The following is a 57,671-nucleotide window of genomic DNA, read 5'->3' on the forward strand; positions in this document are numbered from 1 at the left end:
GCCGCCAGCGTTCATCCTGAGCCAGGATCGAACTCTCCGTCCAAAATATCTGGGCTTCGAGCCCGTCCGGTCCTCTCAGTTCATCGCTGATCGGTTCCGTTCGATTCATATGGTTTTAGTATAGGAAAAGGAATTTCTCGGGGCCGCCTCTCGGCGGCCTTGCGAAAAACAAATCCAAGTTAGACCATTTCAAATGGTTCGATGTCTGCCCGGATGCGACACTGAATGTGTCCATCCTCGCAGTATCCGGTTCTCAAGGTGCACGCCTGGCGGCTGATCCGGTCCGACCGGGCCGCGCGGCAAGGAGATATATTGCCAGACCGGAGGGGCGCCGGGGGCGGGAATCTGGGCGTACACATTTCCTACACAATTTGGGATCCGACTAACGTTTGCCAGCCGTTAACTACCGCTCACCGAGCATCTCTTTATATAAGGCAGTCTCATGGTTAAAGCGGATACGTTCCCCTAGCTAAAGCACAGCCAGCATCGAGCAACTCATCACGTTCTTCCACCGAGAACCCCTCGGCGTAGACGCGCACCACTGGTTCGGTCCCGCTAGGACGGACCAGCAGCCACGTGTCATCCTCGAATGCTAAACGCAAGCCATCCATATGACTAACGTTTTGCGGCACCTTGCCACAAATCGACTTGGGGTTTACGCCCGGCAGCAGGGTTCGTAACGTTTCGGCATCTTCGGCCTCAAGGCGCAAATCGCGTCGACCGTAACTCGTCTTACCAAAACTGTCCTCGAGTTGGTCGACCAGAACGCCCAAAGGCGCGTCCGTCTTTGCCATAAGCTCACACAGAATCAGACAGGCGAGGATTCCATCGCGCTCGGGCATATGCGCGGCGATGCCGATACCACCGGCTTCCTCGCCGCCTATGAGGACGCCACCCTTCTTCATCTCTGCCGCTATATATTTGAAACCGACTGGTTTGACGGTCACGCGGCAGCCAAGCGCCTCGGCAATGCGACGCACGAGCGTCGAGCACGAAAGATTGACGACGACGCGTCCCTCCAAATTACGAAATTGAACCAAGTCGCCCAAAACGAGCGCCATGATCTGATGCGGATGTATATATCTGCCGCGCTCGTCAACCGCGCCGATACGGTCGGCGTCGCCGTCGGTCACCAGGCCAGCGCAAGCTCCGTCCTCGATAACCGTATGCTCGCAAGCGTCCACCCACGGCTCAACGGGGTCGGGGCAGATATCTTCTTGGTCAGGCGCCTGCCCGGCGTGAATCTCGTGCACCTCAACGCCAAGCTCGCGCAGCAAGTCGGCTAGATAGCCCTGGGCTGCGCCGCCCATGGGGTCAACAACCACGCGCAGGTGCGCGGCGCGGATGGCTTCGGCATCGACAAACGATGCCACCGCTTGCATATAGTCAGGAATGATATCCGCGGTGCGATATTGCCCCTCGATCCCCATTGGCTCGGGAGCCATGGTCTCTTCGAGCTCTTCGATGACATCCTGGTTGGCGGTCGAGCCGTCACCCATGCGAATCTTGAGACACAGATAACCCTGCGGATGATGGGACCCCGTCACCATGAGCGCGCCGCACGCCTCACCGTCATAAGCCGCCGCCCACGTAAGGGCAGGGGTCGGAACAGGTCGCGAAGCGAGCACGGCGTCTAGCCCGTGCGCTGCTAGCACACCCGCCGCAAGCTCAGCGAACTCGCGCGCCAGGGGCCGAGTGTCGAACCCTATATATACCGTTTTGCCCGGATTGGTCTTTTGCCACAACTCGCCGACGGCATCGGCGATACGGGCAACGTTATCGGCAGTGAAGTCCTCATCGACGCGAGCGCGCCAACCGTCAGTTCCAAAATGAATTATCGCGCACACGCGCAGACACCTCACAGTGTTTGGATCATGGTACGCATGAGGTATACCCGCGATACACGCTCGGCAACCTGCCGGCACCAGCATTCACCATTTGGGCAAATGCTGCCGAGGACATGCAGGCAATAAAAAAACCGCCCCGTATGGAGCGGTTTTGCCCTTTATATATCGAGCGCCTCGGCCATCGCTGCCGTAGTGATTGCCGTGGTTCCACAGCAGCTGCCCACCATTGCGGCACCGGCATGTCTCCATTCGATGCATGCGCGCGCGAAAGCTTCGGGGTTCTCGTGCCATACGGGGCCATCCTGAGTCTGGACCGGATCGCCCACGTTGGGACGCACCGTGACGGGAGTAGTCGCCGATGCAACCATCCTGGGCACCGCCGCGTTCGCGGCCGCAAGCGAACAGCAATTAACACCAACCGAGTTTGCGCCGTGTTTTTCGGCGTACAAAACGGCTGCCTCGATGTTGAGGCCATCGCCCAACAGGTCGCCCTTATCGTCAACGACAAAACTCACCAGAACAGGCATGCCGTCGGCGGCATCTCGGGCGCCGGCAAGCATGGGCTGCAAATTACGGATAGACGTCACCGTCTCGATCAGCAGACCGTCAACACCAGCATTGAGCAAGGCGTGCGCCTGTTCGCGCGCAATGCCTCGGATCTCACGAAACTCGGCCGAGTCCTCGGCAAACCACTCAATACCGATCGGACCCATCGAGCCCAGCAGCAGCTGAGGGTGCGCCTGGCGGGCATCGTCGACGGCCCCGCGATTGACCTCCGCCACGGACGGCGCAATCTGGTCGTGCTTGAGGGCATAGCTTGATGCCTGAAAGGTATTGGTAATGAGTACCTGCGCGCCGGCGGCGACATACAAGCGATGGATACGAGAAACGGTCTGCGGCTCTGCCAGATTCCAAAACGCCGGTGGAATATCGGCGGCGTCGTACTCACTCAACAGAACACTGCCCATGGGGCCCTGCGCCAACAAGGTCTCGCTCGACAAGCGGCGCGTAAGTTCCTCGGCACCAAAGCGATTGTAATAACTCGTATCCATATATATCCCGCTATTCCTCGACGCTGATTCCCTGCTTTTCGAGATAGGCGAGCCAGCGGTTCATCGTGTCCTCGGATAGCGCATGCTCCATCATGCAGGCCTCGGAATCGGCTCGCTCAAATTCGACACCGAGCTCCTGAACCAAAAACGTGCGGACGAGGCGATGACGGTACCAGATAGCCGTGCCAACCTCGCGGCCGCGATCGGTCAGGACTACCTTGCCGTAGTGCGATTGCTCGACAAGCTCGGATGCCTTGAGCGCCGAAACCGCTTTATTGACCGATGCCTTGGAGACGCCAAGGCGCTGCGCGATGTCGACCGATCGCACGCCGTTGGTTTCCCCCTCTTCGCTTTCAATGCGAACCATGCACTCCAAGTAGTCTTCGTTCGCCACCGTCAGATGTAGTTCGCGCGAGCTATTTGTCGTATCCATGATCTTCCGTCCCTTCTGCATTCAATGGCTGATTCTACCCCATCCAAGCGTCGCGGTATGCCGTGGCATACCGTGCTAGAGTTCTTGTTGCACACGACGACCAAGATTGGAGCGGTCTTTATGGAAAACACCACCACGAACCCCGATGTCCTCGAGCGCTTTTTGCGCTACGTCCAGATCAACACGCAGTCCGAGGATGCAAACTGCGACCAGGTACCCTCGAGCGTCGTTCAGTTTGACCTTGCCAACGTGCTGGCTGAAGAGCTGCGCGAGCTTGGTGCGGAAGATGCCCACGTGACCGAGCATGCCTATGTCTGCGCGCACATCCCCGCAAGTGCGGGCGCTGAGGACAAGCCCGCCCTTGGCCTGATCGCCCATCTCGACACCACCGAAGTTGCACCGGGCGCCGGCGTGAAGCCGCACATCGTACACTACGAAGGCGGCGACCTGGTCTGCGGCACGGTTGACGGTAAGCCCGTTGCCATGAGTACCGCCAAGCTTCCCGCCCTGAACGACCTCGCGGGTGAGGACCTGGTCTGCAGCGATGGCACCACGCTGCTGGGCGCGGACGACAAGGCAGGCGTCGCCGAGATCATGTCGCTTGTCGCGCGTATCGCTCAGGACCCCTCTCTGCCCCATCCCGCACTCGGCATTTGCTTCTGCCCTGACGAGGAGATCGGTCACGGAGCCGAGCTGTTGGATATCGATACCTTTGGCTGCAAGTACGCCTACACGGTCGACGGCGGCCCCATCGGCGAGCTGGAGTGGGAGTGCTTTAACGCCGCCGAGGCGACCATCCGCTTTGAGGGCCAGTCCATCCACCCGGGCGACGCCAAGGGCCGTATGGTCAACGCAGGCAATCTGTTCTGCGACTTCAACGCGTTGCTCCCCTACGTGCAGCGCCCGGAGTATACGGAAGGCTACGAGGGCTTTTATCACCTTGAGGGTGTATCTGCGACCGTCGATCACGCCACGGCGCGCTATATCGTCCGTGATCACGATGCCGCCAAGTTCCAGCAGAAACTCGACCTTATTGATGCCGCCGCCTCGATGCTCAACCAGCGTCTGGGTGAGGAGCGCGTGACGGTCGAGATTAAGCAGCAGTATCGAAATATGGCCGAGATCGTTCGTGACTATCCCGAGCTTATTGATGTTGCCAAGGAAGCCTACCTTGCCTGCGGCGTTGAGCCCCAAGTGCTGCCGATTCGTGGCGGCACCGACGGCGCGCAGCTGTCGTTCCGCGGTCTGCCCTGCCCCAACCTTTCCACCGGCGGCTATTGCTACCACGGCGTCAACGAATTCGTCCCGGTCAGTTCGCTCGTCAAGATGACCGACGTCCTGCAGGAGCTCGTCGCCCGTTTCGCATAAGCCTGGCTGCATAAGCCCAAAAGACGAACCGCCCCGTCCTCAACCGAGAACGGGGCGATTTTTTGCTGCAATGAGAACAGGTTGACGCACGCCAGCCTCTTAACGCAAGGAGTGTCCCAAACTGCCGGCACAAAAGGAACGTCCCCAAGTGCCAAGTGCATCAAGAGTGTCCCCTTTGACCAGTCGTTTAAGAACGTCCCCAATGACTAACGTCGCAGGTTGAGGACGGGCAGCGAGCGGGTCGCATTTGAGACAAGGTGACGTGAAACGAAAGGGCGCTGACCTTCTGGTCGCGCCCTTGAAGTTGAACGTCAGATTGTCCAAATGCGGCCCGCGCAGCGTCAAGCGGTTACGCGGTTTGGTAAAACCGCGTAACCCTAGTAGTTGGCCTCGTAGCCGTTGCCGTCGCCGGTGGGCTCTTCGTAGTAGTCCGAATCGCTCGAATCGCTTGAGCCATCGGAATCGTCAGAGCTGACCGATGAGGTTGCGGTACCGTTTGCGTAATCGTCAGACGTGTTGTTGTTCAGGTCGCCGATCGTAGAGCTGGAACCGTCGGAAAGACCCATGGTGTTGGGACCCTTGGGATCCTTGCCAGCATCGACGCGCTCCATCATTTCCTTGAGCTCGTCCTCGTAGACAAAGACGTAGCTCACACCGTCGATCATGGTGCTGTCGTCGGCGTACGAGGGCAGGTTGGCCGAGTAGATACCGTCGACATCCATACCGCGCATGGCGTTGACCGTAGCCACGATATCCTGAACGCTCATATCGGTTACGAGCATATCGGACAGCGAATTAACCAGGCCAAAGATCTTCGTGGCATCGAAGTTATTGAGAATCTGGTTGGCAAGGGCGCCAAGCACCTGACGCTGGTGGCGCATGCGCGTGTAATCGCCGTCGGCATAGGTGTAGCGGCAGCGGGCATAGGTAAGGGCGGTGGCACCGTCCATATGCTGCTGGCCAGCGGTAATCTTAATATCCAGGTGCTCGGGGTCGTCAACATCATCGGTTGCGTTAATGTCGATACCGCCAACCGAATCAATCAGCGCCTGCATACCGTCGAAGCTGACCTCGGCATAGTGGGAAATCTGAACACCGCACAGCTCGTTGACCGCCTCGACCATGGCCTCGGCGCCGCCAACGGTATGGCAGGCGTTGATCTTCATGGTCTCGCCCTTGTACTCGACCTTGGTGTCGCGCGGAACGGAAATGAGCGTCGCCTGCTTTTGCGTGGGGTCGATGCGTGCCAGGATAATCGAGTCGGCACGATACGTATCCTCGCCCGGACGGCCGTCGGTACCAAGAAGCAGCACGTAGAACGGATCCTTTGCCTCATCGGTGTCAACCAGAACCCGACGCAGATTGTCGGTAATGACATTAGAATCGCCGAGCTTGCCCATAATGGTGGCAAACCACAGGCCGGCAGCGGTAGTGGCACTCAACAGCACGCCAAGCACGACAATGAGCGCGACGTGACGAATCGTGTGGCTACGACGACGTTGGCGAGCGCGCTCGGAATAGCGAGCCACGTTATCGCGACTGTAGATCTTGGCCTGCGCACCAGTTGAGGGTCTTCGGGTGGTGGTATCTGCGAGGGGCTTTTTATTAAACATAGGCAACCTGTATTAGTAGATGACGGGATCGGGGACGGTAGCATGCTCGACATGCGCGCCGAGCGCCTGCAGCTTTTCGACAAACTGCTCGTAGCCGCGCTTGATGTGATGGATAGCCGAAACCTCGGTCGTCCCGTCGGCGATCAAGCCCGCTACGACGAGGGCCGCTCCGCCGCGCAGATCGGGCGAGGTAACCTGTGCACCCGAGAAGCCCTTGACGCCATGAATCATGGCATGATGGCTCTCGATACGAATGTCGGCACCCATGCGCACCAGCTCAGAGGCAAACATAAAGCGATTCTCGAAGATGTTCTCGGTAATAACGGAACTGCCGTCGGCAAGGGCGGAGAGCACCATAATCTGCGCCTGCATGTCGGTCGGGAAACCGGGGAACGGAAGCGTCTGGATGTCGACCGGCTTGATACGCTCGGCACGGTTCACATGGACGCCATCCTCGACGCGCTCGCAGTCGATACCCATGAGCTCCATCTTCTTGAGCACCATGCCCAAATGAATGGGGCAAAAGCCCGTGACATCGACACCGCGATCGTCCGCCATCAACGCACCGGCGACGATAAAGGTACCGGCCTCGATGCGGTCGCCCACCACGCGATGGATAACGGGATGGAGCTCTTCCACGCCTTCGATAGTCACGACGGGCGTACCGGCGCCAACAATCTTGGCGCCCATCTCGTTGAGCATGTTAGCGAGATCGACGATCTCGGGCTCGCGGGCGGCATTGTCGATAACCGTGGTGCCCTGTGCGCGCACAGAGGCCATGATGAGATTCTCGGTCGCACCGACGCTGGCGAACTCGAGCGTGACGGTGGTACCGCGCAGACCTTGGGGCGCATTAGCGTTGATGTAACCGTGGGCGGTATCGAACTCAACGCCCAGGGCCTCAAGACCAAGAATGTGCATATCGATCTTACGAGCACCCAGGTTGCAGCCGCCCGGCATGGCAATTTTGGCGCGATGGAAGCGGCCCAGCAGGGGCCCCATGACGGCGGTGGAAGCGCGCATCTTGGCAACGAGCTCGTAGGGGGCCTCCCATGAATCGACCTGAGAGGTATCAATCTCGAGCGTGTGCTCGTCGAGAACATCGATCGTAGCGCCCATGCCCTTGAGCACCTTGCCCATCACGTGGACATCGGAAATATCGGGCACGTTCTGCAGCGTCGTCTTGCCCGGCGCCAGAAGCGTTGCCGCCATGAGTTTGAGCGCGGAGTTCTTGGCGCCCGAGACGGGCACGGAGCCTCCGATGGCGTGGCCACCCTCAACGCGGATAATATCCAAGGTCTACCCTTTCAAAAAGCATGCCCGGGGTGGCTGGGCCATCCCGGGCATGATGTGTTCGCAAATGGTCGAACGCTAAATCGTTTGACTATTGGGCAAGCTTGAGCTTACACCATGCGATTTCATTATAGAGGTAGGCGCGGCGTGCATCATCCTCCGACAAATTACCCAGCTTCTCTTCAAAACCTTGAATATCAGCTTTAAGCTTGTCGGCATCGACGGTCGCCAAATCGCAAGCGCGCTCGGCGAGAACGGTCACGACATCGTCCGCAACCTGGGCATAGCCGCCGGCCACGGCAAACGTGTGGTCGACAGTGCCCATGGCCTTATCGGAAACGCGAACGTAACCGCGGTCGATCGTGCAGATCTCGCTGGAGTGAGCAGGCAGGACGCCAAACTCGCCATCCGTGGACGGAATCGACACAAACGCAGCGTCGCCCTCATAGGCGCAGCTCACGGGGCACACGATGCGGATACGCATAACCTACTTCTCCCCCATCTTGCGGGCGCGCTCGCGCACGTCCTCAATCGTGGAAGCATAGCGGAAAGCCTGCTCGGGCAGGTCATCGGCCTTGCCGTCGACAATCTCGGCGAAAGAGCGGACGGTATCCTCGACGCGGACGTAGACACCGGGGTTGCCGGTGAACTTCTCGGCGACGTGGAAGGACTGCGAGAGGAACTGCTGAATCTTACGGGCACGGTTGACCGTAAGGCGCTGCTCCTCGGACAGCTCGTCCATGCCCAGAATGGCGATGATGTCCTGAAGGTCGGAGTACTCCTGCAGGAGCTCCTGGACCTTGACGGCGACACGGTAGTGCTCCTCGCCGACGATCGAGGGATCGAGAGCGTCGGAGGAAGATGCGAGCGGGTCGATAGCCGGGAACAGGCCAAGCGACGAAATGCTACGCGAAAGAACCGTGGTGGCGTCGAGGTGCGTAAACGTCGTGGCAGGCGCCGGGTCGGTCAGGTCGTCTGCGGGGACGTAGACAGCCTGGACGGAGGTAATGGAGCCCGTCTTGGTCGAGGTAATACGCTCCTGGAGGTCGCCCATCTCGGTTGCCAGCGTGGGCTGGTAACCAACGGCGGACGGCATACGGCCCAGCAGTGCGGAAACCTCGGAACCTGCCTGGGAGAAGCGGAAGATGTTGTCGATGAACAGCAGAACGTCCTGGCCGCGATCGCGGAAGTACTCAGCGGTGGTAAGGCCGGCCAGACCGATGCGCAGACGCGCTCCGGGCGGCTCGTTCATCTGACCATAGACCAAGCAGGTCTTGTCGATAACGCCAGACTCGCTCATCTCGAGGAACAGGTCGGTGCCCTCGCGGGTACGCTCGCCGACGCCGGTGAACACCGAGGTGCCGCCGTGCTCCTGGGCGAGGTTGTTGATGAGCTCCTGAATCAGAACGGTCTTGCCGACGCCGGCGCCGCCGAACAGGCCCGTCTTGCCGCCACGGATGTAGGGCTCGAGCAGGTCAACAGCTTTGATGCCGGTCTCGAAGATCTCGGTCTTGGTGGTGAGCTCGTCAAAGCGGGGCGCTGCATGGTGGATGGGGTAGAACTCCTCCACCTCAGGCATGGGCTTGCCGTCGACAGGCTTGCCCATGACGTTCCAAATGCGGCCGAGCGTCTTGGGGCCAACGGGCATCTTCATGGGCTCACCGGTATCGGTGGCGATGAGGCCGCGCTGCAGGCCGTCGGTCGAGGACATGGCGACCGTGCGGACGACGCCGCCCGGAAGCTGGCTCTCGACCTCGAGGATCGTGCTCAGATGACCGATCGGGGTCTCGGCCTCGACCGTGAGCGCGTTGTAGATCGGGGGCACCGCGCCGTCAAACTTGACGTCGACGACAGGGCCGATGATTCGCACGATGCGACCATCACCGGCAGTCGTCTTCTTGGTGGCTTCCTCGACCGCAAGCTTTACGGTGTTATTAGCCATTACTGTTCCTCCAATGCTGAGGCTCCGCCGACGATCTCGTTAATCTCGGTCGTGATCGAAGCCTGGCGCACGCGACTATACGTGCGGGTAAGGGTCGAGATGATCGCGGTGGCGTTTTCCGTCGCGGAGTGCATGGCCTTGCGGCGTGCACCCTGCTCGGCAGCCGCCGAATCAATCAGGGCCTGGTAGATGACCGTCAGGATATAAGACGGCACAAGCTTGCCGAGAACATGCTCGGGAGAGGGCACGAACTCGAACGTGGACGAGATGCGCTTAGGGGCGTCGGTCTCGTTCTTACGCGGACCGTGGGCCATAGCGATCATCTCGGGGTCGAGCGGCAACAGATGCTCGACGCGAAGCTCCTGATCCACGCGGTTCTTGGCGTGGTGGTAGACAAGCTCGACACGGTCAAGCTCACCGGCACGATACGCATCGCAGATATGAGAGGAGATCATGCGGGCCTGATTGAAATCGGGCTCAGAGGAGTTGCCCTCAAAGTGCATGACAACGTTTGCGCGGTCACGGAAATACGTGGCCGGCTTACGCCCGCACGCGATGATCTCGCACTCGATGCCATCGTTCGCCCAAGAAGCGGCGAGCTTTTCGGCCGTGCGCTCCACCGTCGTATTGAAACCGCCGGCAAGGCCGCGGTCCGAAGCAATGACGACAATCAGGCCACGCTTAACGCTCTCATGCTTCTGCAGCATGGGATCGGTGCCCGAACAGGAGGCGTCGCCGGCGACCGTCAACATGACGTCGGTCAGCGCCTCCTTATAGGGCTCGGCCTGCTTGGAGCGATCGAGGGCACGACGGATCTTGGCCGTAGAGACCATCTCCATCGTGCGCGTGATCTGCTTGGTCGTGGTAACCGAGGAGATTCGCTTCTTAATGTCGCGAAGGTTGGCCATGGGGCTTAGTTCTCCTCTGATCCAGAAACATCCGAATGGTGCTTGGCCATGAACTGCTGCTTGAAGTCGCCGATAACGCGCAAGAGCTCAGCCTTGGTGTCATCATCGATCTTCTTGGCGCGAACCTTGTCGAGCAGCGAACCAAAGCCATTGTCCATGTACTCGATGAGCTCGGCACGGAAGGGCAGCACGTCGGCGATCTCCAGGTCATCCAGGAAGCCCTCGTTGCCAGCGAACAGCGTAACGATCTGCTCGCCAACCTCAAACGGCTTGTAACGCGGCTGCTTCAGGAGCTCGGTCATGCGAGCACCATGGGTCAGCTGCTTCTGAGTAGCCTCGTCGAGGTCGGAGCCGAACTGCGTAAAGCCAGCGAGCTCCTGATAGGAAGCGAGGTCCAGACGGAGGTTGCCGGCGACCTGCTTCATGGCCTTGGTCTGCGCATCGCCACCGACGCGGGACACGGAGATGCCCACATCGACTGCCGGGCGCTGACCCTGGAAGAAGAGCTCGGACTGCAGGTAGATCTGACCATCGGTAATGGAAATGACGTTGGTCGGAATGTAGGCCGAGACGTCGCCGTCCTGGGTCTCGATGATCGGCAGTGCCGTCATGGAGCCGTAACCGTTCTTCTTGGACATCTTGACGGCACGCTCGAGCAGACGAGAGTGCAGGTAGAAGATGTCGCCAGGATAGGCCTCGCGTCCGGGCGGACGATGCAGCGTCAGCGACATCTGACGGTAGGCCACAGCCTGCTTGGACAGGTCGTCGTAGATGACGAGCACGTGGCCGCCGGGGTTGGTCTCGCTGGCGGGCTTGCCGTCCTCGCCGTTGTACATGAAGAACTCGCCGATAGCGGCACCGGCCATAGGCGCGATGTACTGCATAGGGGCGGAATCGGCAGCGGTGGCCGAAACGATGATGGTGTAGTCGAGCGCACCGTGCTGAGCGAGGGTCTCGCGGATGTTGGCAACCGTGGAGGCCTTCTGGCCGATGGCGACATAGATGCAGACCATGCCCTTGCCGCGCTGGTTGAGGATAGCGTCGATGGCGATGGCGGTCTTACCGGTCTTACGGTCGCCGATGATGAGCTCACGCTGACCGCGGCCAATAGGCACCATGGAGTCGATAGCGAGCAGACCGGTCTGAACCGGCTCGCACACCGGGGTACGATCGATGACGCCGGGAGCCTTGAACTCGATGGGGCGACGGTGCGTGGCGACGATGTCGCCCAGGCCGTCGATGGGCTGGCCGAGCGGATTGACGACGCGGCCGAGCATGGCACGGCTCACGGGGATATCCATAATGCGGCCAGTGGTGCGGCACTCGTCGCCTTCCTTGATGGAGTCGACGGCACCGAACAGAACGGCGCCGACCTCGTCACGGTCAAGGTTCTGGGCAAGGCCGAAGACGGTCTCACCGGTATCGGAGCTCTTGAACTCCAGAAGCTCGCCTGCCATGGCGCTCTTGAGGCCGGAGACGCGCGCGATGCCGTCGCCTACCTCGTCGACCGTTGAAACCTCATGCGTATCGACCGTCGCGGAGAGGCTCGTGAGCTGCTCCTGCAGTTTCTTGGCGATATCCTGGGCATTGAGGGTTTCGGACATTAGGCTTCACCTCCGTACGAATTAGCAGAGTTTGCGAGGGTCTCCTGCGCGATGCGCAGCTGCGTCTTGACGGAAATGTCACGACGCTCGCCGCGGGCCTCGAGCACCAGGCCGCCCACGATAGACGGGTCAACCTGCTCGATAAGGAATACCTTGCGGCCGAAGTCCTGCTCGCATTTCTTAGTGATGGTTTGACGCAGCTCGTCGTCGAGCGGGATCGCCGTGGTGACGGTCACGCCCACTACATCCTCGTCTTCCTCGGCAACATACTTAAAGGCAGCTGCCACCTTGGGAAGAAGGTCGAGCTGGTCGCGCTTGGACATGGTGTCGAGCACGGCGATGATCTCGGGGCTGGCAGAAGCCAAGCGCTCGATCATCTCGAGGTCCTCGAACACATGGTTCTCGGCCTTAGCGGCTTCCAGAAGGGAGCGCGCGTAGGTCTCGAGCACCTTGTCCTGATAGCGGCTAGTCGGCATTCAGGCTACCTGCTTCCTGGATGTAGCGCTCGATGAGCTTCTTCTGCTCGGCATCGTCCTCGAGTGCCTCGCCCACGATCTTGGTGGCGACGGCAACGGACAGGTCGGCGATGGAGCTCGCGGCACCGGCGTAAATGGACTTGCGCTCGTCCTCGACGGTCGTATGGGCCTTGGCGATGATCTCCTCGGCCTCCTTGTGAGCAGCCTCGATGATACGGGCGCGCTCGGACTCGGCGTCCTTACGGGCCTCGAGAACGATGTCGGCAGCCTGACGACGAGCGTCGGTGACGATCGAGTCGGACTCAGCGCGCTTGGCGATAGCCTCCTGCTTGGTCTTCTCGGCCTCGTCGAGGCTCTCCTCGATCTTCTTGCCGCGCTCCTCCATGGTTTTCATGATGCCCGGCAGGGCGACCTTGGCCAGCACGATCCAGATAATCAGGAAGGCGATAAGCGCCGGGATGAACTCCGCCATCTTAGGGATGAGGATGTCCGCACCGGCAGCGCCGTCCTCGGCGAACGCGGAAACCGGCATGAGCAGCGCGGCCGCGGACGCGGAGAGTGCGATCGCGCTCTTCTGGGATGAAAGATTCATACTTGACGCTCCGTGCTATTTAACGATCAGCGCGACAACGAAGCCGATCAGAGCCAGAGCCTCGCCGAAGGCGGAGCCCATAATGAAGACGGTGAACACGCGGCCCTGGACCTCAGGCTGACGGGCCATAGCACCCGTAGCACCCAGAGCAGACAGGCCGATAGCAAGACCAGCGCCGATAACACCGAGACCGTAACCGATAACTCCCACGATTCCTCCTTTGTCGTGCGTGTCTTATTTCACGCAGGATAACCTTTTTATAACTGCCGGGCTCCATGGGTACGGGCACCGGCGGTTTAACGAATTACCTTACCTTTAAGGCGCGAACGGAAGACTACTCCTCCTCCGCGACCTCCTCTGCCTCGGAGACATACACGGCGGTAAGGACCGTGAAGACGTAAGCCTGGATGGCGCCGACCACAAGCTCGATCGCATAGATCAGGATGAGGATGGCAAGCCAGGCAAGCGAAGGCAGGGCGCCGACGGCGTGGGCCGCGGAAACCTGCTGAAGCAGCGGCTGCATGAACATGCTCGCCATGATGGCGAACGAGCCCATGACCACGTGTCCTGCGAACATGTTGCAGAACAGACGGACGGCGAGCGTGATGAGGCGCAGGAAGGTCGAGAAAAGCTCGACGACCCACACGAGCACGTTCATCGGGAAGCTCACGCCCTGCGGGGCGAGGCTCTTGATGTAGCCGATCACGCCGTGAGCCTTGCATCCGTAGTAGATGAAGTACACGAAGGCGAAAATGGCGAGCGCGGCGGTGGAGCCGATTGCGCCGGTGCCGGGCTTCATTCCCGGGATCAGGCCGATCATGTTATTGATCAGGATGAACAGGAAAAGCGAGCACAGGAACGGGAAGTGCTTCTTCCAGTTCTCACCCACGACACCCTTGCCGATATCGTTCTCGACGTACTCGATGATGTACTCGAAACCGTTGACGAAGAAGCCCTTGGGAACCAGGGTCTGCTTCTTCTTGAACACGGCCAGGACGATCAGGAGCACGATCGTGGAGACGATCAGCCAAAACGAGTACTGCGTGATGCCGCAGCTCAGATCGCCCACGACAGGGGTGGAGCTGAACTCGCTGACCAGATGATTAATCTCATCAGGCAGCTTTTCAAAAATTTCCACGACTTACCTTTCGACCTCATGAGGATCTCGCAGCGCCTTGGCGACACGAACCGCGCAGGCGGCCATAAAGGCCACGAAGCCAATCGCCTCGCCCAGGAGGAACATGCGAAATGCCTCTCCGAACAACACAAACACAACCAAGGTAAAGACGAGCAGGGCGATTGCCGAGACCGCCAGACTCACCATACCCTTGAGCATGTCCGCATTCTGTTTATCGTCAAGAACCGGCTTGAGCGTAAAGACAAAGGGAAGGAAGGCAATTGCGCCCGCGATGGCGCCTGCAACGATAGCGAGCAGATCGGCTATCTGAAACACTGGCGTCCTCACTTTCCTTTTTAACGCTTCACAGAACAGTTCCCGCCAAACATTGGTGACTATTGTACGAGCCAATCGCTAAAGTACAACCGAAAAAGCATCGGTTAATACGCACCTGTTCGTTTTCTTAAGACCTTCTTTATGCCGCAGGTACGGTAATACGTTTTTCTCGAACCCTGCAGGGCAAAACGTCCGTTAACAGGAGTGCGCGCGGTCGCCTTTTGTTCGTCCGCGCGCACCGTTTCTTCGTATTTGCAGCCGCGGCCGTTTAGCCCAGCGACTAGAGCGTGCCGTAGATGCGGTCGCCGGCGTCGCCGAGGCCGGGAACGATGTAGGCAGCCTCGTTGAGATGGTCGTCGATGGCGCAGGTATAGATATGTACATCGGGATCCTTCTCGGTCAGCGACTTGAGGCCCTCGGGGGCCGCGACGATGCACAGCATGCGGATGTCCTTGACACCGCGCCCGCGCAGGTAGCTGATGGCCATCTCGGCCGAACCGCCCGTGGCGAGCATGGGGTCGACGACCAGGCAGATGCGCTGGTCGATATCCTTGGGCATCTTGCAGTAATACTCGTGCGGCTCGTGGGTGACCTCGTCGCGCTCCATGCCGATGTGGCCCACGCGAGCGGAGGGCACCAGGTCGAGGATGCCGTCGACCATGCCAAGGCCCGCACGCAGGATGGGCACGATGGCGAGTTTCTTGCCGGCGAGCTGCTTAAACGTTGCGGTGGTGATAGGGGTCTCGACCTCGACGTCTTCCATAGGCAGGTCGCGCATGGCCTCGTAGCCGTCAAAAAGCGCGAGTTCGCGCACGAGCTGGCGGAACTGGTTGGTGCCGGTGTTTTTGTCGCGCAGGATCGACAGCTTGTGCTGGACGAGCGGGTGATCGACAAGCGTCACACGGGACGCGTCGTAGGTGACGGTCATGGGTTGATTGCCCCTTTCGTTGCGGCCGCAAAACGGCCTAGCTGACAAGGCGCGCAGCAATGTTGCCGCCGCACGCCATGCATAAGTTTAGCGGTTTGTTGTATCGAGCGGCCCATCGCAGCCCTACTGTGCGGTACTGAGCGAGCGCCTGACTGCGTCACACCAGCCCGCAAGGTTTTGCTCGCGACGCTCGGCAGACATGTGGGGAAGGAAGGTCCTAACGATCTGGGCATTTTGCTCCAGCTCTTCTAGGTCTTCCCAATAGCCGACGGCAAGACCCGCCAAGTACGCGGCACCGATTGCCGTGGTCTCCACCGTCTCGCATTGCAGCACGGGGATATCCAGCAGGTCGGCCTGGAATTGCATGATGAACTCGTTGCGCGAGGCACCGCCATCGACAGACAGGCGCTCGATCGAAAGCCCCACGTCCTGCTCCATGGCGCGCAGCACGTCGTAGCTCTGATATGCCATGGATTCGCAGGCGGCACGTACGATGGTCGCACGGCTCGAGGCGCCGGTCAGACCGCACACGATACCGCGGGCATGCGGGTCCCACCAGGGAGCGCCCAAACCCGCAAAGGCGGGAACGAAGTAGCAGCCCTCGTTGTCGTTAATCGAAGCGGCAAGTTGTGCCGACTCGCTCACGCTCGAGATGATGCCCATGTTGTTGCGAAGCCAGTTCATGGTGGAGCCGGCGGCAAAGATAGAACCCTCGAGCGCATAGCTGATTTTGCCGTCCGCGGCGATACCGATCGTGGAGACCAGACCGTTCTTGGATTCGACGATCTCGTCGCCGGTGTTCATGAGCATAAAGCAACCCGTGCCATAGGTGTTTTTGGTCTGGCCGGGACGGAAGCAGCAGTGGCCGAACAGCGACGCCTGCTGATCGCCCACCACGCCCATGATGGGTGGCATGTTGGTCATGATGTCGCTCGCGACGCGACCGTAGTCGCCCGAACTCCAGCGAACCTCGGGCATCATGGAACGCGGGACGTCGAAAAGCGCCAGCAGATCGTCGTCCCAATCGAGCGCATGGATATTAAAAAGCGCGGTGCGGCTGGCATTGGTGTAGTCGGTAGCAAAGACCTGACCGCCGGTGAGATTGTAGATGAGCCACGTGTCGATGGTGCCGAACATAAGGTCGCCCGCCGCGGCGCTCTCGCGCGCGCCGTCGACGTTATCGAGAATCCACTGCACCTTGGAGGCCGAGAAATACGGGTCGAGCGTAAGCCCCGTGCGGGAGCGCACCAGCTCTTCTGCGCCCTGCTCGACCAGCTCGTCGATCAGAGGTGCGGTGCGACGGCATTGCCACACGATGGCGTTATAGATGGGTTGGCCGCTTATGCGGTCCCACACCACCGTGGTCTCGCGCTGGTTGGAGATACCGATGGCGGCAATGCGGTCAGAATGGATGCCGCTCTTAAACTGGACCTCCATCATGACCGCGATCTGGCTGGCAAGCACCGCCATGGGGTCTTGCTCCACCCAGCCAGGGCGCGGGAAGCTGGTTTTGACGCTGCGACGTGCCTGCGCGACGATGCATCCGTACTCGTCGACGATGGTCGCAAGTACCGAGGTGGTGCCGCAGTCGAGCGCCATGATGTAGGAACCGCCAAAGTTAAACGAGGCATCTTCCATGCCCAGGCTGCCCAGATTCAACGACATCGCTTACACCTTTCTATTGCATCGGGCCAGACAGGACCCGCTCGATCTCTGATGCGGGAAGTGCGCCTTGGCGCAGGATCTGGAGCCCGCCGTGCTGGAACGACACGATGGTCGAAGCGTCGCGACACGGGGTCTCACCGGCGTCGACGGCAACATCGACTCCCTCCAGGATGCGCTCCTCCACCGTGGCAAAACTTGCCGGCGCGGGCGCGCCATGCGTGTTGGCGCTGGTGCAGGCAAGAGGGCTGCCGCAGGCGCGGATGAGCGCTTGCACCACGGGCGAGGCCGAAGCGCGAAGCGCCACCGTGTCGTCGGCGGCGCGCATAAAGGTCGGCACGCAGGGGGCCGCCTTGACCACGATAGTCAGGGCGCCCGGCCAGCATCGTCGGGCGAGCACGCGGGCCTCGTTAGGGATATCCACGCCATAGCGATCGAGCGCCTCGGCATCATCGACCAGCCAGGCAACCGTTTGGGTGAGCTCGCGCTGCTTGAGGGTAAAGATACGACGATAGCCGGTACCGACCGCGGGGACCGCGGCGCCGTTGACGGTGGCCTGCGGATCGCGCGGCCACGATGGGAATTCGCTTGTATCTTGAGACACGGCGTCCGAAAAGGCGTTAACTGCCACAGCGACACCATAGACGGTCTCGGTCGGGATCAGGGCCAGACCGCCACAGCCGAGCACCTCGGCCGTACGCTCGACTGCAAGCCGATGCGGCTCCCGCGCTCCCTCGTATACCCGATAGACCGTCTGCATGTGTATGCCAGCCCCTTACGCTCTGGTGCAAGTTTGTTTACTGTGGGGCATTCTCGCACGAAACGTTCAATCTATTTGCCCAGAGCGCATGTTGGTTTGGTGAGCGGCTCTAGTAGTCGGTGAAAGTGAGGGGGTTATTGGACGGCCACGAACTTCTTTGGTCTTCCGGCGTGGCGTTCTTGGGCGGCGTAGCGCTCGATGCTGTCTATCGTTATCATCCGACGGCCGTCGACGAGTTCAACATCGAGCTTTCCGGCTTTGACCAGCGCGGTAATCCGCGGAGCGGAGACTTTGAGGTCCAGCGCTGCGTCTTTAAATGTTCGGCACGCCGCTTCCCGAGCGTCCTCGTGGTCGATTTCGACTGAAAGGGCCACGACCTCGGCCGAGCGTTCGTACCCTGCCGGAGTCAAACCGTTGTTGAGGTCGTCGGCCAAAAACGCCATCAGTGCCTCGGTGGCATGGGCAATCGCTTCTTCGCGCGTATCGCCATCGGCAAAGGCGCCGGGAATCTGCGGGAAGCTAGCGCAGTAACCATCGTCTTCTTTTATGAGAACGCAGTCATAGGTAAATCGCTGCCTCATTTTGCCTCCAACTACCATCCAGCTTGGCGACGAATACTTGCCCACGTGCCCTTCTTTGGTCGATCACCACCAGAGCCGTTCACGGTGACAACGCGGTCACCAGAAACATACTTAGCATGACTACCGACTTGCGCGACCTTCACGAATCCATCGTGCTTGAGTAGGGCAATGATTTCCCGAAAGGTAGGAGGTTGCATGGGCCGACCTCTTTCAGCCGTCCTAATTATAAACTACTTTATAATTTTTGCTAACCAGTTAATAAATATTACTGGCGTTGCTTGGGCTCGGTGACGATGGCTCGGACAATGCGGGGGCGATCGGTGAGGTCGTGGACGATACGCACGTCCGAAAGGCCTGCTTGACGACAGAGCTCGGCCGCGGCGTCGAGCGCGCCCTCGTAGAGCTCGCAGGCAAACAGGCCGCCGGCACGCAGCATGTAGGGCGCCGCGTTGAGCAGGCGGCGGAAGATATCGAGACCGTCGGCACCGCCCTCGAGCGCCAGATCGGGCTCAAAGTCCTTGACCTCATGCGGCAGCGAGCGCATGACGTCGGTCGGGATGTAAGGTGGGTTGGAGACGAGCACATCAAAGGTGCCCCACTCTTCGCGGGGAATGGAACTCACCAGGTTTGTGAGGCTGAAGGCGACCTCGTCGGACGTGAGGCCAAGCGCATCGCGGTTTTTGGTAGCAAGGTCGATGGCGCGCGGCTCGATATCGGTAGCAGTGCAGGTGACGTGGCCGCGACGCTCCCAGGCGATCGAGAGCGAGATACAGCCCGTGCCGCAGCCGACCTCGAGAACGCGGGCAGTGCGGGGCTCGGCTGGGGCAGGCGCAGCGGCATCCTGAGCTGAAACCGTCTCCTGGTCGGCGCCCTCGATGGCGATGTCGTATTCGTCGAGCTCGGGCTCGGCGGCTTTTGCGGCTTCGGCTTCTGCTGCTTGCGCGGCGGCTTCCTCGGCCTCGCGATCGGCAAGCTCCTCGGCATAGGCGCGGCTACCGAGCACGTCGCTACCCAGCGCAGCCTCATCGGCGGCCGTCAGGTTGGCAGCACGGCGCTCGGCGGTCGCGCGTTCGTCGGCCAGCGCCGCCTCAGCTTTGCGGGCCTGCTCGACCTCATCGTTCCAAGGCAGCTCAACACGCTGGCGGGCAGCGGCCTCGGGGCTCAGCACCTCGGTATCCAGATAGTTCAGGACTTCTTCGACGAGCATCTCGGTCTCGGGGCGCGGGATGAGCACGCCGGGGGCGCACGCGACGTCGATCATGCGAAACTGCGTGCTGCCCGTGATGTACTGCAGCGGCTCGCCTTTGGCGCGACGAACGACGGCCGCGTGCATGGTCTCGAGCTGGGCTGCGTTAAGCGTCTCGTCCATGCGCATATACAAGTCGATACGCGCCAGGCCCGTGGCCGCGCACAGCAGCCACTCGGCAGAAAGACGGGGATGCTCCTCGCCGCGCTCGGCCAGGTACTCCTTGGTCCACTCGAGACAACGCTTGATGGTCCAAATCTCGTTTGCCATGGGGCCCTCCCCTCTTAAGCGCCGGACGGCGCGCGAATGTCGGAGCAGATTGTAAGCGAGGCCAGCGCTTGGCAAGGGGCGATTAAAGGCGATTATCGAGAATCAGCCCAGAATTTTGCTTGGAGCCTGCCTAGAGTGTTCATTCGTCGACGTCTAAATCTGCATCCGTCAAGCTTTTGGCAAGGTTGCCCCAAAACTGACCAATATCTAACCAAGAACTTGCCACATCGCTTGACGCACGACCCATCAAAAATCGCTCCGCGACTTCTTGAACGATATTTTGAGCAATATTTTCGATAGCGGACTTATGCCGTCAATTACCTTAAGCAGGTAAGCAGCTCAAATGACATCACAGCCGACTGAATAAAATATCAAGGCAATGTCACCAATGACTCCCTACGGATCATTTGACAACCAAGGAAACGCCAATGATTTGGCAATGTCAGCGAGCGACGTCCAGAGCGAACAAGTTGGCATGAAAAAGGCAAGGCATAGACCTTCTGGTCATGCCTTGCCTTTTGAATGACAAATTGTCGCTCTGGACGGCGCGCAGCGTCGGCTGGTCCGCCGTTCGGTAGAACGGCGGAACTTAGACTGCCTGTGCCAGCTTCTCGGCTCGCTCGGCGGCGGCGAGCGCCTCGATGACGGTGCCGAGCTGGTCGCCCAGAAGGACGCCGTTGTAGGTGGAGTTGAAGCCGATGCGGTGATCGGTCACGCGGTCCTGGGGCTGGTTGTAGGTACGGATCTTCTCGGAACGGTTGCCGTGGCCGATCTGGCTCTGGCGCTCGGCACCGAGCTCTGCCTGCTGCTTCTCGAGCTCCATCTCGTACAGACGGGCGCGCAGCATCTGCATGCAGACTTCGCGGTTCTGGATCTGGGAGCGCTGTTCCTGCGACTGCACCACGGTGTTGGTGGGCAGGTGGGTGATGCGCACGGCGGAATAAGTGGTGTTAACGCACTGACCGCCAGGACCGGAGGCGCAGTAGGTGTCGATACGCAGGTCGGACTGGTTGATCTGGACGTCGATCTCCTCGGCCTCGGGAAGTACGGCGACGGTCGCCGTGGAGGTCTGGATACGGCCCTGGGACTCGGTCTTGGGAACGCGCTGGACGCGGTGCACGCCGGACTCGAACTTCATGACGGAGTAGACGCGGTCGCCCTCGACCTTGAACTCGATGGACTTAAAGCCGCCGGCCTCGCTGGGGCTGGAGTCGAGCACGGTGGTCTTCCAGCCGCGCGACTCGCAGAAGCGCTGATACATCTTGTACAGATCGCCGGCAAAGATGGCCGCCTCGTCGCCACCGGCGGCGGAGCGAATCTCGACGATGGTGTTCTTGTCGTCGTTGGGGTCGCTCGGGATGAGCATGTACTTAATGTCTTCCTCGAGCTGGGGAAGCTTGGCCTCGTTTTCGGAGATGTCCATCTGGAGCATCTCCTTCTCATCGGCATCGGTCGTATCGTGGAGCATTTCCTTGGCGGCCTCGATGTCATCGAGCGCGCCGATGTACTCGCGCGAGGCAGCGATGAGGTCGGACTGGTGCGCGTACTCCTTGTTGAGACGCGTGAACTCCTTGATATCGGAGGCGACGGCCGGGTCGGAAAGCTTTTTCTCGAGCTCCTCGTAGGCCTTGATGATCTTTTCGAGCTTGTCGCGCATGACGGGACTCCTTTATATGCGTGAAGGTGAAAATCGGCAGAATTGATGGGGCGCACGGCGCCATTGCGGGGGTAAGTCCAGCTAGAGCATGTCGATCTTCAGATACATGCGCATCCCTTCGCGTACGGGGTACATAGTTGCGGTCTAACCCATACATGATAGCGTGCGCAGGCAAACCTGCATATAACCCGCACGGAATCCGACAAAGGGAGAGTCCCTTTGTCGGATTCTAGAGCGTATGGAGCAGGGCGATGAGGAAGCGTACACCCTGGAGGTAGGCGCGGCGGGTGATGCGCTCGTTGGTGCCGTGGACGCCGCGGTCGCACTCGTCATCGTCGACCACAAACGCCGAAAAACGAATGCATTCGGAGCAAATGTGCTGGTAGTTGGCAGCATCGGTCGCGCCGATCACGGTCGAGGGAACAATCGCCAACGGCTCGGATGATCCGTTTTCCTCCGTCCCCTTTGGATCGCGGAAATAGCGGGCGGCGATGGAGCGAACCGCCTCGAGGCCGGGACCACCGATGCGCGGGGACGGCGAGGGCTCGGAGCTGCCGGGGCCCAGCTCCACTTCGACACGACCGGCAAGGTCCGCCCCGGCAACCGCCTCACGGCAGCGCGCCACAACGTCGGCCACGCTCGTGCCCTCGAGCATGCGGAAGTTAATGTTGGCCCACATATCCTGCGGCATTACGTTGGCGCCGGCGCTGCCTCCCTCGATCTGCGTGGGCGCGCAGGTGGTCGTCACCAGCGGATAGAGCTTTTTGCTGGCGAGGCACTCGCGCACGATGGCATCCCCGTTGGCGGCAATCTCATCCGCCGTGTAGAGCCCCAGCTCGACAAGCTGCGCGGCAAGCAGATCGGTCACGCGCGTCGGCCACTCGATATCGCAGATTGCGGTGATGGCACGGCTCAACACCTCGAGCGACGTGCCGCCGTAGGGGTTGGAAGAATGCCCACCCGCGCTCTTTGTCTTGAGCACAATGTCGGCATAACCCTTCTCAGCCAGGTCGGCGTGCATGAGCCAACCCTCGCCCGCGTTGTACTCGGCAGCCGAAACAATACGGTAGTCGCCCTCGTCGATCAGATATTCAAGTTCAACACCGCGCTCCTCGAGCACGCGGCCGATAGCTCCAGCGCCGTACTGCGTGGTTTCCTCGTCCTGGCCAAAGGCGAGCAACAGCGAACGCTTGTGCTCCCAGCCGTGCGCCAACGCATACTCAACCGCCTCGAGAATGCCTGCGACCTGATCCTTCATGTCGATAGCGCCGCGACCCCAAATGTAGGTGTCGTCCACCTGTCCGCTAAAGGGGGCGTGCGTCCAGTCGGCCTCGGTACCCGGCACCACGGGGACCACGTCCATGTGGCCCATGAGCATGACGGGTTTGAGGGCGGAGTCGGAACCGCCAAGCGTCACCAACAGCGAGTGGTCGATAAGCTCGACCTCGCCCGCCGCAAACACGCGCGGCCAGGCCTGCTGCATATAGGCGCGCAGGTCGTCGAAGGGCTGCCAGTCCACCGCCTCGGCATCCATACTCGAAATGGTCGGAAACGACAGCACACGGCCCAGGCGCTCGCATGCGCCGGCCTTGTCCAAATCGGCAAAATCATCCTCATGCGCAAAAAAGCGCCAAACCTCGGCCATGACATCCTTTCGATTGTGACGACAAGGGCCGCCCCACCGGAGCGGCCCTGCCACGTAAGCGTTTGCAGTCGGTTATTTATCCTCGAGATAACGCGAGAGGAACTCGCGGGTGCGCTGGTGTTTGGGGTTGCCGAAGAGCTCGGCCGGTGCAGCATCCTCGAGCACCACGCCCTTGTCCATAAAGACCACGCGGTCGGACACCGTGCGGGCAAAGGCCATCTCGTGCGTGACGACGACCATGGTCATGCCGTCGGCAGCGAGCTTGCGCATGACCTCGAGCACCTCGCCCACGATCTCGGGGTCGAGTGCGGAGGTCGGCTCGTCGAACAGCATGATCTGCGGGTTCATGCATAGAGCACGAGCGATGGCCACGCGCTGCTTTTGACCACCGGACAGGCGACCCACGGCGGCGTGCGCGAATTTTTCGAGTCCCACACTCGTCAGATGCTCCATCGCAATTTTTTCAGCCTCGGCCTTGCTCATCTTTTTGAGCGTGACGGGCGCGAGCGTGCAGTTGTCGAGCACGTCCATATTGTTGAACAGGTTGAAGCCCTGGAACACCATGCCGATGTCCTCGCGCAGCTTATTGATATTGCAGCGCTCGGCAGTAAGGTCCTGACCGTGGAACCAGATATGACCGGCATCCGGAGTCTCGAGCAGGTTAAGGCAGCGCAGAAACGTCGACTTGCCCGAGCCCGAGGCGCCGATGATGGTGACGACCTCGCCGGGGCTAACGGCCAGGTCGATGCCCTTGAGTACCTCGAGTGAGCCAAAGCTCTTGCGCAGGCCCTCGACGCGGATAAGCGGCTCTTGGTTTTGCACGGCTGCCGCAGTGCCGGTAGTGGCGGTATCTGCCATGATGATTCTCCTCGTCTTAAGCCTAGTTAGAGCTGGGCAGCGTGGCAGGAGCCTCGGCGCCGAGCTTTTTGCCAAAGGCCTCGAGCAGGCGGCTCGCCACGAGCGTCAGGATCAGGTAGACCACGAGCGCCACGCAGTAGACCTCCATCTGGCGGTAGTACACGCCGGCGACGGTGGTGGTGGCATACATGAGGTCGAACACGCCGATGACCGAGAGCACCGACGAATCCTTGATGTTAATGATGAGCTCGTTGGTGAGCGCCGGAATCGCGTTTTTAATGCCCTGGGGGAACACGACCTTGCGCATAGCCTGCCACTGCGAAAGCCCCAGCGAGCGCGCTGCCTCGGCCTGGCCGGGATCGATGGACTCGATGCCGCCGCGCAGGACCTCCATCATGTAGGCGGTGGAGTTGAGCGAGATGGTGACGAGGCCGGCGGTGAAGGTACTCCAAATCTGGTTGGCCTGGGCAGTCTCGAAGCCCATGCCGCGCAAAACGGTGAAGCCCGCGTAATAGATGAGCAGGCCCTGGACCATCATGGGCGTGCCGCGCACGATGGTGGAGTAGACGGTCGCAAAGCCGCGGCCGATGCTCTTAAAGAAGCGCACCAGGTCGTTGTCTACGCGGTCGAAGGTCTGAATACGCAGGAACACAAAGAGCAGCGCCAGGAAGAATGCGATGACGGTGCCGAAGGTGGCAAGCGCGATGGTGATCTCGATGCCACGGATGAAGAAGTCGCCGCTCTTGTAGGTCATGTAGACCAAGCTCGACAAAAAGTCGCTGGGGTTGGAATCCGAGACAATGCTCACCTGCACCAGATCGATAAACGACATGACGCAGCGGTCGACAAAGAAGATCGCCGCGATGACGACCACGACATAGCTGCCCAGGCGCGCGCCGCGACGGAAACGCTCGGATGCAAACGGTGACTTTTCGCGATAGTCGCTCCAGTGCATAACCTTGGTGACGAGCGCTGCCGCCGACACGACGATCCAGGCCCAAAGAATCGCCCAAAGGCAATCCTGGAAGATGCCGGTGGGCGCCAAAAAGCTCAGCGGCGTGGGGTTGCGCTGGCTAAATGCCAAGCCGAGCGCCGCGATAACGCTCGTGCCCAGGTACACATAACGGTGGTCGGCCTTGATAAAGGAGGCCAGACGATTGATGCCTTTCATGCTGCCTCCCTATGCCGGCTGACGGTCGAGGCACGCGTCCCACATTTGGTCGCGCTCCTCTTGGCTAATGCCCTTGAGTGTCTTGTCGATGAGCTTAAGCAGTTTGTCCGAGCCCTTGCGGCAACCGACATTTGCCGTGACCTCCTGCTTAAAGCCCTCGCCCTCGGCAAAGTGGATGGGGACGATACCGGGATTTTGGGCCATATAGCCCTTTTCGTTCTCCGTGTTGTAGGTCACGGCGTCGCACGTGCCCTGCAGCAGATTCGAGAACACCGTGGGGACCGAATCGACCGGGTTCTTGTGCACAACGCCCGGAATCTCGTCGATGACGGTATCGAGCATGGTGTCCTTTTGGCCGAGCACCGTGGCACCGCTGAAGTCGCTGAGCTTGGTGGCGTTTTGGTAGGGCGAGCCCTCTTTTACGAACAGGCCAAAGTAGCCAATGAAGTACGGGTCGGAAAAGCCGACGGACTCCTCGCGCTCGGGCGTGGCGCTCATGCCGGCGATGATGAGGTCAATCTGGCCGTTGTTGAGCGAGTCGATAAGGCCCGAGAAGCTCTGCTTGACGGCAACGGGCTCGCCGCCGAGAGCCTTGCAGACGATCTTGGCGATCTGCACGTCGTAGCCATCGGCATAGGCGCCCTGCACGTTGTCGATGGGGATCGTGAACTCGCTGGCCTCGGAAACCTGCCAGTTGTACGGGGCGTAGGCCGCCTCCATGCCGATGCGGATCTTATCCTTGCCGATAACGGAATCGGACAGGTCATCGCGACCGCCGCCCGTCGTGGGCTGGACCACCTTGAGTGTGGACGGACGCTGGCAGCCGGCAAGCGCGCCGGCGACAACGGTTGCGCTCGCAGCGAGGGCGCTACCCAAGAAGATGCGACGACTGCACACCGGCTGGGCCTGCGCGTCGCGCTGTAGTCGAGGTTGCATCTGATGCCTTCCCTATGTCGTTTTGCTGACAATAAGACAGGATATACGTCAACAACCAGCAGCGCGGCATGTGCGCGAAAAATTAATAGACACACGAGGACGATTGGCACAAAGTAACCTGTCCCCATGTACCACTTGGCATGAAAAAGGCAAGGCATAGACCTTCTGGTCATGCCTTGCCTTTTTCATGCCAAATTGTCGCTCTGGGTGGCGCGCAGCGTCGACCGGTCCGTCGTTCGTTAGAACGGCGGAACCTCTAGAGCAGGGTAACGCTAAAGCTGCGAACGTCCGTCTCACCCGGTGCCAAGGTAATGGTGTTGACCTTGTGCTCAAAGACGTCGTCCTCGGTGTCCATGGTGGTGTGGCCGGTCCAGGGCTCGAGCGCCACAAACGGGGCGTCGTTGGCGGCAGACCACACGCCGATGTACTTAAAGCCCTCAAAGTCGATCTTGACGCCGTGGCCCGACTTGCGGCCGCGCAACGTGAGCGTGGAACCCGGGGCATCGGTGAACATGATGGCGTCGTTATCGAAGCTGCGGTGCGTGATGGGCAGCACGTCCGAGTTATCGGGAGCCTTGTAGCTGCCCTCGAACGTCATAAGACCGTCGGGCGTGATGATGGGGGCCTCGTTAGTCCAAGCCTCGGTAAACGCCAGCTCGTAATCCTCGAACGCCTCGTCTTCGGCACCGGGGGCGGGCACGTTGAATGCAGGATGACCGCCCACCGAGAACGGCAGGGCCACGTCGCCGGTGTTGGTGACGGCAAAGGTCTGCGTGAGCGTGGCGTCGCCGGTCAGGGCATAGGTCATGTTGAGCTTAAAGTGGAACGGGAACGCCTTGAGCGACTCGGGCGTGTCAGTGATCTCGTACGTTACCGAGGAGCCGTCCTCCGAAACCTCGACCAACTTGTGCTCGACGATGCGAGCGAGTCCATGGCGCGGCATCTCGCAGGTGCCGGCCGCAGATGTCGCCATGTTGTTGCGCAGCGATCCCACGATGGGGAACAGGATAGGCGCATGCTTGCCCCAAAAGGCCGGGTCGCCCTGCCACAGATACTCGTTGCCGTTGAGGGCAAGGCTCGTGAGCTGGGCGCCCATGGAATCGATGGCCGCGGTGAGGCCGCCGCGCTTGATGGTAGTGACGGTGGACATGCTACTTCCTCCAATAGTAAACAACGGTGTCGAGGGCTATTGTCCCACTCTTGGCGGCGGGGTTGAGCGACAGGTGCAGTTATTGAGCAATAGCGTAAAGGTCAAACCCGCCCTGCGGCGTGCTATCGACCGTATCGGGCGCCTGTGAATTAAAACTCACCGGAACCATGCGCTTTGAGGCACGGTAACGCGTGCCGTCGGTGGCGACGGGCGGCTCATCGACCGTGAGCTCGTAGTCGCCGGGCTTGAGCTCGATGCCGTCACCTTCGGAATTGACGTATTGGTACTCGTCGATCGCTTGCCCCTTGAGCGTGCGACCCACGATATGGACGAGCATCTGGCTGTCGCCGCGCGCGGTGTCCCACGTCGCGCCGTCCTTGACCTCGACCGATACATGCACCGAGCGCGTGCGGCTGAGCGATTGCTCGACAGACATCTCGACCTTGGCGGCGTCTTTGCGCTGTTGTTCAACATGGCTCCAGACGTTTCCAATTACCGAGCATGCGATAACGCCGGCCATAAAGGCGATAAGGATGGGGCCAAGCGGAGAGCGACGTCCCGCATCTTCCTCGCGAGCCAGATCGGGGCGATGCGTGGGCGCAGGCGCCTGGGCACCCTGCGAGGGCACGTCGAGAATGCTGAAGGATGCCGTGCTGTCGGGATCGATAGTGTGACGCGGCTGCGGGGTCTTTGCCGGCGAGATGGACATGTCGGCTGGCTCACCCAGTGTGGCCGTGGCATCGGCCTTTGCCTCGTCGGCCTCAGCCTGGGCCCAAGCCTGCTCAAAGGTCAGAGGCTCGGCGGCATCGGAGGCGGCGTCAGGCTCGACAGCAGCATCGCTGCCGGTCTCGTCCTCGTCGCTCGACACGTCACGCGGCGCGGGCTCGTCCCACTCCTCGTCCGGAGCCTCGCCCTCGCTATACCACCATTCAAAGTTATCGATATCCATACGGGGCGCCCCCTTGGCCTCGCAAATAAACACTTGCTAGCCTTATACCCCCAGATGACACGGGAGCTCGCCGGCACAGACAGGAAAAGCGTCACAACATTCGACGCTTTTCCTCGTTTTCGAGATTTTCATCAAATGTTGTGACGGTTTGGGCAGCAGCCACACCACGAATGTGGCAAAGGGACTGTCCCGTTGTCACATCTGGAGGGCGACGGGGATTTGGATGCAGCAGAAGTCCTCTTGGTGGGACTCGTCGTAGCTCGTGGTATCGAGGTAGCAAAAGTCGAAGGCGTTGCCAACGGGCTGGAGCGCGTGCTCGTCCATGCAGGCCACGATGGCGCGGATGCCTTCGGGCTCGTACGGCATGCCCCAGCGGCTCATGCACAGGTATGTGCCCTCGGGCAGCACTTCGATGCCGATCTCTGCCAGCTCGGCAGCGTCGCTCGGCAGCAACTCCTCGGCACCGCGCGGCAGCACGGCAAAGGAGCCGGCGCCGGCGATGGGGTCGTCGGAATGCAGCGCCTCGCGACGCAGCATGGCGCCCCAGCCGCGCATGGGACGCGTGCCCGTCAGCGCACGCATGCGCAAAATCGCCCGCATGAGCGTGGGGTGAAGCATCGAGCGGCCGCGCTCAATATCGCCCGGAAACTCCTCAAAGACCACGTAGCGACGCTCAAACTGCTTGAGCTCCAGCTTGCCCTCCCGCTCGCGCCAGTAAACTGCCTCGTCGTAAAAGCTCAGACGCTCCTGCACGCTCGCACGCTCGGCTTTGAGCCCGGCAATCTGCTCGTCGAGCGCCTGCACCCGTGAGCGCAGGTGATCGGTCATCTCGCCAATGTCGAACGTCGAGGTCAGACGGTCGATCTCGTCGAGTTCGAGCCCCAGGTCGCGCAGCATGCAGATCAGACGCATGAGCGGGATCTGCGTGGGCGAATAGAAACGGTAACCCTTTTCGTTCACCACGGCGGGCTTAAACAGGCCGATCTTGTCGTAGTAGATGAGCGTTTGGCGCGAAACGTTAAACAAACTCGCCATCTCGCTAATCGCATACATGCCCGTCTGCATAGGTCCTCCCGACACATCCTTTTTGCGCACAAAGCCCGCCGCCCACAGGGGCAGCGGGCTCAAACACTACTCGTATCCTACCATAAAGACGCCTATGACCAGCGCTTATAGTTTGCACATGACACGCCGACGGCCTCGAGCGCCTTGGCGGCGATGTGATGCACCGCGTCGTCGAGCGTGGCGGGGCCGTTGTAAAACGTGAGCATGGGCGGCATGAGCATGACGCCCGATACGCGCGCCAGGCGCGCCATGTTGTCGACGTGAATGGCGCTGAAGGGCGTCTCGCGCACCATGAGCACCAGGCGGCGCTGCTCTTTCATCTGCACGTCGGCCGCGCGCAACAACAGGTTTTCGCTGTAGCCGCTCGCAATGCCGGCGAGCGTCTTCATGGAGCAGGGAGCCACGATCATACCGTCGACCGGATAGGTGCCGCTTGCGATGGCGGCGCCGATGTTCTTGTTGTCGTAGACCGCATCGGCATAGCACGCAAACTCGTCGAGCGTCATGCCGAGCTCCTGCTCGATGGTGATCTCTCCCCCGCGCGTGACGACAAGCGCCGACTCGGCGCCGGCCTGGCGCAGGCATTTGAGGCACTCAAGGCCCAGCGCGGCACCGCTGGCGCCCGAAACGCCAACGACGATGCGACGGGGACGGACAGAAGACTCAGGCATGACAACTCCTAACAACAAAATGGCAGCTATAGGTCGGGCAATGTCAGCGAGCGCGCGTCTGGCGAGGCAAGGTGCCCCGAAACAAGAAGGCATAGGGCTTATGCCCATGCCTTCGCAGTTGAGGGGCAGATTGCCCGCCAGGCGCGGGCGCAGCGTCGAGTGGTCCGGCGTTCGGTAGAACGCCGGAACCTTAGAAAGCAATCTCCTTGGCCCACTTGTCCTTGTCGATCTCCATGAACTGCGAGCGAATGAAATTCTTCTTGAGGTCGAACGGAACCGTGCAGTCGAAGATGGCCTTGCAGGCGATGCCGTGCTCGCGAATCGTGGGGTCGAACGCGGGGTCGTTGGACGGGTCGAGCACGTGGCAGTGGCAGCCGGGGATGGTGATGAGGTCGACGTCGGCCTGGAAGCGCGTGGTCATGGCCCACATCACGTCGCTCATATCAAAGATGTCGACATCCTCGTCAACCAAGATCACATGCTTGAGCTCGGAGAATGCCGAGAAGGCGAGCATGGCGGCGTTGCGCTGACGGCCCTCGTCATTTTTGCTCGACTTCTTAAACTGCATGATGGCAACGAACTTGCCGCCGCCGCAGGGTGCAGCGTGGACGTTGAGCAGGCGGCCCGGGATAGCGGTCTCGACCATCTTGTAGATGGAAGCCTCGGTGGGGATACCGGCCATGGACACGTGCTCGTGCGAAGGGCCGATGCAGCTCTCCATAATGGGGTTGACACGCGTGGTGACGGCGGTGATCTTGATCACCGGGCAGACCTTGGCGCCACCGGTGTAGCCGGGGAACTCGGGCATGGCATAGCCGTGGCCGTTGACGTCCTCGTTGATGGCCTCGTCGTGCATGAGGTAGCCCTCGAGCACGTACTCGGCATTGGCGATGCACTTCTGCGGAACGGTAACGCAATCGGCAAGCTCGACGGCGTGGCCGCGCAGGGCGCCGGCGATCTGCAGCTCGTTGAAGCCGAGCGGCGTGGTGGGAGCCTCGAAGCCGCAGCACATGTACACGGCGGGGTCCAAGCCGATGGAGATGGAGATGGGCATGTCCTCGCCGCGCTGGCAGTACTCGTCAAAAAAGGCGCCAAGGTGACGGCTGCCCGGGGTGATCCACATGGCGAGCTTGTCCTTGTCGACGCAGGAGAAGCGGTGGATGGTCACGTCGGACTGGGAGCCGTCGGGGCTCGTGCCGTAGGCGAGGCCCATGGTGATGTAGGGGCCGCCGTCGACGGGCGTGTTGGTGGGAGCGGGGACGATCTTGCGCAGGTCAAAGCCCTCGTTGTTCGCCTTGTACACAACCTCCTGGCAGTCGATGTGCGCACCCTCGGCGATCTGCTCGGGCGCGATCAGGTTCTCGAAGCGCTTGCCGATCTCGAGGCCCAGGTGCTCCTCGTCCAGGTCGAGCAGGGCGGCAACGCGCTTGCGGCTGGCAAGCATGCCGATGCAGACCTTGGCATCGTCAAAGCCCTTGACGTTGTTGAAGACCATCGCCGGACCCTCTTTGGTCGGACGCATAACGGTGCCGCCGGCGCCGACGTGACGATAGACACCCGAGACCTCGGCGTCCGGGTCGACCTGGGTGTCGGTCTCGAGCAGCTGGCCCGGCATCTCGCGCAAAAAGTCGAGTGCGGAGCGCAGGTCGTGGATCTGGGAAGCATCGGTGGTGGACATAGCGTACTCCTTTCGGGAGAGTGCCCGGCGGCGGGAGTGCCGCCGGGCTGGGCAACGTAGTGGGGCCGCGGCGCTCATAGATGAGGCGCTCGGCCACTCGCAGTTCGAGCACTCGGCTGCTTACAGCCCAAGCGCTCAACCGTTTACATCAGGCCAAAGAGGTGGAACCAGGCGGCCTCGACCAGCACGACGATAAAGACGACCGCAGTGAGGGGAATGCCCATGCGCATAGCCTCTTTGGAGGTGTAGCCGCCAGCGTCCTTGCCCTCGCCGATAAGGATCGGCAGGTTATGGAACGGCAGGATGTAGTGGATGTTGATGGACGTAAAGACGATGAGCGCCACGGCGAGCGGGCTCACGCTGGAGCCGGCCGCGAAGCTGATGAACGCCGGCACGCACACGCCGAGCACGGCCATGACCGAGCCCATGAACATGTGGATGACCATGGAGAGCGCGGCGACAAGCAGGGCGAACAGGAAGATGTTCTCGGGCACGGAGCTGGGGAGTACGACGTCGGCGATCCAGGCGTTCATGCCGGTGGCGCCGCCCACGGAACCCACGGCCATGGCGGCCGTCAGGAACATGAGGGACTTGATGTCGACAGCGTTCCAGCTGGCAGGAGTGAGAACCTCGCCGATGATGGGCATGGCGAGCGCGACACCGATGGCAAGTGTCACCCAGCCGATGTAATCGCCCGAGACGGTAAGCCACAGCGCGATGGCGATGACAAGCCACACGATGGTGCGAATCTCCTTGACGGAGAGCTTGCCGAGCGCGGCCTGCTTGGCCACGATCTGCTCGCGATCGTAAACGAGCTCCTTGCTGGGCTTAAAGAGGAAGAGGCCTAGGAACAGGGTGCACAGCAGCGCGACCAGCATGGGCACGCTCATGTACAGGAACCAGTCGACAAAGGACGGGCTCATGCCGCCGGCCTCGGCACTGTACTGCGCAACGAGCGGGTTGAGTGTGGAGTCGCCCGTCAGGAAGAACATGGAACCCGGGGCGGCAGCGGCAAACACGAGGAAGCCGAGCTTACCCTTGTCGTCGTCCCCGTAGCCGGCGGACTCGGCGATGACCGAGACGACGGCGAGGATGAGGAAGGCGCGGGGAAACGGGTGCGGGATCAGCAGCGACAGCACAAAGGTGAGCGCGAAGATCGAGATGATGAGCGACTTGGCGTCGCGCACGAACTTGAGCATAAACGCATAGGCGATGCGCTCGCCCAGCCCCGACTCCTTGACCGCGCTGGCGATGAGGTAGGCGCCGATGACGAGCCACATGGTAGCTTTGGTCCACGAGCTAAACGTGGAGGCGACCGTCGCCGAGATGCTCGCGGCGCCCGTGTCGTCCACGCACACCTTGAACAGAACGAGCAGCGCGCAGTAGAGCAGGCCCACAAAGCCCGGCTGTGCCACGCCACACGCCCAGAACACCACCGTGGCGAGCGTCAACGCCAGACAGGTCTGACCGCCGACCGTAAGCTCGACCGTCGAGCTCAGCTCCGCCAAAGGAAGAAACTTCACCAGCAAAAAGACAATGATACCCAGCACAAAGCCAATTTCGCGCTTGGTGATCTTAAACGCCTTCTTTTCCGCTTCCATCTCCCCACCTTTCTTGTTGGGGGCACCCGGCGCCGCGGCGTGTGCCGCTACAGCAAAAGGGAGTGCCCGTTATCGGACACCCCTTACGTTGCGCTGTGTTGCGGCAATACAGTCAAGCGGGATTTTTGGATGAGAAGCGATCCCCTGGACAAAAACCGTCACAACATTCAACGCTTTTCCTCGATTTCGAGATTTTCATCGAATGTTGTGACGGTTTGGATGTGACAAAGGGGCTGTACCTTTGTTACATAGCGAGGGCCATACGGATGGATGGGTCGCTGAGTGCCTCGCGGACCCAGGGGGCCAGCTGCTCGGGGTGACCCTGCAGGTAGCCTTTGAGCTCGGACGGGGCCACGCGACGCACTTCCGAAATCTCCTCCTGGTTGATATGCAGCTCGCCCGGCTCAACATGGGCTGCGAACACCTCGCACCATTCGCACTCGCAGCGGCCGTCGCCGTGATCCTCGCGATACACCACGTGTCCGAGGTGCTTGAGCTGATCGGGCTCGCGCGTGATGCCAAGTTCTTCGTTGATGCGACGTGCCGTGGCGGCCGCGACGTCTTCCCCGGGGAGCGGATGGCCGGCACAGCCATCGGCCAGCACCCCGCCCCACAGTCGCTTGAGCGGGCTGCGACGACAGAGCAGCAGGTGTGCGTCTTCGCCCCGGCCCTCAACTAGAAGCGTCAGAAAAGCCTGGTGCAGAATGCCCTCCCCCGTATGGGCCTCGATGCGATCGACGGGGCCAAGTACCTCGCCGGTCGCGGTATCGACCGCCACGACCTCGGCGCCCGCACCGCCCTCGTCCCAGCCGGCGCGTAGAATGCGGGCCGCGGCGGCCTCGAGCGCGGCGATGAGCTCCTTGGTGGTATCGAGCACATGCTGCAGGTCGTCCCCGCTCGCCTGCTCCACATGAAATCCCGTGCTTGCAACGACCGGCGCGCCAAAGCGCGTCGCCAGCGCCGCCGCGATATCGTGCGCCGGGATCTCATCTCGATGGCACGGAACGGCCAGGATGCTCACCGTCGCCGTACGGCCGGGCTCGGGGCGCGGAATGGCCTGCGCCGTAGCGCCCAGGTGCGCGAACTCCGGCGAGCAGGCGTACACTGCCATGCCTCGCGGCGTCACCGTCAGCTGGGCCTCGAGCGCAAACTTGCCCTCGCCCACTGCAACCTTTGTCGTGTGCATACCCATGGGATCTCCTGTCGCCCGCGATGTACCTGAGACCATCTTCGCCTGTATTGCGACTATACAGGCAAGCGCAGCCTGCGACAAAGGGGGCAGGCACCTGACACATTCTGTTAGAGTTGCAGGGATTGAATCCCGCTTATTCATGCGACATTGGAGTGACAACCTTGACCGCCGCAACCACGCCTAAAAGTAAGTCAACCGCCGCCGCGCTCTCCCCCGCGCGCACCAAGCTCTGCCTGGCGCTGCTCGTGCTGTTGGGATTCTCGCTCGGCTGCTCCGAGTTCGTGGTCATCGGTATCGAAAGCGACTTGGCAACGGAACTCGGCATATCGCTTGCCACCGCGGGTCAGCTCATCAGCGTGTTCGCGCTGGTCTACGCTATCGCCACGCCGGTGCTCGCGCTCAGCACGGGGCGGTTCCGCCGCTACCAGCTGCTCGTGTGCTACAGCATTGTCTTTGTGCTCGGCAACCTGGTCATGGCGTTGGCGCCCAACTTCCAGGTACTGTTTATCTCGCGCGTTGTCCTGGGCTCTGTCTCGGGCGCACTGCTCGCCGTGGGCGTGACGTACATCCCCGAGCTGCTGTCCCCGCAGCAAACTTCGCTTGCCATCTCGGTGGTATATGGTGCGTTTTCCGTGGCAATGGTCTTTGTCACTTCGATTGGCAAGTTCGTGGCCGACACGCTCGACTGGCACGTGGCCATGTACGGCACGCTGACCTTTGCCGTTCTGATCTGCGGAGCGCTCGTGGCGTTTATGCCGCGCGCTGGGCAAACCGACGAGCCTGCCACCTTTCGCGAGCAGGCGGGTCTGCTGCGCGAGCCGAGCATCATCACCGGCATGCTCATCTTTTTGTTTGGCGTAGGCTCGGTCTATGTGTTCTACGGCTACGTGACGCCTTATCTTGAGCAGGTGCTGGGCATGGGCACCGTTCAGGCGAGCACCACGCTTATGGCCTACGGCGTGTTCTGCCTGATCTCGAACATCCTGGGCGGATGGATCGACGCACGTTTTGGCATGAAGGCACTGCTTGTGACGTTTGTGCTGCAGGCTGCGGCGTTGCTCGGGCTGTTTGCCGTGGGCGGCACCATGCCGCTCGCGCTGGTCTTTGTCTTTAGCTTGGCGCTGCTCATGTACCTGTTCTCGGTGTCGTGCATCACGCACTTTATGGACGTGGCACGCAGCCGCCACCCCAAGTCGATGGTACTCGCAAGTTCGGTTGAGCCCATGGCGTTTAACGTCGGTATCTCGTTTGGCACCGCGGTAGGCGGAGCCGTGGTGAGCAGCATTGGCATTGCACACGTGGGCGCCGTGGGCGCCGCGTTCTCGCTTGTGGCCTGGGCGCTCACGCTGGTGACGATTAAGCTGGCCCGCTGGGAGCGCAAGCGGGCGAGGGCGTAGGCGTAGATGCGATGCTCGAGCTCGATGATGATCGAAAGGAAACCGCATATGCAACGCGTACTGTTTATCTGCCATGGGAACATCTGCCGCTCGACGATGGCTGAGTCGGTGTTTACTGAGCTGGTGCGCCGTGCCGGGCGCGAGGCGGAGTTTGTCATTGACTCTGCTGCGACCTCGACCGAGGAGATCGGCAACCCGCCGCATCATGGCACGGTCGCCAAGCTGCGCGAAGTCGGGATTCCCGTCGTTGCCCACCGCGCGCGACAGGTGCGTCGCGCGGAGTATGGCGACTGGGATCACATTGTCTATATGGATGCTGAGAACGCGCGCGGCCTGCGTCGCATCTTTGGCGACGACCCCGACGGCAAGATTACGCGCTTGCTCGATTGGACCGAGCGCCCCGGCGACGTGGCCGATCCCTGGTACACCGGCAACTTTGACGCCACCTACCGCGACGTGCTCGCCGGATGCACCGCTATACTCGAGCAGCTGTAGGTTCGCGGGCGCGTGAACCGCGCCCTCGGCATAAATCGAGCGTGGATTTTCTCCCACTTTGAGCGTTCAAGTGCGCCCTAAACGGGAGAAAATCCACGCTCATGAATGTGACAAAGGGACTGCCCCTTTGTCACATCCGGGACTGACCCTAGACCGGCTTGACCTCCAACTTTATCCCCTCGGCACAGGAGTCGCCCAAAACATCCGAAAGGGCCCAGGTCGCATATAGCGGCAAATAGAGAACCGCTCCGTTGCGCTCAACGTTGCCTCTCGAGAAAACAATCCCGAGCCTTACGCCATATTCAGCCGTATCAAGCACATGACCGAGCGCAGCGTGCGCGTGGTAATAGGAGCCCGATTTAACCTTGATCGGAACAGCCGTCCCATCCGGTCCATCGACCACAAAGTCCACTTCACCGCGCTTTTTTGTCTGATAGTAGTAAAGCTGGCGATTTTGGGCAGCCAGCTGCTGGGCCACCACGTTTTCGTAAATGCCGCCCAGATTGGGCTCCTTGCTATCAAGATACGCCGCTTGGGCGACTCCAACGGGGTAGCGCGCCATCAACATGCCCGTATCCGATTGATATAGCTTGAACTGCGATGGCCGCGCCGTCTTGAGCAGGGGCGATTTTGGCTCGGTTACGATATCGGCTTTGAGAGCAACGCCGGCATCGACAAGCCATACAAAATCTCGCTGATACTTCTCGTAGTGAGCCTTGGGGTCAATGGAATTGAGCACGAAGCGCTTGTTTTCGCCCTCGAGCATAATAGGGAGCTGATCGTAGATGCTCTGCACCTGAAGGGCTCGCCCGCTTGCATACTTGGAGATATCCCGCCGGTACTGTTCGTTAAGCTCTGACTGTAGCTGACGAACAGAGGCAAGGTCGCCCTGCGTGTCAAGAAAACGCTGCACGACCTCCGGCATTCCGCCGACAACGGTATAGGTCCTGAAGTTTGCCATCATCGCGTCATGAATGTAATCAGGAACGGGCCTCTCGCTGATACACGCGTCACGTATCGTTTGGCGAGCCCCCTCGCTCACCCCGATTGCCCAGCAAAACTCCTCAAAATCGAGCGGGAACATCCTAAGCTCGTGAACATACCCCACGGGATAGGACCTGACGCCCTTGAACTGAGTCCCGAGCATTGACCCCGAAAACGCCCAGCGGCACCTCCCGTCCTCAACAAGGAACTTTGCCATCGTCATGATGTCGGGGGCCTCCTGGACCTCATCGATAAACACGAGCGTTTTGCCTGGTGCAATCGACTTTCCCGAAAGAAGCGTCACCCTGCTGATGAAATCATCGGCATCCCGCGCCTCGAGAAGAGCATCTTTTGCCTGGCGGTTTTCCATGAGGTTAAGCTCGATGTAGGTTGCATGGTTGGCTTTGCCAAATGCGCGAATCGAATAGCTTTTGCCAATCTGGCGAGAACCCGTAATGAACAAGGCCTTTTGCTCGGAAGACTTCAGCCAACGCTCCAGCTCTGCCGCTATTTTCCTGCGCAGCATAGGCTCCCCCCTCGGTGTCATCGAATGAAATGCAAAGTTTTATATGCTTGATTATCGATGAAACGCAGAATTTTTAGAACCTAAAATCGGATGAAATGCAGAGATTTGAGATTATAAACAAAAGAAGGGGCACCACCGGCGAATGTGACAAAAGGACTGTCCCTTTGCCACATTGCGCTCGACTACTCGTCAACAATCTCGGCAAGCCAGACGTTCAGTGTATCGACTTCGGGGCAGCAGAACTTTGCCGTGCCGGGCTCGTTGCCAGGCACGGTTCCGCCATAGCGCAGGATATCGATATAGGGAAAGCCCACATGGCAGGCCATGGCGCACATCTTGCCGCGATCGCGATCGAAGTCAAAGACGTCGCCCGGCTTGTGACCATGGTGGCAGCGGCACGTCCCCAGCTGGTCCACGCAGCTCACGCGGATACGCGGCCGCTTGCCACGCGGCGCGCCGAGCGGCCTGTTCTCGCCCGCAGGCTTGACGCCGCCCTCGCCAGCATTACTCATGGTCAATCACATCCAGGCAGGCCTCGATGGGCAGGCCGGCAGACTTATCCTCCTGCGCAGCATTGCGCTCGATAAGCTCGGCCACCACGCGCATGGCATCGGCCGTGGCGCGCTGAAGCGTCCAACCGCTCATCACGCGACCCATAAGCACGGCCGAGAACGTATCGCCCGTACCCGGGAAGTACACCGGGATCAGCTCGAAGGGGATCGTGAAGTACTCCCCCGCCACATGGTCGTAACCGATAACCGCGTTCGTGCCATTGACCACGGCGCTCGTAATGACCACCGACTTGGCACCCAGCTCGCGCACGGCGTCCACAAGGGCGCGGGCCTCATCGGGCGTGATCTGCTCTGCAATAGGCGTATCGGTGAGCAGACAGGCCTCGGTGTAGTTGGGCACCGCGTAGTCTGCACACTCCAGCAGGTGCCGCATAAGGCCAATCGTGGACTCGGGCACACCGGCGTAGAGCTTGCCGTTGTCGCCCATGATGGGATCGACGAACACCTTGGTGCCCTTTTGCGCGCGGCGGTGGCAAAAGTCCGAGATGATGCGCGTCTCTTCCTCGGTCACGATAAAGCCGGTCGAGATGGCGTCGAACTCAAAGCCGAGCTCCTCCCAGATGGCGAGGCTCTGGCGCACGTACTCGGTGGTGTCGTGGATGTAGAACTTGGGGTAGTTGAGCGTGTCGGAAACGAGCGCCGTCGGCAGGTTATGGATACGGTAGCCCATGTGCGACAGCACCGGCAGCATGGCGGAAAGCGCGACTTTGCCGTAACCGCACATATCGTTGATCAGCAGCAGCTGAGTGTTCTTCATGAGTGTCCCCCTTGGGTCGGGCATGGCGCGACGGCACCATAGTGCGACTAAGTGTAGCGCAGGGGACGTTGTGAGCGGAGGCGAGCGGTGCGAAGTGCAAATTGTTGCGGAAAGGTTTCGGAAATGGGGGCTGTTTGCTCCATGGCGGCCTAGTTGATGCTACTCATATAGCGCCATTTCAAAACTATGCCTATTTACTACGTTTAACCGCCCGCCTCTAACCACAACGAATTTCTCTCCAACAAAACCGCAGGTAGATAGCTTGCGTTTTTTCAGAAACAGCTGTTGTGGTCAGCGATGCTGGATTCATCGTAGTAATTAGGCATAGTTTTTGGCAAGGCCGCTTCGAAAGGCATCATCGCAGCCCAAAACGATACCTTTTCCTCCGTCCCCCAGGGATAAGATTGCCGCTTAGGAGCGTTTGCAGCGTCGAGCGGTTACGGCGTTTGGTAAAACGCCGTAACTTAATAAGTTTGGTACCTTGACATTCATTTCTTATGCTCCTAGATTGGTTAGGCACAAAACAATTCCACTACCTAACTAAAGAAAGGAGCGGCACTAATTCATGTGCGATGAACCTCTTAACCTTTGTTCGCATGAGCCCGGCGGCGACCCGTCACAGCCTGCGGATGTACCCGAAGCGGTCAGCGCCGAAGACAAGCTTGCCAAGCGCATCCTCAATAATCTGAGCTTTTGCGGCCATTACATGCACTTTCATGGCGGAGGCGTATCCGGCAAGGCGCCCATCATCTGCCTGCTAGCCAAGCAACCCGGCGGCGAGATGTCGCAGCAGGAGCTCGGCATGCACTTTGACCTCAAGCCGGGATCGCTTTCCGAGATCCTGTCCAAGCTCGAGCTCAACGGCCTCATCGAGCGCAGCCGTAACCCCAAGGATCGACGGCAACTCACCATTCGCCTGACCGAAACCGGCCGGGAAAACGCCCGCATCGACCAGGCAGCCCGCATCCGCTTTAGAGAACGGGCCTTTAGCGCGCTCACCCACGACGAGCGCGAGGACCTCGCCGAAATGCTCGATAAAATCCGCGTAACCTGGGAGGAACTGGATGATTAAAACCCTCATGGGCAGCATCCGCGACTATATGAAAGTCACCGTTGCCACGCCGTTGCTCGTGCTTGGCGAGGTGCTCTGCGAGATGCTGATTCCATTTATCACCGCCAACCTGATCGACGCCATCAAAGACGGCGCCACCGTAGCCGAGATGCTTCCCACCGCAGGCTTTTTGGTGCTCATCGCGCTGACGTCGCTTGCTTTTGGCGCCGCGGCAGGCGTCACCTGCAGCCATGCGAGCTGCGGCTTCGCCAAGAACCTGCGTCACGACCTGTTCCACAAGATCCAGACGTTCAGCTTTGCCAACATCGATGAGTTCTCGAGTTCCTCACTCGTCACGCGTCTGACCACCGACATCAACAACTTTCAGCAGGCCTTTATGATGATCATCCGTATCGCCGTGCGCGCGCCGCTGGTCTTGATCTTCGCCTTTACCATGGCATTTATCATGGGCGGCAGCGTCGCCATGGTCTACCTGGTCATCATTCCGCTGCTGGGCTTTGGACTGTTCTTTATCATCTTTAAGGTGCGTCCCATCTTCTCGCGCGTGTTCCACAAGTACGACGCCCTTAACGAGTCCGTCGAGGAAAACGTCACCGGCATGCGCGTGGTCAAGAGCTATGTGCGCGAAGACTTTGAGAAGGAGAAGTTCGCGACCGCCGCGCGCGACGTCCAGATGGACTTCACCCGCGCCGAGAAGCTGCTCGCCTTTAACAACCCCATGATGAACATCTGCGTCAACGGCGCGTTTGTCGTCATCATCTACCTGGGCTCCAAGCTCATCATCACGAGCCAGGGCACGCTGTTCGACGTGGGCCAGCTCTCCTCGACCTTTACCTATGGTTTCCAGATTCTCATGAGCCTGATGCAGCTGTCGATGATCTTTGTCATGGTGACCATGGCCGACGAATCGGCACACCGCATTGCCGAGGTGCTGGCCGCCGAGCCCACGATCGCCGATCCCGCCGAGCCCGTGCTCGAGGTTGCCGACGGTTCCATCGACTTTGACCACGTGAGCTTTAAGTATTCCAAGCATGCGAAGCGCCAGGCGCTCGACGATATCGACCTGCACATTACGAGCGGCGAGACCATCGGCATCATCGGCGGCACCGGCTCGGCCAAGTCCACGCTCGTTAACCTCATCGCCCGCCTGTACGACACCACCGAAGGCGCTGTGCGCGTGGGCGGCGTGGACGTGCGCGACTACGACCTGGACGCGCTGCGTCACCAGGTCGCCATGGTGCTGCAGAAAAACGTGCTGTTTAGCGGCACCATCGCCGAGAACCTGCGTTGGGGCGACCCGAACGCCACCGACGAGGAAGTCCGCGAGGCAGCGCATCTGGCCTGCGCCGACGAGTTTGTCGACGGTTTCCCCAAGGGCTACGACACCTGGATCGAACAGGGCGGCTCTAATGTTTCGGGCGGTCAGAAGCAGCGCCTGTGCATTGCACGCGCCCTGTTGCGTCGCCCCAAGATCTTGATCCTGGACGACTCCACCAGCGCCGTCGACACCAAGACTGACGCCAAGATTCGCGCAGGCCTGGCAAGCTATCTGCCCAACACGACCAAGCTCATCATCGCCCAGCGCATCAGCTCCGTGCAGGACGCAGACCGCATCATTGTCATGGAGGGCGGCCGCATCGCACAGATCGGCAACCACGAAGAGCTGCTCAAGACGAGCGAGATCTACCGAGAGACCTTTACCTCGCAAAACAAGATGTCTGCCGAGGGCGAAGGGGCCGTCGAGGCCGACACCGAGGCATCCGCAACGCAAGCTCAGACCCAGGAAGGAGGCGAGGCACATGAGTAAGGCAACGACCGCCGAGCGCGCGCTCAACCGTAAGGGCGGCACCATGTCGCGCCTCATCAAGACGCTCTTTGGCTTCTATCCCGTGCTTTTGCCCCTTGTCGTCGCCGGCGTGGTGCTCTGCGCCATCATCAACTCCATCGGCGCGACCTTCCTGCAGAGCGCCCTGCAGATTATTAGCGAATCGTGGCAGTCGGGCGATTGGGAAGCCGCACAGCCCAAGATTCTGCAGCTCGTGACCACCCTCGCCTGCATCTACGGCGTCGGTGTCCTGTCCTCGCTCTTCTGGAACCGCGCCATGGCTATCGTCACGCAGGGCTCGCTCGAGAAGCTGCGCGAGATGATGTTCAACCGCATGCAGGACCTGCCGATCCGCTACTTCGACACACACCAGCGCGGCGATATCATGAGCCACTACACCAACGACATCGATACGCTGCGCCAGATGATCAGTCAGTCGCTGCCCAACCTGCTCATGACGATCATCATCATCGTCACGGTGTTCTTTATCATGCTGTACTACAGCGTGTGGATGTGCCTGGTCATCATCGCCGGCGTCGCCTTTATGACCTTTATGACCAAGCTGCTCGGCTCCAATTCCGCGCGTTTCTTCATTGCGCAGCAGACCGAGCTCGGCGTGGTCGAGGGCCATATCGAGGAAGTCATGAACGGTCAGAAGGTCGTCAAGGCGTTCTGCCACGAGTCTGCCGCCGAGGCCGATTTTGACGAGCGCAACGAAAAGCTCTTCGAGGTCTCACAGAAGGCCAACATGTACGCCAACATCCTCATGCCCATCCTTATGAACCTGGGCAACTTGCTCTACGTGCTGGTGGCCCTTGCCGGCGGCATTTTCCTGGCGCTGGGCGTGCCCAACCTGAGCATCTCGGGCATGGCGCTGTCGATCGCCGTCGTGGTGCCGTTCCTCAACATGACCAAGCAGTTCTACGGACAGATCGGCCAGATCTCGCAGCAGATCAACGCCGTGGTCATGGGCCTCGCCGGCGCCGACCGTATCTTTGAGCTCATCGACGAGAAGCCCGAAGCCGACGAAGGCTATGTGACGCTCGTCAACGCGCAGGTCAACCCCGATACCTGGCAGCTCGAGGAGGCTGACCACCACACCGGCATGTGGGCGTGGAAACATCCGCACCGCGCAACCGGCGAGATCGAGTACGTGCCGCTGCGTGGCGACCTGGTCATGGACAACGTCGACTTTGGCTACACGCCCGACCACGAAGTGCTGCACGGCGTGTCCGTGTTTGCCAAGCCGGGCCAGAAGATCGCGTTTGTCGGCGCCACCGGAGCCGGCAAGACGACCATCACCAACCTCATCAACCGCTTCTACGACATCGCCGACGGCAAGATCCGCTACGACGGCATCAACGTCAACAAGATCCGCAAGGCCGACCTGCGCCGAAGCCTGGGCGTCGTGCTGCAGGACGTGAACCTGTTCACCGGCACCGTGATGGATAACATCCGCTACGGCAACCTGGACGCCACCGACGAGGAGTGCATCGCGGCGGCCAAGCTCGCGGGCGCCGACGACTTTATCACCCGCCTACCCGACGGCTACGACACTATGCTCACCGGCAACGGCGCGCAGCTGTCGCAGGGCCAGCGCCAGCTGATTTCGATCGCACGCGCCGCCGTCGCCGATCCGCCGGCAATGATTCTGGACGAGGCCACGTCGAGCATCGATACCCGCACCGAGGCCATCGTGCAAGCCGGCATGGACAAGCTCATGGAAGGCCGCACGACGTTTGTCATCGCGCACCGCCTCTCCACCGTGCGCAACTCCGACGCAATCATCTGCCTGGACCACGGCCGCATCATCGAGCGCGGCAACCACGACGAGCTGATTGCCAAGCGCGGGTACTACTACCAGCTGTACACGGGAGCGTTTGAGCTGGAGTAGGAACGGTTACTGACGGAGGGTGCCCCGGGGCGTCGGGGTAATTCCTCCGTGCTCAAACATTCTCGCTTCGCTGCGAAACTGCGCGCGGAGGAAATACCCCGCCGCCCCGGGGCACCCTCCTGCGCGCAATCAGCCCGTCATTTAGAGCGGAATAAAAGTTTGTGAGCCCCTGGTCGTTTGGCCAGGGGCTCGTTTTGTGTGGGTGTTTTGGTTGGCAGGAGCTGCATATTATTCGTATAATTTATCGTAAGTTCCCGTACATCGATTGGAGCCTTACATGCCTGCCATTAAGCCTGTTTCCGATTTACGCAATTACAACGAGGTGCTCTCCGACGTCCACGAGGGCTCCCCGGTCTTTCTGACCAAAAACGGGCACGGTTGCTACGCTGTGCTCGACATGAAAGACTACGACCGGTTTTGTGCCATCAGCACGCTGATGTCGGAGCTTGAGCGCGGGCGCAGCTCGGGCGAGGAGAGCGGATGGGTCTCGTCGGACAACGTCGCCGCACACTTCCGCCGCAAGGCCGCAAGCCATGCATAGCTGCGAGATCGTCTACTCTCCGCTGGCTCTGCAAGATCTCGACGATATCTGGGACTACATTGCCGTCGAACAGGACAATCCCGCAGCAGCGGAGAGAATCGTAGGGGGCATCCTCGCTCGGATAGACCTGCTATCCAGCTTCCCAGAGTCGGGTACGCCACTCTCTTCGATCTATCCCCTACGCTCCGATTACCGGTTCGTGGTCTGTGACAGCTATCTCGCGTTTTACCGTTTTCACCAGAAGGTCTATATCGACCGCGTCCTCCACGGAAAGCGCGATTACCTGCAAATACTGCTTGCCGAATAAACAAGCCCCGATATAAGTAGGCCCCTTATCCAGGACCATGCCCGATGCAGCTAAAAAAGCCCCGTCCTAAATTAGCTACTTGAGGAGTTGGGCCATGGCGTTGACGAATTTTTGTACTTGGAGGGTGGGCTCGAGCGGGTAGTGCAGAAAGACCGGCACCTCGCGGCCGCACAGGAACGGCACGCCCACAAAGGCCGGGTGCACACCCGACCATGCCCCACAGGTGAGCACCGCATCGCCCTTTTCCTCCGCCTCGTTAAAGAGCGCAAAGTCAAAGCTGTCCACGTCGATCACGTCCACGCCGCCGTCGGCCAAAAGGTCGATACGCAGGCTGTCTATGGCGTCGTTGCCGTGACGGAGCACGCGCAGGCGCATGCCCTCCAGATCGGCAACCGTGATGCGCTCCTTGCGCGCGAGCCGACTTGAGCGCGGCACGTCGATGTAAAACGGCACGTTAACGATGCGGAGCTTTTGACAGGCGTCGCCCCAGCGCGGGGTCGAAAAACTCGACTGCACCACATCCACCTCGCGCCCCAGACTGCGCATGACGGTCTCGCGCTCATCGTAAAGGTCCCCCACCGGCACGATCTCAAAACGCAAGCGCGGCTCCATGTCGTGCACCTGCGGCCACAGCGCGAGCGTGTGGCGCCCCGGGCACATCATCGACACGCCCAAGCGCACGGCGCCGCCATCGCCCGCCGCTCGCCGGGCGCGGCGCAACGCATCCTCGGATTGGCGCATGATCGAGCGCGCGTCGTCCACCAACAGCGCGCCCGCCGGCGTCACCTTGACGCCCGAGTGCGAGCGCTCGAACAACGTGATGCCGAACTCGGCCTCGAACCCCGACACCTGTTTGACGAGTGCCGGGGTCGACACGCGCAGTTTTGCCGCGGCGCGCGAGAAGCTTCCCAGCTCAGCGGCGGCCGCTATGGCCTCGAGTCGTCGATCGTACACGTCAATCTCCCGTTTCCAGACGTATGGACATGCGCTGCCGAAGGGGGTCGTTTTGGCAGGTCACACACTCAATTAAGAACAAATTGCCTTGCGTGCTGTAAACCATAGGTTTACGTCATTCTAACAAATATGCAATTCACCTGCGCGAACGCTAAGCATACGATAACCAGCGAAAACCACGTGGGTCGGTTAATGGGAGCGACCCACCGGGAGGCACAAGAAGGGAAGTTCCTATGAGCAATTGGCTTAAGCTCGAGGGCGATGTCTGCGCTGTGACCGGCGCGCTCGGCGGCATGGGCGTCGAGATTTGCCGCGAGTTCGCCCGCAATGGCGCCAACGTCGTCCTGCTCGACCTGGACGAGAAGAAGGTCAAGGCCGCTGCCGCCGACCTCGCTGCCGAGTTTGGCATCCACGCCGAGGGCTACAAGATGAACGCCACCGACGAGGCCGAGGTTCAGGCCGCCGTCGACGCCACCATCGCCAACTTCGGCCGCGTCGACGTCCTCGTCAACACCGCCGGCATCCTGCGCTTCGCAGCCATGGAAGACCTGCCGCTGAATGACTGGAACGAGGTCATCAACGTCAACCTCACCGGCTACTTCATCACCTCGCAGCGCTTTGGTCGCGAGATGATCAAGGCCGGGCAGGGTCGTCTGGTGCACATCTCGACCGTCGCCAGCCACTCCCCCGAGACGTTCTCGGGCGTGTACAGCTCCACCAAGGCCGGCGTCAACATGATGTCCAAGATGCTCGCCGCCGAGTGGGGTCCCTACGGCGTCCGCTCCAACTGCGTCGAGCCCTGCTTTGTCAAGACCCCCATGTCGGCGAGCTTTTACGCCGACCCCGAGGTCGAAAAGAGCCGCAGCCGCCTGATCGCCACGCGCCGCATCGGCGAGGTCAGCGATATCGCCAACGCCGTCATGTTCCTGGCGTCCAAGCGCTCGGACTTTACCACCGGCGACGCCATCAAGGTCGACGGCGGTTTCTCCAATATGATGGGCGACCTCACCGCCAAGCCCGGCGGCCGCCGAGCCTTTGCCGACAACTACCTTAAGAACAAGGGTGTCGAGCTTTGGTCTGACGAGTCCGGCGTCGCCAAGCCGACCGACCAGTAAACCAACCCGACAGGGAGGCCCCGCGGACGTGTCCGCCCCTCCCCCGCATCGATTAGAAAGAGTCCCATGGCTTCCACCAACTCCAACAAGGGTCGCGCCGTCGTGCTTTCCGCCGCGTGCGTCACTATGTTCTTCATCAGCTCCATCGCGCTGTATTCCGTCGTGAGCAAGAACCTGCTCGCCGTCTACCCCGAGTGGTCGAGCGCCCTTACCTGGGCTTTCCCGGTCTTTCAGACCATCATGGCCGTGACGGGTATCTTCGCCGGCCGTATCTCCGATAAGATCGGTCCGCGCAACGTCGTGATCGCCGCCGCCGTGTGCTACGGCCTGGGCTGGTTCATGTCCGGCACCGTCACCGAGCCGTGGCAGTTCTACCTGTGGTTCTCGCTCGTCGCCGCCATCGGCAACGGCTTGGGCTACAACCCCGCGCTCACCACGGGCCAAAAGTGGTTCATCGACAAGAAGGGCCTGGCCTCCGGCATCACCCTGGCCGCTTCGACCGCCGGCCCCGCCGTGCTGTCCCCGGTGCTCGCCTCGCTGCTCATCCCGAGCCTTGGCATCTTTGGCGCCCTTAAGGCACTCGGCGTCATCTTCTTTGTGACGATCGCCGCCTCCGCCCTGTTCCTGAAGGCCCCCGAGGCCGGTTGGCTGCCCGAGGGCTTCGAGGCCCCCAAGGGCGGCGCGCATGCCGGCACCTTCGGCGACCTCACCCCGGGCGAGATGGTCAAGACCCCGCGCTTCTGGGTCCTCATCGTCACCTTCGCCTTTGCCGCCACCGCGGGCACCCTGCTCGTGGGCAAGGTTGCCTCCATCGCCGCCGTCCAGCTCTTCGCCGACCCCACGAGCGCCGCGGCCGTGGCCCTCGGTGGCGTGGTGGTCTCCGTCAACACCTGCGCCAACCTGGTCGGCCGTCTGTCCTTTGGTCAGATCATCGACAAGCTCGGCGCCTACAAGTCGCTGCTTATCAGCCTTGTCGTCACCATCGTCGCGCTCGTCATCATGTCGATGAGCTTTACGCAGAGCATGTTCTTTGTGGCGCTCGCCCTGCTCGGCTTTAGCTTTGGCGCCCTGCTCGTCATCTACCCGCCGCTCACCGGTGGCGCCTTTGGCACCAGCAACATCGGCGTCAACTACGGCATCATGTTCTTGGGCTACGCCGCTTCTACTTGGATCAGCCAGCCCATTACCGCCGTGCTGTATCACGCCGAGGCCGGCAGCGCCGCCTACCAGCAGTCCTTCTACGGCGCCATCGTGATCGCCGCCATCGCCGTCGTGCTCACCGTCTACATGATGGTCTCCGACAGCAAGAAGAAGTCCGCTTAGTTTTGCTTGACGCGGCAAGGGCCGTTCTCTTGCCGCATTCCACCGGTCACCAGTATTAAGGAGTCGAAATGTCTGAGCTCAACCCCGTCCGCATTGCCGTTATCGGCGCCGGTGCCATGGGCCGCAACCACATCCGCTTTGTCACCGAGGAGCCCGAAGCCGAGCTCGTCGCCATCGCCGACGCCTTTGAGGGCGCCCGTGCCACGGCCGAGGCCGCCGGCGTGCCGTTTTACACCGATCCCGCCCAGATGATGGACGAGGTCAAGCCCGAGGCCGTCATCATCGCCACCCCCAACGACCTGCATCTGGGCGTTGCCCGCGAGGCCGTGAAGCGCAACATCGTGCCGCTGGTCGAAAAGCCAATCTCCAACGACCTCGAGGATGCCCAGGCCTTCGCCGCCGAGGCCGAGACCGCCGGCGTGCCCGTGCTCGTGGGCCAGCACCGTCGCCACAACCCCTTCGTCAACAAGGCCAAGGAGATCATCGAGTCCGGTGAGCTGGGCAAGCTCACCGTGTCGAGTTTCCACTACATGATCTATAAGAATGACGGGTACTTTGATGTCGAGTGGCGCCGCAAAAAGGGTGCCGGCCCGATCCTGGTCAACCTGGTGCACGACGTCGACCTGCTCCGTTACCTGCTGGGCGAGCCCGTCGCCGTCCAGGGCATGCAGTCCAGCGCCGCCCGCGGGTTTGAGACCGAGGACTCCGCTGTGGTCAACGTCCGTTTTGCCGATGGCGCGCTCGCGAGCATGACCATCTCCGATGCCACCGCCAGCCCCTGGAACTGGGAGGCCACCGCTCGCGAGGACCCGCAGTACCGCCCCTTCGACGCCGATGCCTACTTTATTGGCGGAACCTTGGGCGCCCTTTCGCTGCCCCGCCTGCACCAGTTCTCCTACGACGGCGCCTCCAACTGGCACAAGCCGCTGCAGATGGAGATTCCGGCCGTGGACCCGGCGCTGCCGCACAAGATGCAGCTCAAGCACTTTGTGAAGGTTGTCCGCCGCGAGGTCGAGCCCGTCGTGACCCCCGCCGATAACGTCAAGACGCTCACACTTCTCAACGCCATCAAGGAGGCCGCCGAGACCGGCCAGCTCGTCGAGCTGTAATGTCTTAAGAGCGGGCCGCGGCAAACTCACCGCCGAGCGCCTTGGCCCGCCGCCAACAAGCCCCCTCTTCTTTACCCCGCGAGCAGCCTCCTGCCCGCGGGGCTTTCTTTGCAGCCGCGGCGCGGGCGGGTGGTAGACTGGGTGGCTCATGCACCTGTAACGTACTCACAGACAGGAAGTCCCATGGATCTTATCGCCCAGCTCGCCCGCGAGCTCAACCTTAGGGCCGCCAACATCGAGGCGGCCGTCAAGCTCATCGACGAGGGCAACACCATTCCCTTTATCTCGCGCTACCGCAAGGAAGCCACGGGCGGCATGGACGACGTCGCCCTGCGCGCACTCGACGAGCGCCTGTCCTACCTGCGCAATCTTGAGCAGCGTAAAGAGGACGTCATCCTGCTCATCGATGCCCAGGGCAAACTCACGCCCGAACTCGAGCAACAGATTCGCGAGGCCACACAGCTCCAGCGTGTCGAGGACCTCTACAAGCCCTACCGCAAAAAGCGCATGACCCGCGCGCAGAAGGCCCGCGAGGCAGGCCTGGAGCCGCTTGCCAACATGATCATCATGCAGGCATCCGCCAAGGGCAGCGCGCTCGACACCGCCGCGGCATACGTTAACGAGGAGGCCGGCTTCGACACGCCCGAGAAGGCGCTTGCCGGCGCCACCGACATCGTGGCCGAGACGGTAGCCGAGGACCCGGAGAACGTCGCCGACCTGCGCGCCTTTACGCAAAACACCGCCGACATCATCGTCGAGGCCACCGACCCCGCCGAGAAGACCCCCTACGAGCCCTACTACAACTTTGACGAGCCGCTGCGCCGTATTCCCAACCACCGCGTGCTGGCTATCGACCGCGGTGAGCGCGAGGGCAAACTCCGCGTGCGCGTGAACGTCGACGGCGCTGCCGCCACGGCGCGCCTCGGCAGCCGCTGGCCCCGTCGCCAGGGCGTGTTCGCGCCCGTCTTTGACGCCGCTATCGCCGACGGTTACAAGCGTCTCATGGCCCCCTCGCTGGAGCGCGAGGCCCGCGCCAAACTCACCGTCCGCGCTCAGACCGAGGCCATCAATGTCTTTGCCAAGAATCTCGAGGGCTTGCTCTCGGCACGCCCCGTGCGCGGTGCCCGCGTGCTCGCGCTCGATCCGGGCTACCGCACCGGCTGCAAGGTCGCTGTCATGGACGAGACCGGCAAGCTGCTCGACCACGGCGTTGTCTACCCCACCAAGCCGCGCCACGACGTCGCCGGCACCAAGCGCGAGCTCGCCCGCCTCGTCAAGAAGGACGGCGTCAACACCATCGTCATCGGCAACGGCACCGCCAGCCGCGAGACCGAGGAAGTCGTCTCGGAGTTCATTGCCGAGCAGGCGCCCGGGCTGCGATACACCATCGTCAACGAAGCCGGCGCGTCGGTGTACTCCGCCTCCGAGCTCGCCAGTCAGGAATACCCCGACCTGGACGTCACCGTGCGCGGCGCCATGAGCCTAGGCCGCCGTCTGCAGGACCCGTTGGCAGAGCTCGTCAAGATTCCGCCCCAGTCCATCGGCGTGGGCCAGTACCAGCACGACCTTGACCAGGCCGAGCTCTCGCGCACCCTAGGCCACGTGGTGGAAGACGTCGTCAACCGCGTGGGCGTCGACGTCAACACCGCAAGCGCGAGCCTGCTGGGATACGTATCGGGCATCACGCCGAGCGTGGCCAAGAATATCGTGGCCTACCGCGAGGAAAACGGAGCCTTTACCGATCGCCGCCAGCTCAAGAAGGTCCCCAAGCTGGGACCCAAGGCATACCTCAACGCCGCAGGTTTCCTGCGCATCAGCGGCGGCAAGAACCCGCTCGACGCGACAAGCGTCCACCCCGAAAGCTACGAGGTGGCCACGGCCGTCCTGGAGCGCGCCGGCGTTGCGGCAAGCGAGCTCAGCCGCGGCGGCGTGCCCGACATCGAGCGCCGCCTGGGCAGCATCTCGACGCTGGCAAGCGACCTGGACTGCGGTACCCTCACGCTCATCGACATTGTCAACGAGCTCAAGAAGCCCGGCCGCGACCCGCGAGACGACGCGCCCGAGGTGGTCTTTAGCCGCTCGGCACTTTCCATCGACGACCTGGAACCCGGCATGGAGCTCAAGGGCACGGTGCGCAACGTCGTCGACTTTGGCGCCTTCGTCGACGTGGGCGTGCACCAGGACGGCCTCGTGCACATCTCCAAGCTGGCCAGCCGCTTCGTCAAGCACCCCAGCGACGTGGTGCGCGTCGGCGACACGGTGAAGGTATGGGTAGAAAAGGTCGATCGCGACCGCAAAAAGATCTCCCTCACCATGGTGCGGGGCAAATAAGCCGCTGCAGGCGCTCGGCGGGCCCCATTCCGCCGAGCGCCTCTCCTTCTAAAACGATTTGGCGATATCCCGAAGTGCGAGACGCCGTTTCCGCTAATCATCACCTGCAATTTTTGAGATATTCGACCTCGCTGGGCCGCGATAACACTTCTTCAAAGTGCAAGCTCAACAAATAGGCATCAGATATTCCACAAACGTCCCATATCTGCACCCGCAGAGGTGCGGTACGGGACGTTTTTCAGCCATATTGGCAATCTTGACGGCACTCTGAGGCCGAATATCTCGATTTCTGTTGGTGGGACACTTATGGGCACGAGCCGCAAAGACCTCGTTTGCCCGGTAGAGCTGTTCAACCACGTCAAGCATGAGATCTTGCATGCGCGGAACAAAGGGATAATCGAAGGGTCTTGGGCGACTTGCGCGTCGCCCCGAACACATAGCCGGCAGGGTCCTTTGCCTTGGCGATGACTGCCAACTCGGGGCCGGATCGTTTTCGATACTTGATAGATATGGATTAGAAGATCATTAGATTACAGGTTGATCCATAATGCGGAACCGCGTTGTCCACGCGATGCCGTCGGAGCCCACGCCGCCGTCCGAGGTGACGCCGGCCGCGTAACACGAATCGTCATCCGGCGAACGAAGCCGCCAGTGGCACGCGGCGTTGCCATCCGAGCCCAGCCCCATTACTGCCCGAGACAGTTGGCGGGGTAGCACTGTCGACCCCCATCGGAATAAAGGTAGCGATTCAGCTCAGGACCTACCGACGGGTTCGTGTCGGCAGCCCCGGCCTTTCCTTTGCCTAGCGCGACCCTCGCGAAGCGCGTGAGCGATAGGGAAAGGAAAGGCCGGGGCGAACAACCCGCGATGTAGCCAGCGTTCGCGTTACGGCAGGATATGGAAACCGAGCGAGGCGATATCCTTGGCAAAACCGCGCACGGTATCGAGCGAGACCTCGTACGGGTCACGGCCGATGTTCTTACGCTTGGCCAGGATGCTGTTGGGCACCGTGATGATCTGGCAACCGCATCCTTCCGCCTGGTAAATATTGATAAGCTCACGCGTGGACGCCCACAGGACCTCGCAGTTGGGCTTGGCGGCGGCCTTCTTCACCGACTCCGTCATAAACGGAATGGGATCGACGCCGGTGTCAGCGATACGGCCGGCAAAGAGCGAGATGATGGACGGCGTCTCGGCGTCAACGGCCTCGACCATCTCGTCGACCTGCGCAGGCGTAAAGATGGTGGTGACGTTGACCTTGATGCCGTCGGCCGAAAGCTTGCGCACCAGCTCGGCCGTGGACTCGCCCTTGGTGGTCACGCACGGAATCTTGACGTAGACGTTCTCGGCCCAGGTAGCGATCTCGCGGGCCTCGATCTTCATGGTCTCGACGTCGTCGGCAAAGACCTCAAACGACACAGACACATCGGTGATATGGGCCAGGACCTCCTTGGCAAAGGCGCGGTAATCCGTCACGCCGCCCTTTTTCATAAGGGACGGGTTGGTCGTGAAACCCTGAACGTTGCCGTTCTCGTACATGTCGAGCATGCCCTCGAGATTTGCACCGTCAGCGAACACCTTGATTGCCATCTGCCTGATTCCTTTCGCTTGCACACGGGCGTTAAACTGCTAAACACTTTACCTACGTTTATCAAGGCGTGAACTGCGGTTTTTTATCTTCTCGGCGAACGGTATAATCGCTTCAGTGTTTGGATTGATAAATCGATTGAGCATGCAAAAGCAAAGAGTCGCAGTTTGAGCAAACGTCAGAAGGCGAGATTCATTAGATGAGGCCGAAATGTTGCATCGCTGTGACGGTGCCATCGTGTGCGACATCGTCGGTCACGTAGTCGGCGACTGCCTTGACCTCGGGCATGGCGTTGCCCATGGCTACAGCCGTCTCGACGGCGGCGAGCATACCCAGATCGTTGCCGGAATCGCCAAAGCCAAAGGTGCGCGCGTTGCCGGTGCGACCCAGGTATTCCAGCGCTCGCGCCACGCCCACGCCCTTGTCGATGCCCTTGGGGCTCAGCTCGCGATTCTGACCACCGGTGTTGCACAGCTCAAACTCGCGCTCGATAAAGCCGTCATCGTTGGCTACGCGAGCCAGGTCGTACGCGTTAATGCACACCTTGCCTACGCGCAAGCGGCCATCGACGCGCATCTGGTCGGTGCCATGCACCACGCCGGCGCCTAGCAGAAATGACTGTTCGACACCAACTGGCTCAAGTGAATAGGTGGCACCGTTCGTCTCGAACAACGCCTCGCCGCCCGCCACAGTAATGCGACGCGCGAGCTCCTCAACAATGTCCTCGTCAATGCAGTCCTCGTGTGCCACGCGGCCCTCGACCTCGAGCGTGGCCCCCGCCATGGCAACGATACCCGCCGGGTTCAGCGCGCGCAGGCCATCGGCAATCAGCCACAAGGGGCGACCCGTGCAGATAAATGCCTGGTGACCCGCATTGCGCAGGCGACCAAATGCATCGACAACGGCCTTCGACGGATGGATTGCATTGAAGTCCTTATCGGTCATATCGTCGGGATCGAACGACGTCAGCGTGCCGTCCACGTCAAAAAAGAGCACAGCGGGTTCGGGACACGCATCAATCATATGGGTTCCTTTCGAGGATAAGGGCAAACGAAGCATCCATCATATAATGGAGCGACGCAACCAGAGAGGTCACCCATGGAATTTTACGCAAGCTGCCCCGAGGGCTTTGAGTCCGCACTCGCCGATGAGCTTAAACGCCTCGGACTTTCGCATGTTCGCCGGCTGAAGGGCCGCGCTACATTTGAGGGCGAGCTCGAAGAAGGTTACCGCGCCTGTCTGTGGTCGCGCCTGGCGAGCCGCGTGTTCGTGGTGCTCAGGCGCTTTGAGGCGCAGAATGCCGATGAACTGTACGATGCCGTTTACGACATTGCCTGGGAAAACATCGTCCGCTGCGGCGCCACCATTGCCATCACTGCCCGTGGTGTGACCGAGCAGCTGCGCAACACGCGCTTCTCTGCCCTGCGCGCCAAGGACGCATTGTGCGATCGCCTGGCCGAGACCACAGGCCGTCGCGCCGATGTCGATGCTGCCGACCCCGATGTCCACCTGCTGCTTTCGCTACGCCAGCGCCGTGCGAGCATAAGCCTGGACCTTTCGGGCGACCCGCTGTTCAAGCGCCTGCCGCCCGCCGCGACTCGCGCCGGCGAGGGCGCGCACGTGCTACGCCCCGACTACGCCGCCCTGGTGTTGGCGCAGGTCGGCTGGACCGCGCTGTGCGAGCGCGAGCTGACGGCCGACGACTACGAAAACGAGGCCCTACCTACGCTGATCGACGCCTCGTGCGCCGGCGGCGGCCTGCTGCTGGAGGCCGTGAACATCCTGACCGACCGCGCCCCGGGCGCCGCACGCGAGCGCTGGGGCTTTGAGGGCTGGCAGCTGCACGATGCCGCCCTATGGGAGCAGTTGCTTGCCGAGGCACGAGAGCGCGAGGCGGCAGCGCGCGAGCGCCAGGCACGCATCGTCGCCGTGGACATTGACCCTGCCGCCCGCAAGACCGCCGAGCGCATGGCCAAGTGCGCCGGTTACAAGCGCTTTGTCGATTTTTGCGCCGCCAAGCCCGCCACCGTGCTGGACCATGCGGGCGCTGTCGCCGGCGCCGCCCTCGTCGCGGATACGACCGAGACGCCGCTTTCGCTCATGCATGACGCCATGACGCTGGTCGGCGAGCTGCGCCGCGCGCCCGAGCTTGCTTCGGCACCGGTCGCCGCGCTCACCCGCGACGGCCTGCTGGCCCGCGCGCTCCATGCCGAGCCCGCGCGCTCCATTGCCGTCATGCCCAACAACGAAGAGGCGACTATCGAGGTTTGGCCCTCGCTCGACCACGCCGCCGCAGCGTTTGAGGCTGCGACCAGCGCGGATGCCGAGGCCGAGGTTGCGGATGCCAACGACGTCATCAGCGACGAAGCCGCCAGCACCCCCATGCCCGAACCTGCCGCCACGCTCGACCTGGGCGACGGCAAGCCGCTGCCCGTGCTCATCCCCGAATCCGAGCAGTTCGCCAACCGCCTGCGCAAGAACGCTCGCCTGCGCCGCAAGTGGGCCAAGCGCGAGGGCGTGAGCTGCTACCGCGTCTACGATGCCGACCTGCCCGACTACTCCGCCGCCATCGATCTGTACGAGGGTTGCCCGCAGACGCCGGGCCGCTGGCTCGTCATCGCCGAATACGCCGCGCCCAAGACCATCGACCCCGCACTGGCCCAGGCCCGCATGCTCGACATTCTGGCCATCGCGCCGCGCATCCTAGATGTTCCCGCCGAGCACGTGCACGCCAAGGCCCGCATGCGTTCGCGCGGCGGCTCGCAGTACGGTAAGCAGGGCGCCGGCAAGGGCGGCTCGGGCGAGCGCGCCAACATTGCGCGCCGTCGCCTACCGCTCATCGAGGAAGGCGGCCTCACCTTTGCCGTCAACTTTGACGACTACCTGGACGTGGGCATCTTCTTGGACCACCGCGTCACGCGCAATCTGGTGCGCGAGCACGCCAAGCAGGCGCGCCGCTTCCTCAACCTGTTTGCCTACACCGGCACTGCCACCTGCTATGCGGCAGACAGCGGCGTCGAGGAGACCGTGACGGTCGACCTCTCCAACACCTATCTGGACTGGGCCGAGCGCAACATGCGCCAGAACGGCTTTGTGGGGCCTCAGCATCATTTTGTGCGCGACGACGTGCTCGCCTGGATTCGCGACCAGCGCCAGACGCGCAACCGCTGGGACCTGATCTTTGTCGACCCGCCCACGTTCTCGAACTCGTCCAAGATGGGCCGTCGCACCTGGGATGTTCAGCGCGACCATGTTGAGCTTTTGGCCGGCGTATCGCGCCTGCTCGCGCAGGGCGGCCATGCCATCTTTAGCTGCAACCTGCGCGGTTTCCGCCCCGAGACGCGCAAGCTCGCGCGCGCAGGCGTGGTGCTGGAGGACATTACGGAGCAGACCATCCCCGAGGATTTCGCGCGCAACCAGAAGGTGCACCACTGCTACATCGTGCGCCGCCTGCCCATCGAGGACGCCATGGCCGAGGTCGGCTTTAGCGCCGAGGAAATTGCTGAGCGCGTCGAGGAACTGCGCAACCCCGGAGCCCGCAAGCCTCGCGCAGCATCGCCCGCGCACGCGCAGGCCGGCGTCCGAGGACCGCACGGAGACGACAAGCCCGCCTGCTCAGGCAAGCCCAAAAAGAAGAAGTTCTACGCCAGCAAGCCCAAGGGCAAATAAACAAAGTTGCGGTGGAATAGTCCCTAAAAATGCCTGGTAAAGGCCCAAACAGGAACTATTTCACCGCAACTCATATTGGGATGATGGTTGGCGATCTAGCCTTGGATGACCAGGCGGTAGCCAATGCCTACATGGGTTTGGATGTAACGCGGATGCGCGGGGTCGGACTCGATCTTTTTGCGCAGCGTACCCATAAAGACGCGCAGGCTCGCCAGGTCGCTCTTGGTCGCCGTGCCCCAGATCTCGTGCAGGATAAATTGGTGCGTCAGCACCTTGTCGGCGTTGTGTGCCAGCAGGCACAAGAGCTTGTATTCGATCGGCGTCAGATGCAGTTCCTCGCCATCCATCGTGGCGATGCCGGCATCAAAATCGATATGCAACTCGCCGGTATCGAACGAGCCCTCGGAGACAACACCGCCCGCCTGCGCATACGAAAGGCGCCTGAGCGTGGTGCGAATGCGCGCGAGCAGCTCCTCGACCGAAAACGGCTTAGTCAGGTAGTCATCGGCGCCGGCATCGAGCGCTCGGATCTTGTCCGCGTCCTCGCTGCGTGCCGAGACCACGATGATCGGCATGCCCGACCACGCGCGCACCGACTCCACCACCTTGAC

Annotated in this window: 52 protein-coding genes (1 of these 52 running past the window's edge); 13 read left to right on the forward strand and 39 right to left on the reverse strand. The window is 61.2% G+C overall.

What is annotated here, in order from left to right; genetic code table 11:
- Window positions 1-446 precede the first annotated feature (446 nt).
- The 3 genes from DXD24_RS04530 to DXD24_RS04540 all read right to left on the reverse strand — a co-directional run bounded on the left by DXD24_RS04530 (window position 447) and on the right by DXD24_RS04540 (window position 3,332).
- On the reverse strand, window positions 447-1,847 hold the full coding sequence (locus DXD24_RS04530) for a phosphoglucomutase/phosphomannomutase family protein (protein ID WP_117630036.1): 1,401 nt from the start codon (window positions 1,845-1,847) through the stop codon (window positions 447-449).
- A 158-nt stretch (window positions 1,848-2,005) separates the two neighbouring features.
- Window positions 2,006-2,899 (reverse strand): homocysteine S-methyltransferase family protein, encoded by an 894-nt coding sequence (locus tag DXD24_RS04535; protein ID WP_055252635.1) that lies wholly within the window; start codon window positions 2,897-2,899, stop codon window positions 2,006-2,008.
- 10 nt (window positions 2,900-2,909) lie between these two features.
- Window positions 2,910-3,332, reverse strand: a complete 423-nt coding sequence (locus DXD24_RS04540; protein ID WP_089573098.1) for a metal-dependent transcriptional regulator — start codon at window positions 3,330-3,332, stop codon at window positions 2,910-2,912.
- Window positions 3,333-3,452: 120 nt separating this feature from the next.
- Between DXD24_RS04540 and pepT the strand changes: the two genes are divergently transcribed.
- The gene (gene pepT, locus DXD24_RS04545) at window positions 3,453-4,700 is read left to right on the forward strand and encodes a peptidase T (protein WP_089573099.1); all 1,248 of its coding nucleotides are present in this window, start codon (window positions 3,453-3,455) and stop codon (window positions 4,698-4,700) included.
- Window positions 4,701-5,077: 377 nt separating this feature from the next.
- Here pepT and DXD24_RS04550 read toward each other — a convergent pair whose 3' ends face one another.
- The 29 genes from DXD24_RS04550 to DXD24_RS04690 all read right to left on the reverse strand — a co-directional run bounded on the left by DXD24_RS04550 (window position 5,078) and on the right by DXD24_RS04690 (window position 34,601).
- Window positions 5,078-6,313, reverse strand: coding sequence for an LCP family protein (locus tag DXD24_RS04550; protein ID WP_117646261.1), 1,236 nt, complete (start codon window positions 6,311-6,313; stop codon window positions 5,078-5,080).
- A gap of 12 nt (window positions 6,314-6,325) precedes the next feature.
- On the reverse strand, window positions 6,326-7,609 hold the full coding sequence (gene murA, locus DXD24_RS04555; RefSeq protein ID WP_089573101.1) for a UDP-N-acetylglucosamine 1-carboxyvinyltransferase: 1,284 nt from the start codon (window positions 7,607-7,609) through the stop codon (window positions 6,326-6,328).
- Between the two features lie 88 nt (window positions 7,610-7,697).
- A complete protein-coding gene (gene atpC / locus DXD24_RS04560) occupies window positions 7,698-8,090 on the reverse strand; it encodes an ATP synthase F1 subunit epsilon (RefSeq protein WP_006235718.1) in 393 nt (130 codons plus the stop codon).
- Between the two features lie 3 nt (window positions 8,091-8,093).
- Window positions 8,094-9,548, reverse strand: coding sequence for a F0F1 ATP synthase subunit beta (gene atpD / locus DXD24_RS04565; protein ID WP_006235717.1), 1,455 nt, complete (start codon window positions 9,546-9,548; stop codon window positions 8,094-8,096).
- Window positions 9,548-10,456, reverse strand: coding sequence for an ATP synthase F1 subunit gamma (atpG, locus tag DXD24_RS04570; protein ID WP_089573102.1), 909 nt, complete (start codon window positions 10,454-10,456; stop codon window positions 9,548-9,550). The genes atpD and atpG overlap by 1 nt, the downstream gene beginning before the upstream one ends.
- A gap of 5 nt (window positions 10,457-10,461) precedes the next feature.
- Window positions 10,462-12,060, reverse strand: a complete 1,599-nt coding sequence (gene atpA, locus DXD24_RS04575; RefSeq protein ID WP_035138794.1) for a F0F1 ATP synthase subunit alpha — start codon at window positions 12,058-12,060, stop codon at window positions 10,462-10,464.
- Entirely contained in the window at window positions 12,060-12,536 is a 477-nt protein-coding gene (locus tag DXD24_RS04580) for a FoF1 ATP synthase subunit delta (RefSeq protein ID WP_006235713.1), read from the reverse strand. The genes atpA and DXD24_RS04580 overlap by 1 nt, the downstream gene beginning before the upstream one ends.
- Complete coding sequence (gene atpF / locus DXD24_RS04585; RefSeq protein WP_006235712.1) at window positions 12,526-13,128, reverse strand: F0F1 ATP synthase subunit B; 603 nt, start codon at window positions 13,126-13,128, stop codon at window positions 12,526-12,528. Before atpF ends, DXD24_RS04580 begins: the two co-directional genes overlap by 11 nt.
- Before the next feature lie 15 nt (window positions 13,129-13,143).
- The gene (locus DXD24_RS04590) at window positions 13,144-13,338 is read right to left on the reverse strand and encodes an ATP synthase subunit C (RefSeq protein ID WP_022094262.1); all 195 of its coding nucleotides are present in this window, start codon (window positions 13,336-13,338) and stop codon (window positions 13,144-13,146) included.
- A 124-nt stretch (window positions 13,339-13,462) separates the two neighbouring features.
- Window positions 13,463-14,266, reverse strand: a complete 804-nt coding sequence (atpB, locus tag DXD24_RS04595) for a F0F1 ATP synthase subunit A (RefSeq protein ID WP_022094263.1) — start codon at window positions 14,264-14,266, stop codon at window positions 13,463-13,465.
- 3 nt (window positions 14,267-14,269) lie between these two features.
- A complete protein-coding gene (locus DXD24_RS04600) occupies window positions 14,270-14,581 on the reverse strand; it encodes a hypothetical protein (RefSeq protein WP_035138788.1) in 312 nt (103 codons plus the stop codon).
- A 280-nt stretch (window positions 14,582-14,861) separates the two neighbouring features.
- Window positions 14,862-15,509 carry a uracil phosphoribosyltransferase gene (gene upp / locus DXD24_RS04605; RefSeq protein WP_035138786.1) on the reverse strand — a complete coding sequence of 216 codons (648 nt, stop codon included), beginning with the start codon at window positions 15,507-15,509 and terminating at the stop codon, window positions 14,862-14,864.
- Window positions 15,510-15,632: 123 nt separating this feature from the next.
- Window positions 15,633-17,174 (reverse strand): glycerol kinase GlpK, encoded by a 1,542-nt coding sequence (gene glpK / locus DXD24_RS04610; protein WP_117646262.1) that lies wholly within the window; start codon window positions 17,172-17,174, stop codon window positions 15,633-15,635.
- Window positions 17,175-17,187: 13 nt separating this feature from the next.
- The gene (locus DXD24_RS04615) at window positions 17,188-17,931 is read right to left on the reverse strand and encodes an L-threonylcarbamoyladenylate synthase (protein WP_117646263.1); all 744 of its coding nucleotides are present in this window, start codon (window positions 17,929-17,931) and stop codon (window positions 17,188-17,190) included.
- A gap of 134 nt (window positions 17,932-18,065) precedes the next feature.
- Entirely contained in the window at window positions 18,066-18,557 is a 492-nt protein-coding gene (locus DXD24_RS04620; protein ID WP_128620077.1) for a type II toxin-antitoxin system HicB family antitoxin, read from the reverse strand.
- Entirely contained in the window at window positions 18,524-18,709 is a 186-nt protein-coding gene (locus DXD24_RS10325) for a type II toxin-antitoxin system HicA family toxin (RefSeq protein WP_089573106.1), read from the reverse strand. The genes DXD24_RS04620 and DXD24_RS10325 overlap by 34 nt, the downstream gene beginning before the upstream one ends.
- Window positions 18,710-18,777: 68 nt before the next feature.
- Entirely contained in the window at window positions 18,778-20,028 is a 1,251-nt protein-coding gene (locus DXD24_RS04630) for a HemK/PrmC family methyltransferase (protein ID WP_117646264.1), read from the reverse strand.
- Window positions 20,029-20,617: 589 nt separating this feature from the next.
- On the reverse strand, window positions 20,618-21,685 hold the full coding sequence (prfA, locus tag DXD24_RS04635) for a peptide chain release factor 1 (RefSeq protein ID WP_055252487.1): 1,068 nt from the start codon (window positions 21,683-21,685) through the stop codon (window positions 20,618-20,620).
- A 229-nt stretch (window positions 21,686-21,914) separates the two neighbouring features.
- Window positions 21,915-23,330 (reverse strand): M20/M25/M40 family metallo-hydrolase, encoded by a 1,416-nt coding sequence (locus DXD24_RS04640; RefSeq protein ID WP_117646265.1) that lies wholly within the window; start codon window positions 23,328-23,330, stop codon window positions 21,915-21,917.
- A gap of 72 nt (window positions 23,331-23,402) precedes the next feature.
- Window positions 23,403-24,188 carry an amino acid ABC transporter ATP-binding protein gene (locus tag DXD24_RS04645; protein WP_117646266.1) on the reverse strand — a complete coding sequence of 262 codons (786 nt, stop codon included), beginning with the start codon at window positions 24,186-24,188 and terminating at the stop codon, window positions 23,403-23,405.
- A 22-nt stretch (window positions 24,189-24,210) separates the two neighbouring features.
- A complete protein-coding gene (locus DXD24_RS04650; RefSeq protein WP_117640969.1) occupies window positions 24,211-25,359 on the reverse strand; it encodes an amino acid ABC transporter permease in 1,149 nt (382 codons plus the stop codon).
- Between the two features lie 9 nt (window positions 25,360-25,368).
- The gene (locus DXD24_RS04655) at window positions 25,369-26,295 is read right to left on the reverse strand and encodes a transporter substrate-binding domain-containing protein (RefSeq protein WP_117646267.1); all 927 of its coding nucleotides are present in this window, start codon (window positions 26,293-26,295) and stop codon (window positions 25,369-25,371) included.
- Window positions 26,296-26,551: 256 nt separating this feature from the next.
- A complete protein-coding gene (locus DXD24_RS04660) occupies window positions 26,552-27,445 on the reverse strand; it encodes an aldose 1-epimerase family protein (protein WP_117646268.1) in 894 nt (297 codons plus the stop codon).
- Window positions 27,446-27,524: 79 nt separating this feature from the next.
- Window positions 27,525-28,394 (reverse strand): hypothetical protein, encoded by an 870-nt coding sequence (locus DXD24_RS04665; protein WP_117646269.1) that lies wholly within the window; start codon window positions 28,392-28,394, stop codon window positions 27,525-27,527.
- A 195-nt stretch (window positions 28,395-28,589) separates the two neighbouring features.
- Entirely contained in the window at window positions 28,590-29,459 is an 870-nt protein-coding gene (locus DXD24_RS04670) for a MerR family transcriptional regulator (protein WP_117646270.1), read from the reverse strand.
- Between the two features lie 92 nt (window positions 29,460-29,551).
- The gene (locus DXD24_RS04675) at window positions 29,552-30,130 is read right to left on the reverse strand and encodes a UbiX family flavin prenyltransferase (RefSeq protein WP_117646271.1); all 579 of its coding nucleotides are present in this window, start codon (window positions 30,128-30,130) and stop codon (window positions 29,552-29,554) included.
- A gap of 190 nt (window positions 30,131-30,320) precedes the next feature.
- Complete coding sequence (locus DXD24_RS04680) at window positions 30,321-31,808, reverse strand: UbiD family decarboxylase (RefSeq protein ID WP_117646272.1); 1,488 nt, start codon at window positions 31,806-31,808, stop codon at window positions 30,321-30,323.
- 143 nt (window positions 31,809-31,951) lie between these two features.
- The gene (locus DXD24_RS04685; protein ID WP_199407978.1) at window positions 31,952-33,409 is read right to left on the reverse strand and encodes an SLC13 family permease; all 1,458 of its coding nucleotides are present in this window, start codon (window positions 33,407-33,409) and stop codon (window positions 31,952-31,954) included.
- Between the two features lie 244 nt (window positions 33,410-33,653).
- Complete coding sequence (locus DXD24_RS04690) at window positions 33,654-34,601, reverse strand: isopentenyl-diphosphate delta-isomerase (RefSeq protein ID WP_158550149.1); 948 nt, start codon at window positions 34,599-34,601, stop codon at window positions 33,654-33,656.
- A gap of 152 nt (window positions 34,602-34,753) precedes the next feature.
- Between DXD24_RS04690 and DXD24_RS04695 the strand changes: the two genes are divergently transcribed.
- Both DXD24_RS04695 and DXD24_RS04700 read left to right on the forward strand, forming a co-directional pair.
- Window positions 34,754-35,998: an MFS transporter gene (locus DXD24_RS04695; RefSeq protein WP_233502328.1), complete on the forward strand. Its 1,245-nt coding sequence runs from the start codon at window positions 34,754-34,756 to the stop codon at window positions 35,996-35,998.
- A gap of 48 nt (window positions 35,999-36,046) precedes the next feature.
- Window positions 36,047-36,493: a low molecular weight protein-tyrosine-phosphatase gene (locus DXD24_RS04700; RefSeq protein WP_117646274.1), complete on the forward strand. Its 447-nt coding sequence runs from the start codon at window positions 36,047-36,049 to the stop codon at window positions 36,491-36,493.
- A 148-nt stretch (window positions 36,494-36,641) separates the two neighbouring features.
- Here the strand turns inward: DXD24_RS04700 and DXD24_RS04705 are convergent, their stop codons facing one another.
- The 3 genes from DXD24_RS04705 to DXD24_RS04715 all read right to left on the reverse strand — a co-directional run bounded on the left by DXD24_RS04705 (window position 36,642) and on the right by DXD24_RS04715 (window position 39,332).
- Window positions 36,642-38,003 carry an ATP-binding protein gene (locus DXD24_RS04705; RefSeq protein ID WP_117646275.1) on the reverse strand — a complete coding sequence of 454 codons (1,362 nt, stop codon included), beginning with the start codon at window positions 38,001-38,003 and terminating at the stop codon, window positions 36,642-36,644.
- Window positions 38,004-38,185: 182 nt separating this feature from the next.
- Complete coding sequence (locus tag DXD24_RS04710; protein ID WP_197032192.1) at window positions 38,186-38,515, reverse strand: TIGR04076 family protein; 330 nt, start codon at window positions 38,513-38,515, stop codon at window positions 38,186-38,188.
- Window positions 38,508-39,332, reverse strand: a complete 825-nt coding sequence (locus DXD24_RS04715; protein ID WP_117564361.1) for a PfkB family carbohydrate kinase — start codon at window positions 39,330-39,332, stop codon at window positions 38,508-38,510. Before DXD24_RS04715 ends, DXD24_RS04710 begins: the two co-directional genes overlap by 8 nt.
- Window positions 39,333-39,897: 565 nt before the next feature.
- On the opposite strand from DXD24_RS04715, the gene DXD24_RS04720 reads away from it, so the two are divergent.
- The 5 genes from DXD24_RS04720 (at window position 39,898) to DXD24_RS04740 (ending at window position 44,971) form a co-directional block, all read left to right on the forward strand.
- A complete protein-coding gene (locus DXD24_RS04720; RefSeq protein ID WP_117646276.1) occupies window positions 39,898-40,404 on the forward strand; it encodes a MarR family winged helix-turn-helix transcriptional regulator in 507 nt (168 codons plus the stop codon).
- Window positions 40,397-42,211 (forward strand): ABC transporter ATP-binding protein, encoded by a 1,815-nt coding sequence (locus DXD24_RS04725; RefSeq protein WP_117646277.1) that lies wholly within the window; start codon window positions 40,397-40,399, stop codon window positions 42,209-42,211. Before DXD24_RS04720 ends, DXD24_RS04725 begins: the two co-directional genes overlap by 8 nt.
- Window positions 42,204-44,123 carry an ABC transporter ATP-binding protein gene (locus DXD24_RS04730; RefSeq protein ID WP_117646278.1) on the forward strand — a complete coding sequence of 640 codons (1,920 nt, stop codon included), beginning with the start codon at window positions 42,204-42,206 and terminating at the stop codon, window positions 44,121-44,123. Before DXD24_RS04725 ends, DXD24_RS04730 begins: the two co-directional genes overlap by 8 nt.
- A gap of 277 nt (window positions 44,124-44,400) precedes the next feature.
- Window positions 44,401-44,664: a prevent-host-death protein gene (locus tag DXD24_RS04735; RefSeq protein WP_117646279.1), complete on the forward strand. Its 264-nt coding sequence runs from the start codon at window positions 44,401-44,403 to the stop codon at window positions 44,662-44,664.
- Window positions 44,657-44,971, forward strand: coding sequence for a type II toxin-antitoxin system RelE/ParE family toxin (locus DXD24_RS04740; RefSeq protein ID WP_117646280.1), 315 nt, complete (start codon window positions 44,657-44,659; stop codon window positions 44,969-44,971). The genes DXD24_RS04735 and DXD24_RS04740 overlap by 8 nt, the downstream gene beginning before the upstream one ends.
- 75 nt (window positions 44,972-45,046) lie before the next feature.
- Here the strand turns inward: DXD24_RS04740 and DXD24_RS04745 are convergent, their stop codons facing one another.
- Window positions 45,047-45,925 (reverse strand): LysR family transcriptional regulator, encoded by an 879-nt coding sequence (locus DXD24_RS04745; protein ID WP_117646281.1) that lies wholly within the window; start codon window positions 45,923-45,925, stop codon window positions 45,047-45,049.
- A 233-nt stretch (window positions 45,926-46,158) separates the two neighbouring features.
- Between DXD24_RS04745 and DXD24_RS04750 the strand changes: the two genes are divergently transcribed.
- From DXD24_RS04750 to DXD24_RS04765, 4 genes are all read left to right on the forward strand, one after another.
- On the forward strand, window positions 46,159-47,040 hold the full coding sequence (locus tag DXD24_RS04750) for an SDR family NAD(P)-dependent oxidoreductase (RefSeq protein ID WP_117646282.1): 882 nt from the start codon (window positions 46,159-46,161) through the stop codon (window positions 47,038-47,040).
- Between the two features lie 66 nt (window positions 47,041-47,106).
- On the forward strand, window positions 47,107-48,363 hold the full coding sequence (locus tag DXD24_RS04755) for an MFS transporter (protein ID WP_117646283.1): 1,257 nt from the start codon (window positions 47,107-47,109) through the stop codon (window positions 48,361-48,363).
- 68 nt (window positions 48,364-48,431) lie between these two features.
- Window positions 48,432-49,472 (forward strand): Gfo/Idh/MocA family protein, encoded by a 1,041-nt coding sequence (locus DXD24_RS04760; protein WP_117646284.1) that lies wholly within the window; start codon window positions 48,432-48,434, stop codon window positions 49,470-49,472.
- 183 nt (window positions 49,473-49,655) lie between these two features.
- Window positions 49,656-51,803, forward strand: coding sequence for a Tex family protein (locus DXD24_RS04765; protein ID WP_117646285.1), 2,148 nt, complete (start codon window positions 49,656-49,658; stop codon window positions 51,801-51,803).
- Between the two features lie 885 nt (window positions 51,804-52,688).
- On the opposite strand, the gene DXD24_RS04770 is transcribed toward DXD24_RS04765, so the two are convergent.
- Both DXD24_RS04770 and DXD24_RS04775 read right to left on the reverse strand, forming a co-directional pair.
- On the reverse strand, window positions 52,689-53,393 hold the full coding sequence (locus DXD24_RS04770; RefSeq protein WP_199407979.1) for a transaldolase: 705 nt from the start codon (window positions 53,391-53,393) through the stop codon (window positions 52,689-52,691).
- Window positions 53,394-53,586: 193 nt separating this feature from the next.
- Entirely contained in the window at window positions 53,587-54,414 is an 828-nt protein-coding gene (locus DXD24_RS04775; protein ID WP_158550151.1) for an HAD hydrolase family protein, read from the reverse strand.
- Window positions 54,415-54,489: 75 nt separating this feature from the next.
- On the opposite strand from DXD24_RS04775, the gene rlmKL reads away from it, so the two are divergent.
- Complete coding sequence (gene rlmKL, locus DXD24_RS04780) at window positions 54,490-57,060, forward strand: bifunctional 23S rRNA (guanine(2069)-N(7))-methyltransferase RlmK/23S rRNA (guanine(2445)-N(2))-methyltransferase RlmL (RefSeq protein ID WP_117629820.1); 2,571 nt, start codon at window positions 54,490-54,492, stop codon at window positions 57,058-57,060.
- A gap of 95 nt (window positions 57,061-57,155) precedes the next feature.
- Here the strand turns inward: rlmKL and DXD24_RS04785 are convergent, their stop codons facing one another.
- A protein-coding gene (locus tag DXD24_RS04785; protein ID WP_233502329.1) for a response regulator crosses the window boundary here: on the reverse strand, window positions 57,156-57,671 show its 3' portion. 198 nt of this gene lie beyond the right edge of the window; the window shows 516 of its 714 coding nt (coding positions 199-714); the start codon falls outside the window, past its right edge; it ends in the stop codon at window positions 57,156-57,158.

The organism is Collinsella sp. TF12-2AT, assembly GCF_003436735.1.
Classification (GTDB): Bacteria; Actinomycetota; Coriobacteriia; order Coriobacteriales; family Coriobacteriaceae; genus Collinsella.

Excerpts from the sequence above, each read along its gene's own strand:
- DXD24_RS04535 (WP_055252635.1), bottom strand. The coding sequence starts at position 2,899 with ATGGATACGAGTTATTACAATCGCTTTGGTGCCGAGGAACTTACGCGC.
- DXD24_RS04540 (WP_089573098.1), bottom strand. The coding sequence starts at position 3,332 with ATGGATACGACAAATAGCTCGCGCGAACTACATCTGACGGTGGCGAAC.
- pepT (WP_089573099.1), top strand. The coding sequence starts at position 3,453 with ATGGAAAACACCACCACGAACCCCGATGTCCTCGAGCGCTTTTTGCGC.
- DXD24_RS04550 (WP_117646261.1), bottom strand. The coding sequence starts at position 6,313 with ATGTTTAATAAAAAGCCCCTCGCAGATACCACCACCCGAAGACCCTCA.
- atpC (WP_006235718.1), bottom strand. The coding sequence starts at position 8,090 with ATGCGTATCCGCATCGTGTGCCCCGTGAGCTGCGCCTATGAGGGCGAC.
- atpD (WP_006235717.1), bottom strand. The coding sequence starts at position 9,548 with ATGGCTAATAACACCGTAAAGCTTGCGGTCGAGGAAGCCACCAAGAAG.
- atpG (WP_089573102.1), bottom strand. The coding sequence starts at position 10,456 with ATGGCCAACCTTCGCGACATTAAGAAGCGAATCTCCTCGGTTACCACG.
- atpA (WP_035138794.1), bottom strand. The coding sequence starts at position 12,060 with ATGTCCGAAACCCTCAATGCCCAGGATATCGCCAAGAAACTGCAGGAG.
- DXD24_RS04580 (WP_006235713.1), bottom strand. The coding sequence starts at position 12,536 with ATGCCGACTAGCCGCTATCAGGACAAGGTGCTCGAGACCTACGCGCGC.
- atpF (WP_006235712.1), bottom strand. The coding sequence starts at position 13,128 with ATGAATCTTTCATCCCAGAAGAGCGCGATCGCACTCTCCGCGTCCGCG.
- upp (WP_035138786.1), bottom strand. The coding sequence starts at position 15,509 with ATGACCGTCACCTACGACGCGTCCCGTGTGACGCTTGTCGATCACCCG.
- glpK (WP_117646262.1), bottom strand. The coding sequence starts at position 17,174 with ATGTCGTTGAATCTGGGCAGCCTGGGCATGGAAGATGCCTCGTTTAAC.
- DXD24_RS04615 (WP_117646263.1), bottom strand. The coding sequence starts at position 17,931 with ATGCAGACGGTCTATCGGGTATACGAGGGAGCGCGGGAGCCGCATCGG.
- DXD24_RS10325 (WP_089573106.1), bottom strand. The coding sequence starts at position 18,709 with ATGCAACCTCCTACCTTTCGGGAAATCATTGCCCTACTCAAGCACGAT.
- DXD24_RS04630 (WP_117646264.1), bottom strand. The coding sequence starts at position 20,028 with ATGGCAAACGAGATTTGGACCATCAAGCGTTGTCTCGAGTGGACCAAG.
- prfA (WP_055252487.1), bottom strand. The coding sequence starts at position 21,685 with ATGCGCGACAAGCTCGAAAAGATCATCAAGGCCTACGAGGAGCTCGAG.
- DXD24_RS04640 (WP_117646265.1), bottom strand. The coding sequence starts at position 23,330 with ATGGCCGAGGTTTGGCGCTTTTTTGCGCATGAGGATGATTTTGCCGAT.
- DXD24_RS04645 (WP_117646266.1), bottom strand. The coding sequence starts at position 24,188 with ATGGCAGATACCGCCACTACCGGCACTGCGGCAGCCGTGCAAAACCAA.
- DXD24_RS04650 (WP_117640969.1), bottom strand. The coding sequence starts at position 25,359 with ATGAAAGGCATCAATCGTCTGGCCTCCTTTATCAAGGCCGACCACCGT.
- DXD24_RS04655 (WP_117646267.1), bottom strand. The coding sequence starts at position 26,295 with ATGCAACCTCGACTACAGCGCGACGCGCAGGCCCAGCCGGTGTGCAGT.
- DXD24_RS04660 (WP_117646268.1), bottom strand. The coding sequence starts at position 27,445 with ATGTCCACCGTCACTACCATCAAGCGCGGCGGCCTCACCGCGGCCATC.
- DXD24_RS04665 (WP_117646269.1), bottom strand. The coding sequence starts at position 28,394 with ATGGATATCGATAACTTTGAATGGTGGTATAGCGAGGGCGAGGCTCCG.
- DXD24_RS04670 (WP_117646270.1), bottom strand. The coding sequence starts at position 29,459 with ATGCAGACGGGCATGTATGCGATTAGCGAGATGGCGAGTTTGTTTAAC.
- DXD24_RS04675 (WP_117646271.1), bottom strand. The coding sequence starts at position 30,130 with ATGCCTGAGTCTTCTGTCCGTCCCCGTCGCATCGTCGTTGGCGTTTCG.
- DXD24_RS04680 (WP_117646272.1), bottom strand. The coding sequence starts at position 31,808 with ATGTCCACCACCGATGCTTCCCAGATCCACGACCTGCGCTCCGCACTC.
- DXD24_RS04685 (WP_199407978.1), bottom strand. The coding sequence starts at position 33,409 with ATGGAAGCGGAAAAGAAGGCGTTTAAGATCACCAAGCGCGAAATTGGC.
- DXD24_RS04690 (WP_158550149.1), bottom strand. The coding sequence starts at position 34,601 with ATGGGTATGCACACGACAAAGGTTGCAGTGGGCGAGGGCAAGTTTGCG.
- DXD24_RS04700 (WP_117646274.1), top strand. The coding sequence starts at position 36,047 with ATGCAACGCGTACTGTTTATCTGCCATGGGAACATCTGCCGCTCGACG.
- DXD24_RS04705 (WP_117646275.1), bottom strand. The coding sequence starts at position 38,003 with ATGCTGCGCAGGAAAATAGCGGCAGAGCTGGAGCGTTGGCTGAAGTCT.
- DXD24_RS04710 (WP_197032192.1), bottom strand. The coding sequence starts at position 38,515 with ATGAGTAATGCTGGCGAGGGCGGCGTCAAGCCTGCGGGCGAGAACAGG.
- DXD24_RS04715 (WP_117564361.1), bottom strand. The coding sequence starts at position 39,332 with ATGAAGAACACTCAGCTGCTGCTGATCAACGATATGTGCGGTTACGGC.
- DXD24_RS04720 (WP_117646276.1), top strand. The coding sequence starts at position 39,898 with ATGTGCGATGAACCTCTTAACCTTTGTTCGCATGAGCCCGGCGGCGAC.
- DXD24_RS04725 (WP_117646277.1), top strand. The coding sequence starts at position 40,397 with ATGATTAAAACCCTCATGGGCAGCATCCGCGACTATATGAAAGTCACC.
- DXD24_RS04730 (WP_117646278.1), top strand. The coding sequence starts at position 42,204 with ATGAGTAAGGCAACGACCGCCGAGCGCGCGCTCAACCGTAAGGGCGGC.
- DXD24_RS04735 (WP_117646279.1), top strand. The coding sequence starts at position 44,401 with ATGCCTGCCATTAAGCCTGTTTCCGATTTACGCAATTACAACGAGGTG.
- DXD24_RS04740 (WP_117646280.1), top strand. The coding sequence starts at position 44,657 with ATGCATAGCTGCGAGATCGTCTACTCTCCGCTGGCTCTGCAAGATCTC.
- DXD24_RS04750 (WP_117646282.1), top strand. The coding sequence starts at position 46,159 with ATGAGCAATTGGCTTAAGCTCGAGGGCGATGTCTGCGCTGTGACCGGC.
- DXD24_RS04755 (WP_117646283.1), top strand. The coding sequence starts at position 47,107 with ATGGCTTCCACCAACTCCAACAAGGGTCGCGCCGTCGTGCTTTCCGCC.
- DXD24_RS04760 (WP_117646284.1), top strand. The coding sequence starts at position 48,432 with ATGTCTGAGCTCAACCCCGTCCGCATTGCCGTTATCGGCGCCGGTGCC.
- DXD24_RS04765 (WP_117646285.1), top strand. The coding sequence starts at position 49,656 with ATGGATCTTATCGCCCAGCTCGCCCGCGAGCTCAACCTTAGGGCCGCC.
- DXD24_RS04770 (WP_199407979.1), bottom strand. The coding sequence starts at position 53,393 with ATGGCAATCAAGGTGTTCGCTGACGGTGCAAATCTCGAGGGCATGCTC.
- DXD24_RS04775 (WP_158550151.1), bottom strand. The coding sequence starts at position 54,414 with ATGATTGATGCGTGTCCCGAACCCGCTGTGCTCTTTTTTGACGTGGAC.
- rlmKL (WP_117629820.1), top strand. The coding sequence starts at position 54,490 with ATGGAATTTTACGCAAGCTGCCCCGAGGGCTTTGAGTCCGCACTCGCC.